Annotated in this window: 55 protein-coding genes, 1 tRNA gene and 1 pseudogene (1 of these 57 running past the window's edge); 40 read left to right on the top strand and 17 right to left on the bottom strand. The window is 43.0% G+C overall.

Annotated features, from left to right (window positions below; genetic code table 11):
* Positions 1 to 222, top strand: the final stretch of a protein-coding gene (gene yjjG / locus AACV12_RS09515) for a pyrimidine 5'-nucleotidase (RefSeq protein ID WP_170900236.1). Its footprint begins 453 nt before the window's first position; only the last 222 of its 675 coding nucleotides appear in the window; its start codon lies off the left edge, out of view; the stop codon is at positions 220 to 222.
* 68 nt (positions 223 to 290) lie between these two features.
* Here the strand turns inward: yjjG and rnk are convergent, their stop codons facing one another.
* Positions 291 to 698, bottom strand: a complete 408-nt coding sequence (gene rnk / locus AACV12_RS09510) for a nucleoside diphosphate kinase regulator (protein WP_026027712.1) — start codon at positions 696 to 698, stop codon at positions 291 to 293.
* A gap of 173 nt (positions 699 to 871) precedes the next feature.
* On the opposite strand from rnk, the gene phnR reads away from it, so the two are divergent.
* On the top strand, positions 872 to 1582 hold the full coding sequence (gene phnR, locus AACV12_RS09505) for a phosphonate utilization transcriptional regulator PhnR (RefSeq protein ID WP_170900235.1): 711 nt from the start codon (positions 872 to 874) through the stop codon (positions 1580 to 1582).
* Between the two features lie 126 nt (positions 1583 to 1708).
* Here phnR and AACV12_RS09500 read toward each other — a convergent pair whose 3' ends face one another.
* Together AACV12_RS09500 and AACV12_RS09495 are read right to left on the bottom strand one after the other, a co-directional pair.
* Complete coding sequence (locus AACV12_RS09500) at positions 1709 to 2500, bottom strand: siderophore-interacting protein (protein ID WP_170900234.1); 792 nt, start codon at positions 2498 to 2500, stop codon at positions 1709 to 1711.
* 187 nt (positions 2501 to 2687) lie between these two features.
* Entirely contained in the window at positions 2688 to 4172 is a 1485-nt protein-coding gene (locus AACV12_RS09495) for a peptide MFS transporter (protein ID WP_040122798.1), read from the bottom strand.
* 305 nt (positions 4173 to 4477) lie between these two features.
* On the opposite strand from AACV12_RS09495, the gene AACV12_RS09490 reads away from it, so the two are divergent.
* On the top strand, positions 4478 to 5350 hold the full coding sequence (locus tag AACV12_RS09490) for a YdcF family protein (RefSeq protein ID WP_170900233.1): 873 nt from the start codon (positions 4478 to 4480) through the stop codon (positions 5348 to 5350).
* A gap of 107 nt (positions 5351 to 5457) precedes the next feature.
* Here AACV12_RS09490 and focA read toward each other — a convergent pair whose 3' ends face one another.
* Positions 5458 to 6909: a formate transporter FocA gene (gene focA, locus AACV12_RS09485; RefSeq protein ID WP_094123444.1), complete on the bottom strand. Its 1452-nt coding sequence runs from the start codon at positions 6907 to 6909 to the stop codon at positions 5458 to 5460.
* 239 nt (positions 6910 to 7148) lie between these two features.
* Between focA and AACV12_RS09480 the strand changes: the two genes are divergently transcribed.
* Both AACV12_RS09480 and AACV12_RS09475 read left to right on the top strand, forming a co-directional pair.
* On the top strand, positions 7149 to 8054 hold the full coding sequence (locus AACV12_RS09480) for a LysR substrate-binding domain-containing protein (protein ID WP_013867825.1): 906 nt from the start codon (positions 7149 to 7151) through the stop codon (positions 8052 to 8054).
* 328 nt (positions 8055 to 8382) lie between these two features.
* A complete protein-coding gene (locus AACV12_RS09475; RefSeq protein WP_170900232.1) occupies positions 8383 to 8889 on the top strand; it encodes a DUF1097 domain-containing protein in 507 nt (168 codons plus the stop codon).
* A gap of 163 nt (positions 8890 to 9052) precedes the next feature.
* Here the strand turns inward: AACV12_RS09475 and AACV12_RS09470 are convergent, their stop codons facing one another.
* Positions 9053 to 10684 carry an ATP-dependent endonuclease gene (locus tag AACV12_RS09470; RefSeq protein WP_026028965.1) on the bottom strand — a complete coding sequence of 544 codons (1632 nt, stop codon included), beginning with the start codon at positions 10682 to 10684 and terminating at the stop codon, positions 9053 to 9055.
* Positions 10685 to 10943: 259 nt separating this feature from the next.
* Here AACV12_RS09470 and AACV12_RS09465 point away from each other — a divergent pair, with 259 nt between their 5' ends.
* The 3 genes from AACV12_RS09465 (at position 10944) to AACV12_RS09455 (ending at position 14647) form a co-directional block, all read left to right on the top strand.
* Complete coding sequence (locus AACV12_RS09465; protein ID WP_170900231.1) at positions 10944 to 12683, top strand: bifunctional metallophosphatase/5'-nucleotidase; 1740 nt, start codon at positions 10944 to 10946, stop codon at positions 12681 to 12683.
* Between the two features lie 498 nt (positions 12684 to 13181).
* Complete coding sequence (locus AACV12_RS09460; RefSeq protein WP_170900230.1) at positions 13182 to 14132, top strand: TerC/Alx family metal homeostasis membrane protein; 951 nt, start codon at positions 13182 to 13184, stop codon at positions 14130 to 14132.
* Between the two features lie 323 nt (positions 14133 to 14455).
* The gene (locus tag AACV12_RS09455; protein WP_017042819.1) at positions 14456 to 14647 is read left to right on the top strand and encodes a hypothetical protein; all 192 of its coding nucleotides are present in this window, start codon (positions 14456 to 14458) and stop codon (positions 14645 to 14647) included.
* Between the two features lie 150 nt (positions 14648 to 14797).
* Here the strand turns inward: AACV12_RS09455 and AACV12_RS09450 are convergent, their stop codons facing one another.
* Positions 14798 to 15364, bottom strand: coding sequence for a PhnA domain-containing protein (locus AACV12_RS09450; protein WP_026027787.1), 567 nt, complete (start codon positions 15362 to 15364; stop codon positions 14798 to 14800).
* A gap of 203 nt (positions 15365 to 15567) precedes the next feature.
* On the opposite strand from AACV12_RS09450, the gene AACV12_RS09445 reads away from it, so the two are divergent.
* The 4 genes from AACV12_RS09445 (at position 15568) to AACV12_RS09430 (ending at position 19377) form a co-directional block, all read left to right on the top strand.
* Positions 15568 to 16650 carry a site-2 protease family protein gene (locus AACV12_RS09445; protein WP_170900229.1) on the top strand — a complete coding sequence of 361 codons (1083 nt, stop codon included), beginning with the start codon at positions 15568 to 15570 and terminating at the stop codon, positions 16648 to 16650.
* 271 nt (positions 16651 to 16921) lie between these two features.
* Positions 16922 to 17374 (top strand): hotdog fold thioesterase, encoded by a 453-nt coding sequence (locus AACV12_RS09440; RefSeq protein WP_010320753.1) that lies wholly within the window; start codon positions 16922 to 16924, stop codon positions 17372 to 17374.
* Between the two features lies 1 nt (position 17375).
* Positions 17376 to 17609 (top strand): DUF3389 domain-containing protein, encoded by a 234-nt coding sequence (locus AACV12_RS09435; RefSeq protein WP_010320752.1) that lies wholly within the window; start codon positions 17376 to 17378, stop codon positions 17607 to 17609.
* Positions 17610 to 17688: 79 nt separating this feature from the next.
* A complete protein-coding gene (locus AACV12_RS09430) occupies positions 17689 to 19377 on the top strand; it encodes an SgrR family transcriptional regulator (protein ID WP_017046920.1) in 1689 nt (562 codons plus the stop codon).
* A 156-nt stretch (positions 19378 to 19533) separates the two neighbouring features.
* Here the strand turns inward: AACV12_RS09430 and AACV12_RS09425 are convergent, their stop codons facing one another.
* Both AACV12_RS09425 and AACV12_RS09420 read right to left on the bottom strand, forming a co-directional pair.
* A complete protein-coding gene (locus AACV12_RS09425) occupies positions 19534 to 21138 on the bottom strand; it encodes an ABC-F family ATPase (RefSeq protein ID WP_013867813.1) in 1605 nt (534 codons plus the stop codon).
* 267 nt (positions 21139 to 21405) lie between these two features.
* Complete coding sequence (locus AACV12_RS09420) at positions 21406 to 21801, bottom strand: PPC domain-containing DNA-binding protein (RefSeq protein ID WP_017042825.1); 396 nt, start codon at positions 21799 to 21801, stop codon at positions 21406 to 21408.
* Positions 21802 to 21965: 164 nt separating this feature from the next.
* Here AACV12_RS09420 and AACV12_RS09415 point away from each other — a divergent pair, with 164 nt between their 5' ends.
* The gene (locus tag AACV12_RS09415) at positions 21966 to 22634 is read left to right on the top strand and encodes a glutathione S-transferase family protein (RefSeq protein ID WP_013867809.1); all 669 of its coding nucleotides are present in this window, start codon (positions 21966 to 21968) and stop codon (positions 22632 to 22634) included.
* Positions 22635 to 22708: 74 nt separating this feature from the next.
* Positions 22709 to 23206: an RNA-binding S4 domain-containing protein gene (locus tag AACV12_RS09410; RefSeq protein ID WP_170900228.1), complete on the top strand. Its 498-nt coding sequence runs from the start codon at positions 22709 to 22711 to the stop codon at positions 23204 to 23206.
* Between the two features lie 59 nt (positions 23207 to 23265).
* Here AACV12_RS09410 and AACV12_RS09405 read toward each other — a convergent pair whose 3' ends face one another.
* Together AACV12_RS09405 and AACV12_RS09400 are read right to left on the bottom strand one after the other, a co-directional pair.
* The gene (locus tag AACV12_RS09405; protein WP_013867807.1) at positions 23266 to 23454 is read right to left on the bottom strand and encodes a hypothetical protein; all 189 of its coding nucleotides are present in this window, start codon (positions 23452 to 23454) and stop codon (positions 23266 to 23268) included.
* 35 nt (positions 23455 to 23489) lie between these two features.
* Positions 23490 to 25841, bottom strand: a complete 2352-nt coding sequence (locus AACV12_RS09400; protein ID WP_170900227.1) for a fatty acid cis/trans isomerase — start codon at positions 25839 to 25841, stop codon at positions 23490 to 23492.
* 247 nt (positions 25842 to 26088) lie between these two features.
* Here AACV12_RS09400 and AACV12_RS09395 point away from each other — a divergent pair, with 247 nt between their 5' ends.
* Together AACV12_RS09395 and AACV12_RS09390 are read left to right on the top strand one after the other, a co-directional pair.
* Entirely contained in the window at positions 26089 to 28086 is a 1998-nt protein-coding gene (locus tag AACV12_RS09395) for a methyl-accepting chemotaxis protein (protein ID WP_249371332.1), read from the top strand.
* 163 nt (positions 28087 to 28249) lie between these two features.
* Positions 28250 to 28324, top strand: a tRNA-Gly gene (locus AACV12_RS09390).
* An 81-nt stretch (positions 28325 to 28405) separates the two neighbouring features.
* Here AACV12_RS09390 and AACV12_RS09385 read toward each other — a convergent pair.
* Positions 28406 to 28618, bottom strand: a complete 213-nt coding sequence (locus AACV12_RS09385) for a cold-shock protein (protein ID WP_013867804.1) — start codon at positions 28616 to 28618, stop codon at positions 28406 to 28408.
* A 175-nt stretch (positions 28619 to 28793) separates the two neighbouring features.
* Positions 28794 to 30158, bottom strand: coding sequence for a GGDEF domain-containing protein (locus tag AACV12_RS09380; RefSeq protein WP_170900225.1), 1365 nt, complete (start codon positions 30156 to 30158; stop codon positions 28794 to 28796).
* A gap of 114 nt (positions 30159 to 30272) precedes the next feature.
* Between AACV12_RS09380 and AACV12_RS09375 the strand changes: the two genes are divergently transcribed.
* The 12 genes and pseudogenes from AACV12_RS09375 to AACV12_RS09320 all read left to right on the top strand — a co-directional run bounded on the left by AACV12_RS09375 (position 30273) and on the right by AACV12_RS09320 (position 42013).
* Positions 30273 to 30641, top strand: a complete 369-nt coding sequence (locus AACV12_RS09375) for a late competence development ComFB family protein (protein WP_013867802.1) — start codon at positions 30273 to 30275, stop codon at positions 30639 to 30641.
* A 10-nt stretch (positions 30642 to 30651) separates the two neighbouring features.
* Positions 30652 to 30936, top strand: coding sequence for an HlyU family transcriptional regulator (locus AACV12_RS09370; RefSeq protein ID WP_026027783.1), 285 nt, complete (start codon positions 30652 to 30654; stop codon positions 30934 to 30936).
* A 289-nt stretch (positions 30937 to 31225) separates the two neighbouring features.
* Positions 31226 to 32776 carry a Re/Si-specific NAD(P)(+) transhydrogenase subunit alpha gene (locus AACV12_RS09365; protein WP_013867800.1) on the top strand — a complete coding sequence of 517 codons (1551 nt, stop codon included), beginning with the start codon at positions 31226 to 31228 and terminating at the stop codon, positions 32774 to 32776.
* 11 nt (positions 32777 to 32787) lie between these two features.
* Positions 32788 to 34164, top strand: coding sequence for a Re/Si-specific NAD(P)(+) transhydrogenase subunit beta (gene pntB / locus AACV12_RS09360; RefSeq protein WP_013867799.1), 1377 nt, complete (start codon positions 32788 to 32790; stop codon positions 34162 to 34164).
* Between the two features lie 151 nt (positions 34165 to 34315).
* Positions 34316 to 35770, top strand: coding sequence for a sensor histidine kinase VxrA (gene vxrA, locus AACV12_RS09355; RefSeq protein WP_013867798.1), 1455 nt, complete (start codon positions 34316 to 34318; stop codon positions 35768 to 35770).
* Positions 35745 to 36404, top strand: a complete 660-nt coding sequence (vxrB, locus tag AACV12_RS09350) for a response regulator transcription factor VxrB (RefSeq protein WP_013867797.1) — start codon at positions 35745 to 35747, stop codon at positions 36402 to 36404. The genes vxrA and vxrB overlap by 26 nt, the downstream gene beginning before the upstream one ends.
* A complete protein-coding gene (locus AACV12_RS09345; RefSeq protein WP_170900224.1) occupies positions 36401 to 37285 on the top strand; it encodes a DUF2861 family protein in 885 nt (294 codons plus the stop codon). Before vxrB ends, AACV12_RS09345 begins: the two co-directional genes overlap by 4 nt.
* 60 nt (positions 37286 to 37345) lie before the next feature.
* Positions 37346 to 38536, top strand: coding sequence for a conjugal transfer protein TraF (locus AACV12_RS09340; protein WP_094163305.1), 1191 nt, complete (start codon positions 37346 to 37348; stop codon positions 38534 to 38536).
* A gap of 45 nt (positions 38537 to 38581) precedes the next feature.
* Positions 38582 to 38737 carry a YoaH family protein gene (locus AACV12_RS09335; RefSeq protein ID WP_013867794.1) on the top strand — a complete coding sequence of 52 codons (156 nt, stop codon included), beginning with the start codon at positions 38582 to 38584 and terminating at the stop codon, positions 38735 to 38737.
* 183 nt (positions 38738 to 38920) lie between these two features.
* Positions 38921 to 39025, top strand: a pseudogene (locus AACV12_RS09330) (hypothetical protein); the annotation flags it as partial.
* Positions 39026 to 39313: 288 nt separating this feature from the next.
* Positions 39314 to 40477 carry a hypothetical protein gene (locus AACV12_RS09325; protein WP_170900223.1) on the top strand — a complete coding sequence of 388 codons (1164 nt, stop codon included), beginning with the start codon at positions 39314 to 39316 and terminating at the stop codon, positions 40475 to 40477.
* Between the two features lie 639 nt (positions 40478 to 41116).
* A complete protein-coding gene (locus AACV12_RS09320) occupies positions 41117 to 42013 on the top strand; it encodes a LysR family transcriptional regulator (RefSeq protein WP_017047920.1) in 897 nt (298 codons plus the stop codon).
* Positions 42014 to 42056: 43 nt separating this feature from the next.
* On the opposite strand, the gene AACV12_RS09315 is transcribed toward AACV12_RS09320, so the two are convergent.
* Complete coding sequence (locus tag AACV12_RS09315) at positions 42057 to 44747, bottom strand: bifunctional acetate--CoA ligase family protein/GNAT family N-acetyltransferase (protein WP_170900222.1); 2691 nt, start codon at positions 44745 to 44747, stop codon at positions 42057 to 42059.
* Between the two features lie 219 nt (positions 44748 to 44966).
* Between AACV12_RS09315 and AACV12_RS09310 the strand changes: the two genes are divergently transcribed.
* The gene (locus AACV12_RS09310) at positions 44967 to 45548 is read left to right on the top strand and encodes an SPOR domain-containing protein (protein WP_013867790.1); all 582 of its coding nucleotides are present in this window, start codon (positions 44967 to 44969) and stop codon (positions 45546 to 45548) included.
* Between the two features lie 171 nt (positions 45549 to 45719).
* Complete coding sequence (locus AACV12_RS09305) at positions 45720 to 46724, top strand: D-alanine--D-alanine ligase (RefSeq protein ID WP_017045559.1); 1005 nt, start codon at positions 45720 to 45722, stop codon at positions 46722 to 46724.
* Here AACV12_RS09305 and AACV12_RS09300 read toward each other — a convergent pair.
* The gene (locus AACV12_RS09300) at positions 46708 to 47667 is read right to left on the bottom strand and encodes a tyrosine-type recombinase/integrase (protein WP_170900221.1); all 960 of its coding nucleotides are present in this window, start codon (positions 47665 to 47667) and stop codon (positions 46708 to 46710) included. The two genes, AACV12_RS09305 and AACV12_RS09300, sit on opposite strands and share 17 nt — an antisense overlap.
* A 102-nt stretch (positions 47668 to 47769) precedes the next feature.
* Here AACV12_RS09300 and AACV12_RS09295 point away from each other — a divergent pair, with 102 nt between their 5' ends.
* On the top strand, positions 47770 to 48141 hold the full coding sequence (locus tag AACV12_RS09295) for a DUF3319 domain-containing protein (RefSeq protein ID WP_013867787.1): 372 nt from the start codon (positions 47770 to 47772) through the stop codon (positions 48139 to 48141).
* 7 nt (positions 48142 to 48148) lie between these two features.
* On the top strand, positions 48149 to 48469 hold the full coding sequence (gene yciH, locus AACV12_RS09290) for a stress response translation initiation inhibitor YciH (protein ID WP_170900220.1): 321 nt from the start codon (positions 48149 to 48151) through the stop codon (positions 48467 to 48469).
* A 176-nt stretch (positions 48470 to 48645) separates the two neighbouring features.
* Here yciH and AACV12_RS09285 read toward each other — a convergent pair whose 3' ends face one another.
* Complete coding sequence (locus tag AACV12_RS09285; RefSeq protein ID WP_170900219.1) at positions 48646 to 49014, bottom strand: DUF3693 domain-containing protein; 369 nt, start codon at positions 49012 to 49014, stop codon at positions 48646 to 48648.
* Positions 49015 to 49253: 239 nt separating this feature from the next.
* Here AACV12_RS09285 and AACV12_RS09280 point away from each other — a divergent pair, with 239 nt between their 5' ends.
* The 8 genes from AACV12_RS09280 (at position 49254) to AACV12_RS09245 (ending at position 56700) form a co-directional block, all read left to right on the top strand.
* Positions 49254 to 49502 carry a hypothetical protein gene (locus tag AACV12_RS09280; RefSeq protein ID WP_170900218.1) on the top strand — a complete coding sequence of 83 codons (249 nt, stop codon included), beginning with the start codon at positions 49254 to 49256 and terminating at the stop codon, positions 49500 to 49502.
* Between the two features lie 2 nt (positions 49503 to 49504).
* A complete protein-coding gene (locus AACV12_RS09275; protein ID WP_249371330.1) occupies positions 49505 to 51478 on the top strand; it encodes a replication endonuclease in 1974 nt (657 codons plus the stop codon).
* A 68-nt stretch (positions 51479 to 51546) separates the two neighbouring features.
* Complete coding sequence (locus AACV12_RS09270) at positions 51547 to 51858, top strand: chemotaxis protein (protein ID WP_170900217.1); 312 nt, start codon at positions 51547 to 51549, stop codon at positions 51856 to 51858.
* A gap of 280 nt (positions 51859 to 52138) precedes the next feature.
* A complete protein-coding gene (locus AACV12_RS09265) occupies positions 52139 to 52360 on the top strand; it encodes a major coat protein (protein WP_170900216.1) in 222 nt (73 codons plus the stop codon).
* A 62-nt stretch (positions 52361 to 52422) separates the two neighbouring features.
* Complete coding sequence (locus AACV12_RS09260) at positions 52423 to 53922, top strand: hypothetical protein (RefSeq protein WP_170900215.1); 1500 nt, start codon at positions 52423 to 52425, stop codon at positions 53920 to 53922.
* A 4-nt stretch (positions 53923 to 53926) separates the two neighbouring features.
* Positions 53927 to 54292: a DUF5455 family protein gene (locus AACV12_RS09255; protein ID WP_170900214.1), complete on the top strand. Its 366-nt coding sequence runs from the start codon at positions 53927 to 53929 to the stop codon at positions 54290 to 54292.
* A 1-nt stretch (position 54293) separates the two neighbouring features.
* The gene (locus AACV12_RS09250) at positions 54294 to 55367 is read left to right on the top strand and encodes a zonular occludens toxin domain-containing protein (protein ID WP_170900213.1); all 1074 of its coding nucleotides are present in this window, start codon (positions 54294 to 54296) and stop codon (positions 55365 to 55367) included.
* A complete protein-coding gene (locus tag AACV12_RS09245; RefSeq protein WP_339377055.1) occupies positions 55348 to 56700 on the top strand; it encodes a secretin N-terminal domain-containing protein in 1353 nt (450 codons plus the stop codon). Before AACV12_RS09250 ends, AACV12_RS09245 begins: the two co-directional genes overlap by 20 nt.
* Positions 56701 to 56727: 27 nt before the next feature.
* Here the strand turns inward: AACV12_RS09245 and AACV12_RS09240 are convergent, their stop codons facing one another.
* Complete coding sequence (locus AACV12_RS09240) at positions 56728 to 57096, bottom strand: phage protein (RefSeq protein WP_170900212.1); 369 nt, start codon at positions 57094 to 57096, stop codon at positions 56728 to 56730.
* 478 nt (positions 57097 to 57574) lie between these two features.
* The coding region (locus AACV12_RS09235; protein ID WP_130200936.1) for an IS3 family transposase at positions 57575 to 57671 on the bottom strand (97 nt) is incomplete at its 5' end.

Genomic DNA, 57671 nt, shown 5'->3' with positions numbered 1-57671 from the left:
GATCACGGGATTTTTGCCTACGCGTTAGACAAAATGGGCAACCCTGCTAAAAATCGTGTATTGATGGTAGGAGATAACCCGCATTCCGATATTCTAGGTGGCTTGAATTTTGGTATTGAGACCTGTTGGCTAAACTCTACTGGCGCAAGTGCTGTTGAGGGTATTGAGCCACACTACCATGTGCGTTCATTGCACGAGCTTAAAGATATTTTGGTCGCATAATTATTTACAATGGTGTGGCTTGGGGTGTGGAGTGATGATATCGAGCTCCACACCAACAAATCGATTCGTTAGCGGTTGAATTCACCGTCACGCTCAGGTTGATAAACTACATCAAGAATCTCAATCACTCTTTCTCTACCACCTGGCATTGGCCAACTGAGCTGTTGACCAACAGCTAGGCCCAACAATGCACTGCCTACTGGGGCAAAAACAGAGATATCTTGACTGCTTTTCACTTCATGCGGATACACAAGATTTTTTTCGATCACTTCATCACTGTCGATAAACTTGAAGCGTACGGTCGAATTCATGCTCACCACATTATTTGGCATCTCTTGCGGGGCGACAATGGTGGCTCTATCCAACTCAGCCTCGAGCTTTTCTAACTCTGGCGTTAGTTTAGGCATGCCATCCAGTAATGCGGATATTCTGTCCATATCAAGGCTTGAAACTAAGACAGGTGCTAAGTTTGACATTTTTAATACTCCAAAAAGAAATACCGCCCAAAAGCTAGGCGGTATAAAAATTAACGTCAATGTTATTGCGATTCAGGCTATGACATTAATCTTGTTCGACATAGAATGCAAATAATACGGTATTAGTTTGTTATGAATTTGGCATGCACGTATTTAGGCTGGGAGTGGATGTTGTGCAGTACGTAAAAATTAAAGATGTGATTGTTGAACAAATCGATGCTGGCATGCTTGCCCCTCGTCAAAAATTACCTTCTGAACGAAAACTTGCAGAGTCGTTTAATACCACACGCGTTACCCTGCGTGAGGCGTTGTCTCTGTTGGAAGCGGACGGCAAGATCTACCGAGAAGATCGGCGAGGTTGGTTTATTTCTCCCGAGCCGATACGTTACGACCCAACCCAAACTCTGAATTTTACCAACATGGCTTTAGCACAAAACCGAGTACCAAAAACGGAACTGATGATGGCAAAAGTGCTATTAGCCAATAAACAAGCATCGCTCTTATTGGGATTGAAGCCATTTTCGGATGTTTACCAAATTGATCGTGTGCGTTATTTAGAAGATCGCCCCGTGGTCTATGTGACGAATTACGTGCGCCCTGAATTGTTTCCCAACTTGCTGACTTTCGATTTGTCTCAATCACTGACGGATATTTATCGCGACCATTTTGCCGTGGAGTATCAAACAGTCCGTTATCGAATTACCACTAGCTCTTTGCTTGGTCATATGGCGCAAGCGCTACGCGCTACATCAGGCACTCCGGCGATGGTCGTTGAGCGCATTAATTATAATCAACAGGGTGAACTGATCGATTGTGGCATCGAATACTGGCGACATGACGCGATTTGTATTGAGTCGTTAGCCAAGCTAACCGTGGCCCGCTGAGGCTATGTCCGTTAAAACTAGGTCCGTTAAAGCTAGGTCTGTTAAAGCTATGTTCGTTGAAAATTGAGCGCATTCAATGAAAAAGGCGACCTCTATTAAGTCACCTTTTTACTGTGTTATTGCTGTTTATGACTGAGTTTGTGCATCCGTTTGTTTGAGCTGTTTATGCCCATCTTCACTGACGCCACGTTTCCAGTAGCTGCTGATATAAATATAGTCTTTGACTATCTCTTTTTCATTACGAAAATACTCTCTTAGCGCGCGCATAGTATCAAATTCACACGCACACCATACCGAGCCATTCTCACCCAGCCAATTTTTCTCGATAACCGAAGTCGCCAAATTGGTGCTGCTGTCTTTCACGACCCAAGAGATCTCTATGTTCTCCGGAGCCTGTAGTGCCTGTTTGTCATCCACATGCTCAATTTCAATTACTGCATAACCTTTTGCATCACGTGGTAAGCGTTTTAATTGAGCTGCAAGAGCAGGGATCGCGGTCATGTCAGCGGCTAAGAAAAACCATTTCCCATTGGGATTCAACCCTTGAGCTTTACCTGGGCCAGAGATTGAAATCGTATCACCAATGGCCGTATGCATCGCCCATCTGACTGCAAATCCGCACTGCTTATCTTCCGCTTCGTGCCGTACAAAATCGATTTCAATGCGATTGTTGGTCGCATCAAAACTTCGAATGGTATAAGTGCGCATTATTGGGCGCTGATCAGGGGTTAACCGTGACAAATCAGTGCCACCATCTTCACTAAACAACAGCTTGATATAATCGCCTTCGTTTTCAAGTGTAAAATGCTCAATTGAGTCACCCTGTAACGTAATGCGTTGCAGGGAAGGCGAAATCTGCTGACTACCCACAACCGTGAGTGGATAGAAAGAGCGTTTAGGTTCTGTTTCTTTTTTCATTATTCTCTAGATTACCGTTTTGTCTTTTGTAGGTATAACCTTAAACTGAGTGCTCAATTGATTCAATGATAATAACTATCATTTACGTCATTTTACTTTGAAGAGATGGAAATATGTAACTTTGCAGATAAAAAGCCCCATACGCATAATGGTATGAGGCTTAATAATGCTCACATTTTGCTGATGTTTAAACTTCGTTAGGTGCAACTTCTGCAAGTTCATCCCGTTCGTTCATTTTTGATGCTTCAAGCATTTTTCGAACAACCAATGAAGCGACGATGGCCACTGCTACCATCACTACGGCTAAGATCGTGAGCATTTTAAAGTAGTCGCCATAAACGCTTTGGACGATATGCTGACTGATCACTTGACCTTTTTCTAATGCGATGGAGGTTGAGAACACCGCACCCACAATGCCGCTTAAGGCGATGGCGACTGAAAAGAGGCTAACCGAAAAGTTTTCGATGTGCTTGGGAGCCACTGACAAAATGAAGGCCACTACTAAACTACCAACAATGACTTCCGCAAAAGCTTGGAAGAAGTGGATCATCAAAAAGACTTCTGGTCTGATGATAACATCAGCACCAATATTCATGACTGCCATGGTTAAAATGCCAAATGCAATGGCGGTAAAGATGAATGCAAAGCCAATTTTAGTGGCTGTTGAAAAATTAATGCCTCGCTTTTCCAGTGAAGAGAAAGTCATAGCAATGACTGGCCCAGCAACAATGCACCACAGTGGGTTCATCGCCATTGATGCTTCAGGAGCGATTGGAATTAATCCAAATAAGTCACCACGCATCGTATTAATGGTTACCATGGTCATGGAGGTCATCATTTGCCCGTAATAGACAAAGAAACAGGTGGTGAGCACCGTCATGATAAGAATAGTGCCCATTTTCAAGGTATCGGATCTATTCGCTTTAAACATCAAAAAGATGAAGTAAAAAATGGCAGCCGCACCAATGGCATAAACGATGTTTTGACCGATGTCCATATTAGAAAACATGAAGAAAACTAGCCCAACCATCGCGCACGATACTGCACAAAAGGCGAGCCAGTTTTTCACGCTTACGGGAGCTTGATCAATCTCAGCTGCAGCATTCACTAATGATTTGTTAAACACAATTAAAGTGGCAAAGGCGAACGCTGCCAAAATGGCTGAGAGCATAAAGCTACCGTGAAAACCGATCACTAAAACAAACATCGGGAATAAATATTGGCCAAGTAATGCCCCCACATTGTTTACCGAATAATTGACAGGGTAACAGTTTTCAAAATGTTCTTGGGAGCTAAAAGTGCGTTTATATAAACTGGGGTAAGAAGGAGACATTAATCCGCGTGCGTAGCTCGCTAAAGCGATGCCTGCTAATGCCATCGCGACGTTGGTTGTTGAGGCACCCAGCACCAGTAGCGTGTAACCAAGAGCAAAAGCGCCGTAGGCAATGGTTAATGAACGATAAGCGCCAAGGAACTTATCGGCAATAAAACCACCAGCGATCGCAAAAAGGGGGCCAATGGATGAAAATGCTCCTACCACCATCATGGTATCGGCTTCGTTATAATCCAAATCTTCTAGAAAAAAACGGGTTAGGATAACCATTACCCCGTAAAATGATAAGCCAAACATCATTTGGCAGAACATCATTGATTTATTGAGTTTATTCCACATATTAATCTCTCCATGTAGTGGATTTTTAGAGTTTATTCCTGTGGATTTTATCATCGGTAGTTATAAATAAATCGAAACAATTATCGCAGAAACCTTACTTTATACACGAGCATTTCTAATGCGTGGCTATCGTTTGAGTAATGTTTAAAAAGCGATTGTTTATTTTATTTTTTGACTCAAGCACTATGCACATGTAGGAGTATTTACGTGTTACCAAACCATACGTTTTAATACTGCTGCTTTCTTGGTGTCGATTGCTATGACACAAGTTTTATGGTGGCTGGAATGGAGAGAGAAAAATAACGATGGTAGCCGAGCATCTTTATATCGTATTGGGTAAACGACTTGTTGATCAGCAATTAACATTAGAAGGGCGTAGCCGTGTTGATGGCCTCGTTAAGGCGTTACAACGTCATGACATCGATCATAGTGTCATTGCTTTATGCGGTGGGCTCACGCTAGGGCAACAGATTTCTGAAGCGAAGGCTATGTATCATTACCTTCAATCGGAGCTTACTCGGCTCAATGTGTCACTTTCGAATAACCGCATTTTGCTGGAAGAGTACTCAACCAGCACGGTAGAAAATATCGAAAACGTCGCGTTAGAGCTGCAAAAAAACGGTGACATTGACACACAAAAAACATTACCTGTCACTTTCATTTCTAACGACTATCACTTGCAGCGTATTTTTGAAATTCAGCAACTAATGGATGAACAAGGGTTACTGCGAGTGCTAAAACAACGCTGTGAAATGATGGGGATCACGCTGGCTATTTCACCGGATCTGCACGATCACCTAGCGGTGAAATACCCTTATACGCATTTAGCCGCGGAACTGTTTCTATTGGCCGATCAACTAACGACTTACCGTGTCTACCTTGAAGGTGTTGTGGCGGGCTCATTTTTGCGCGATCTCACGCAAGTGAGAGCCATTCCCTACCAAATCGCATATGAGGCTATTTTAGCGATCAACCATAAAATCGCAGACAAGCCAAAGTGGGTTTTTGTTCGCTGCCTTACGGATTTATTGATGCAGTGTATCAATGCCACAAAGGGGGCGTTAAGTGTCAGTGAGATTCAACCTTATCTCATTTTGTTCGACAGCAACTTAACGTTATTGAATCGATATCTTGATCCTGAAAACCCATGCGTCGGACGCTGGTGGCGTCAGGGATAGTAACAAGCGAAATAGATGAATCAAAGAGACCCCGCAATGCGGGGTCTTTGCTTTTTAGTCAAGCGACTTATTTCCTGACCAAAAACCGTTTTGAACAAAACAACGTGTTAAGCCGTTTCTAACGTACGCTCTTTGACCACGCTTAGACGCTCGCCATAAATTGGACGTAGTGCTGCCAGTACATGGTTACGAGTTAGCATACCGACAAACTTGCCATCTTCAAGGACGGGGAGATTTTGTGGTTTGTTCACTTTCATGCTTTTTGCGCGCTCTTCTAAAGAGAGTGAGCTAAAACGGGTAGCAATACCCATGCTGCTAGTAGGGTATAACTGTTCTTTATCGATGCATAAAAACTCGGCGATATCAATCAGACGGTCAGATGCATCGATGGCGATAACATCGCGGCTCATAAGATCCACCACTTTTTGCCCTTCGGTAGGGAGGTAGTCTTGGCACCATAAATCCACCATGACATCGTGAGCTGAGAAAAATCCGACCAAACGACCAGCCACATCAACCACAGGAGCACTATCGAGCTGGTTATCCAGCAACATATCAATCGCTACTGCGGTTGGCATTTCCACGCCTAGAGTTACAGGTTGGGTGTTCATAATGTCTTTAACTGTAATTGTTTTATTCATTTTCGTTTCCTTCACTGACGTAATTGTTGCTGTTTCCGTAATAGTGCTAATGTTTGCGGCTTTAAGTTGTGGACGGCGGAAAATAGACCAGTTGGCGAGACCAACCAACACAGCACCGCCGACAATATTGCCCAAAGTCACTGGGATAAGGTTTGCCACCACAAATTGATGAATGTTCAAATCTGCGTAATGAGTGGCACTGATACCGATCTGCTGCCAGAAGCTCTCTGGTGCAAAGTTTTGAATCACAATGCCTAAAGGGACCATAAACATGTTGGCTACGCAGTGCTCGAAGCCGCTAGAGACGAACATCGCCACAGGCAAAATTGTCATTGCGGCTTTGGTCATTGCATTGGCTGAGCTAAACGTTAACCAAATAGCAAGACAAACCAGTAAGTTACATAGCACCCCAAGAGAAAATGCTTGAACAGGTGTATGGTGCAGTTTGTGCTGCGCGATGTTCAGCGCATTCAACCCCCATTGACCATCATCCAACTGATAGAGACCAGCCCCAGTAACTAAAAGCAGTAAGAACATGGCACCAATGAAGTTACCGATATAAACCTTGCCCCAAATGGATAACATTTTGCTAAAGCTGATTTGTTTATTGGCCCAAGAAATGCTCGACAATACGGAACTGGTAAACAGTTCACCGCCACAAATCACGATTAAAATCAGCCCCATGCTAAAGGCTAAACCACCCGCTAACCGACTGAGCCCCCAACCTGCGTTAGCACTGCCTGTGGTGACAGTGATGTAGAACAAAAATGCTAAGCCGATAAAAGCACCAGCCATAATGGCAAGGCTCAGTGTCATACCGCTACTTTTCTTGGCTTTGCTTAATGCAAATTTCTCGGCTTCTGCCATCATCTCAATCGGTGAGAACAGCTGTTTATTTTCAGAGTAGGCTGCAGACATACACGCTCCCAAAGCTCAATTTCATAATTACCTCCCAAGTTCAAACAAAGCGTCATGCCTTGCTTCCCATACAGACTAACGAACGGGTCATGAAGTAGTAAAATTGATAATTTTTAGATTACTCATCAAATGAATTGATATGAATAAATGAAAGAGTAGAATGAAACCGTTTGCGCATATTAACTCCCTTGAAATTAAAGGTGTGGCGCGCAGTAGATGAAAGCTAAATAGGAAAAGCAGTGCGGTATTCACTCAAACAATTAGCAGTTTTCGATGCTGTTGCCGATAGTGGCAGCGTCAGTCAAGCTGCGGATAAATTAGCGTTAACTCAATCCGCGACCAGTATGTCGCTAGCACAATTGGAAAAAATGTTAGGTCGCCCTTTGTTCGAAAGACAAGGAAAGCAGATGGCATTAACTCATTGGGGAATGTGGCTTAGGCCGAAAGCGAAGCGTTTATTACAAGATGCTCAGCAGATCGAAATGGGCTTTTATGATCAGCACTTGCTTAGCGGTGAAATCAGTATGGGGGCCAGCCAGACCCCTGCCGAGCACCTCGTTCCAGACCTTATCAGCATTCTTGATAACGATTTCCCAGAGATGCGTATTGAGCTTGGTGTGAAAAGCACCAAAGGGGTGATCGATGGCATCCTCGACTACAAATATGACCTTGGTATCATTGAAGGTCGATGCGATGATAACCGTATTTCCCAAGAAGTGTGGTGTCGAGATCACCTAACAGTGATAGCTTCGGCTCATCATCCTTTTGCCAAATGTAAAACGGTGAGTCTTGCACAGCTTGAACAAGCCAAATGGGTGTTAAGAGAACACGGTTCTGGCACTCGAAATATTTTTGATAGCTCGATTCACCATCTTATTTCCGATTTAGATGTGTGGCGAGAGTACGAACATGTTCCTGTGCTACGCAGTATGGTTGCGAATGGTCCGTACTTAACTTGTTTACCTTACCTCGATGTAGAACGCTTTATTGAGAATGGCCAACTGGTAGCGCTCAATGTGCCTGATCTGAATATGGAAAGAACGTTGTCGTTTATTTGGCGAGCAGATATGGCTGAAAACCCGTTGGTTGAGTGCATTAAGCGTGAAGGACTGCGCATGATGAAAGGACGACCAAGCGTACTTTAAGCTTGTTAATCTTGGTTATGATTTACTTTGTTACTTCTCAATATGGGGTGTGATAAGTGAAGCTGTTGAGTGTTCGCATTTATCATCATGTCACACACCCTCATTACCTAATCTAACGCTCATGCTCGATTAAAAAGCACTTCAAATGTGTTGATTTATCGTTTGCGTCAACATTTCAATGAAATAAGTGCAGTCATTGCATTTATTTCATGACTTAGGTCACTAGTCATCTGTGGTTGAAGCTTTTAATATCGGCACTTGATTTATTGATGTCGCTATAGCAACGGCTTGTTAAATGACAGGCAGATAGCGGCTAAATGAGGGCGCTATGAGCACACTATTTGCAATTTCACTAACGACAGGCATTCTTTCTGGTGTTTGGGGCTGGATAGCCGTTTCGTTAGGCTTACTATCATGGGCTGGCTTTTTAGGATGTACGAGTTATTTTGCCTCTCCAACCGAAGGTATTAAAGGTCTTGCAGAAAGTTTTATAACTAATATCAGTGGCGTTTTTTGGGCAATGGTCATTATTCATTCATCCAGTTTGGTGAGCTTGGATATTTTGGGCTACGTTGTCACTGCGGTAGTGGCATTTTTAATGTGCATTCAAGCGTCGAAAGCGTGGCTTGGTTATATCCCTGGAACCTTTATTGGCGCTTGTGCCACTTTTGCTGCTGGTGGTGATTGGCAACTGGTTGTTCCATCACTTCTATTAGGTGGCATTTTTGGCTTTGCGATGAAAACAAGTGGTATGTGGTTGCATCAACGATCTAACCAGCCAGCGCTGAGCGACAGCGCAACTGTTGAAACGCATTCTAAATCCTCAACTTGTTAATTTATGTTTAAGACTAATGCTGGTGAAATCTGCATTGGTAAAGGTTACCCCCAATTGATCCGTATCGATTCATCAAAATTGTTGATATACCCATTCAATATAAGATTAGTCACATATAGCGAAATGGAAATGATACGAGGCACACAATCATGTGTGCCTTTTTTTACGTGTGGCCATTGGCCATCGTAATCACGCGTTTTAGTGTCCAGCGCAGCAGTACAGGAATAAAGTCCACACCTTGTTGTTCACAATGGGAAACGATGGCAAGCGCCAAATCAGGTTTCGCGTGTTTTTTCAGCACACGTGTGACCACTTTTTTCGCAGGGATTGGATGATCGTAAGGTATTTTAATCAAATCTTTGAAGAAGTGTTCAAAGCCATGAGAGTACAGAAAATGTTCGATATCTCGATCGGGAAGTTCGGTCAGGCGGTGCCGTTCTTGATCACCTGTTAACATACCGCGTACCGTTGACGAATATTTTTTGCCAGCGGGATCGCCATCAGTCACGACATGCCAGTCAATGCCAAACGCTTTCGCCACTTTAATTAAGGACTTCAGACCAGACTGAGCAAATTCGACAATTTGTACTCCTTCGGCGGCTAGATTATAGCCACACTGGCGAGCCAGCTCACTAAACAGCCACACCTCAGTTTCTCCTTCAACCAACAACCAGCAGCGAGCAAAAAGCACCCCTGAGCGATGAAAACGGATATGAAAACCGATACGTCGTAGTTCGTCCTTACTCAATCCACGAGAGATCATCGAATTTGCAATGGTACGGTCAGAAGTACGCACCAAACGCCGAATCGAATGAAGGGGAACAGAGCCAAGCAGATCACCACTGTTCGTTGTGAGAATTTTCTGCATGGGTAATAGTTGAAGTAAACTCCAAGCGCGCGCCAGATGAGTAGGGTGCAATCGACCTTCGGGATCTTCGATAATCAGCAGCGGCCTAGCGCAACGTCGTAGGTCTGTTGGGCCTTTGGCTTGCAGATAAGCATTGAGTAAGCCCATCAACAGCAAACGAGTTTGCTTATTTTTAGTTTCTTCAACAAATTGGCTTATGTTTTTATCGGCGGTTGGGCTGGAATAGACTAAGCTGTCACGTTGCTGTCTTGGGTTTTTACGTGTCTGACTTTTGAATGAAAAATAGTGATCAACTAATACATTCATTGAGTTAAGGCTACTTCTCATCTCGCCTTTGTTGACATGTCCAGGAATGGCCAGTAAACGACGACAGGTATTATCAATGCGTTTTTCGGCGCGAGAATTTTTACCGTTACCATTGACGAAAGGTCGCTCGAAACGCCGTGAATCTTTCAAACGGATCACTGGGTGTAAGCTCATCAGCTCTTGCGCTAATTTTTCGGAATGATGCAGCGGTAGTGGATTGCCTTCGAGGTCTAAAAACAGGTAGCGAGTGGTAATATCATATCGCTCACGAGTGGCACTGATGCGATAGAATATCCGTTTCGTACCCGTTTCATCTTCAACCCAAATCGGCCTCAGCTTACGATAACGGCCGGATCGAGATTCATTTTTATCTGTAGAAACAAAGCTTAAGACAATTTGTAAATGCTGAGTTTGAGGATGAGCGATAGAGTAATCGACGTGGAAATCTTGCATTTCAAATTGATAAGGTACACCGTTGGCTGGTAGCACTACTGATAAGGCGTCCAACAATGAGGACTTACCCCAAGTATTTTCACCGATCAATGTGGTGAGTTCATCAAAAGCGAGCGATAAACGTTTGATTCCTCTGAATCCGGAAATTTCAATTCGCTCTAGATGCATAGGCAGACTCCTTTTGTAACTCAACAAGTTAGCTTCTCGCTGAGTCTGTTTTTCTTTAAGCATAATGGAAATTATGCAGATAAGTAGGCTGCTGGCTCACATATCAAGTGTTTATGTAGGGGCTGCCGAATGAGACAAAGGCTACAAAGCGTGATGAGGTTGACTTAGCGTAATTATATTTTCAAACTCGTTTCATAAAAGTCACGATTCTGTCATGATTCTTCAGCTAGGATAGAGTGGAAAAAGAAGAGAAAGATAAATGATGCATAAAAAGAATAGACCAGCATCAATTATGCTGGCACACATTAATGACACTCACTCATATTTTGAACCGACATCGCTGCAATTGACTCTCCACATCCAACAGCAGACTTTAACACCGTATGTAAGCGCTGGCGGTTTTGCACGAATTGCAACACGAGTTCAGCAATTGAAAGAAGATGCGGCGCGTATGAAGCGAGCCTTTGTATTTTTACACGCTGGGGATTGTTTCCAAGGCACGCTCTATTTCTCACTATTTAAAGGTAAAGCTAATGCGGACATGCTCAACGCATTGAATCTTGATGCGATGGCATTAGGCAATCACGAACTGGATATGGGTAATGAACCCGTTGCCCATTTTGTTAAACGTATTCAATTTCCATTGCTAGCTGGCAATTGGGATCTTTCCAATGAAAGATCGAATAAGCCTTTTCCAATAGCCGGTAGCCCGCAAGTGATAAGTTATCAACCTCAAGGTAAATACGCTCGCTGGATAGAAAAACAGGCTGGTGATGAAACGATTGCAATTTTCGGCTTGTCACTCGATAAAATGGCTGATATTGCCAACCCAGATCTCGATACTCCATTTATTAACGCTATCCAAACGGCAAAAAATACGGTTGCTGAAATACGCGCTAAAGGGATCAACAAAATTGTTCTACTTAGCCATTTAGGTTATGAAGCGGACATTGAGCTCGCACAGCAAGTGGAAGGCATTAGTGTTGTCGTCGGCGGGCATAGCCACCGATTACAAGGTGATTTTAGTGCACTAGGGCTGATGAAAGATGATGAGTATGGTTTAAGAATTAATGACACTTATGTCGTCCAATCCGGTTATCATTCTTTGAGCTTAGGTCATTGTTATATCGACTTTTCAGCCGATGGTAAAGTGGACAAATTTCAGGGTCGTAATGAACTGTTACTGGGCCGTCGACTGTTTCTTGATGCCAGCATGAGCGAAGCGGGCACCGATAACACCCATTTAGCGGCGTGCGAATTTTTAAGCCAGCACCCTAATGTGGTGGTGTGTAAGAAAGATCCGCAGGTCCAAGGAATATTGATCGATAAATACATGCCGCGAGTACGTCAGCTGCAACAAAATATTATCGCACATGCTGATCGTTTCTTAAGACACGTCAGAATTCCTGATGAAACTGGGCCGAGTGAGTTGGCTCCTTTGGTGGCTCAATCATTCGTCTATGCCATGCGGCAAAGAGGGCACCCCGTGCAGTTTGCAATACATAACGCTGGTGGAGTCAGAAACTCGCTCAACGCCGGACAAGTTTCGGTGGCAGACATTGCCGGAAATTTATTGCCTTTTGCCGTTCCTATTGGTGTCTACCGAGTGCAGGGAGAAACCTTAATTGAGATGCTTGAAGGGGCGATTAATAATGCGCTGGGCAATGGGGTCGACGGCACAGGTTCTGGCAGTTATCCTTACACCCACAATCTCTCGTTTACTTATGCCGCCGATCGGCCTGTAGGACAACGCATCACAAATGTGTTGTTATTTAATGAGCAAAAAGGTTGGCAACCAATTGATCTTAATCGTTATTATTGTGGAACCTCTTCGGCCTATACCATGAAAGGCAAAGAGGGATATGATGCGATACTGAAAATGAAGGGAGAAGGTTTTGTTTCGAATGTATCAATGGCCGATGCGTTTATTGAACTGCTGACGGAAAAACCTGAAATACTTAACCACACAGGAACTCAACCCCAACATCATTATCAGTAACTCGGTTTGACATAAATTTACTGGCATAGACTTTGCTTTTTAACTTTCAGTCTTAACGCATCTTCAACCCGATGAAGGTGCATGAAGATGTGAAAGGGGAAAGTATAATGTGGATTAGAGATTGGTTAGATGCTGCTGTCGTCGTTGCTTGGGTCAGTGCATGGTCTGTATTGGTGTATTTATTACCACTGGCAGGCGTATAAAAATCTAAGCTAAAAAGGAGCATAAATGGCTCCTTTTTTTGATCACGGCTATGGACCTTTGCATCCAATAGGCATAAAATCCGCGCTGATTGGGGAGTAGTCGCCTTTGTTTACTTATCGTCAGCTCGTTAAGCGCATGCTTATCCGGTAAGTATAAATAGCCTTCTGCTAAAAACGGAATGCTTATTTCGACGAGACCAACGCATTCAGCTCTGTTCATTATGAACAGCGGTTTTTGTTTGCGGAAGGTTTCGATCGGTTAATCCCATCTTATCCTTCCGCCTTTGGAGGATATATGACCCCAACAACCTATCTCAGCTTTGCAATTCTGACTCTATTTCTTGTTGTTATCGATATTTGGCAAACCCGTGGCGGTAAAGTCACGATCACTAAAGCGGCCGTTTGGAGCGTGATTTGGTTTATGCTGGCGTTTGCATTCGCCGCGAGTATCTATTTCTTTTGGGATAGTTACGCACCAACCAGTTCATACAGTGCCGAAAAGGCGACGATCTCGTTTATTACTGGTTACTTGTTAGAAAAATCGTTAAGTGTTGATAACTTATTCGTCTTTGCGATTATTTTTCATCAATACGCAGTCCCTGAGCATTTACGCCCGCGGGCTCTATTGTGGGGAGTGATCGGCGCTTTGTGTTTACGAGCGGTGATGATTGTGATTGGTGCGCAGCTGCTTGAACAATATCATTGGTTACTTTATGTGTTTGCATTATTTCTTATGTGGACCGGTATTCAACTTGCGCGTGAGAAAGGCGATGAACAGCTAAACCCAATGCCGGAGAAACTGATTCGACGCTGGTTCAATGTGACGGATCATTACGAAGGGAATGCTTTGGTTGTGAGCCGCAATAAGCAATGGTTTGTGACTCCAATGATGATTGTGATTGGCGTGATTGCTTTTATGGATGTCATGTTCGCATTAGATTCAATACCGGCTATTTTTGCCGTGACCCGCGAACCCTTTTTAGTGTTAGCAGCGAACGTGTTTGCGTTACTTGGTTTGCGGTCTTTGTACTTTGTGTTGCAAGGGATGATGGATAAGTTTATTTACCTAAAACCAGCGCTTTCCTTCATCATGATCTTCATTGGTATTAAGATGATGCTAGTCGGTTCTGCGTGGGAAATTCCGACACCAGTATCACTGGGTGTACTGTTAGTCACTATGATTATTGCGGTGTTGGCTTCTGTCTATAAGCAGAGAAGTCCATTACCTGCTACTCATAAGTCATAATATAAGTAAACGGAGGTAAGTGTTTGGCAATACTTACCTCTCTCTTTTATTTATCCTTTATCTAACCGACGATAAAAACATTAATGTGAAAATTTTGTAAATAACTGGTGTTTTTGTTTTTCATTGCGATTTAAATTCACCAAATCAAACTTAATGTGAATAAGTAGTCGATTACCGTGGATAATAAAAGTATGCATTGTTATGGGGTTGTTTCATTAGAATAACTAATTTGAATGTGGAAAATTTGTCATTTTTTAACCAAAAAAATATCACCTAGAATCCATTTCAACAAAGTAAGTTACCGAATTAACAGAGAGGCTATCATGGCACAAGCAATGAATATGGGTACGATTACAGCACCTACCTCTATGGATAAAAAAACCTACGCGGTTAACTTCAAAGGATTGATTGCACATTTAGTTGATATTCTGTTTGTCGACCACAGCGAACCTCGCAGCTACTACGCGAATAATTTGTCTGGTCACATGCAGAAAGATATCGGTTTATACCGTTAATTCAATGTGTAGAGATGTAAAAGCCGACGGATTAAATAGTCGGCTTTTTTGTATTTAAAATTTACTAGTTTCACTGCTCATGAAAACAACGGTTTCCGAAAAACAAAGGCGCAAACTAAGTTGCGCCTTTGTTTTATTCGTCAATGGCTATTATTTTTTGCGACAGTATTCAGCAATGATATACATCGATTGGCCATTAGCTTTACCAGAGATCAACTTAGGATCGTCGCTTAAACTGATACCGCGAACCACAGTACCCTGTTTAATGACTTGGCTTGAGCCTTTGATAGGGAGATCTTTAATGATGGTTACGTCGTCGCCTTTTTTCAGTTCTACGCCATTCACATCACGAGGCTTTTCTGCATCATCATCCATACCAATTTCAGCCCATTTTGCAGCTTCTTCTTCAAGATACATCATATCAAGTAGGTCTTGAGCCCAACCCTCAGTGGCCGCAAGGCGCTTAAGTTGACGCCACGCCAGTACTTGAACGGGTTGCTCTTGGCTCCACATGCTGTCGTTCAAACAACGCCAATGGTTCACATCTACTGTTTCTGGGTTCTCAATTTGGCCTTTGCAGACATCACACAACATAACGGCATGGTCAACAGTAACCATAGTGTGTGGCGCTACCACAAATGGAGCTAATGGAGATTCTGATGAACAAAGCTCACATTTTGATTGGCTGCGTTCAAGTAAAGTTGCTTCAGTAGACATAGTACCCACCTTGTAAAAATATGTAAGCGCGTATTATCCACGTTACGACTGGAATTAAAAGGGGAGATGGCAAAAAGCTTGGTATTCGTGAGGGAATTGAACTAAGTCATCTTCAATAGTAAGAAAATGGGCATCGTGCTTTACGCTGTTATTGCCCAAAGGCATAATGAACGCCGTTTTTATGTTTGTATGTAGGTATCACTGTGGAACTCCTTTCCGCTCCATTTTTAGGAAAATCACTTCGTCTCGAAGGTTCAATGTCAGGCTGGCAGCAACTCTATTGGGATAATCAACTGGTCGCGCAATGCGATGCGACAGGGAATATCGAGGCGACAACGACCCATCGATTTCAGTTGTTAAGTGGTGAAACGCCGATCCAGTGTGAGCTGAATGTTAATCTGAGTTGGCAACCTTTTAAACTGAGTTATCAGGCATTGGTGAATGGTGACATTGTCACGCAGGGCGAGCGTTCAGAAAAAGACATTGAAAAACAAACACCTTATAGCCCGCCAAAGCCGGAGCGACGTTTTAGCCTTATCGGCCTAGTATCGCTTGGTATGAAAGCACTGAAAAGTGCCAAGCTGATTAAAGTTGTTCTGGCGTCAGCAAGTATCGCAGCCTATTCGTGGTTATTTTCCTTCCAGTTTGCTATGGCGCTTATTGCCTGTTTGGTGTTCCATGAATTTGGCCATATCAAAGCGATGAAGTATTTTGGTATGAAGACTAAAGGCATTTATCTCATTCCATTTCTTGGTGGCTTGGCATTAAGTGATGAAAAAATCAATACACGTTGGCAAGATGTAGTGATCTCAATGATGGGGCCATTTTTTGGTTTGCTGCTCTCGGTTGTGCTGGTTGTCGTTTATTGGATAACAGGAGAGATATTTTTTGCTGGCCTTGCTGTTTTTAATGCCTTTCTTAATCTCTTCAATCTATTGCCTATATTGCCGCTTGATGGTGGTCACGTGTTAAAAAGCATCAGCTTTTCTATGAACAGCACTTTGGGGATTGCGTTGTGTGCTCTTGCGGCGATCGCTGGTGTCATTTTGAGCTATTGGCTTGGATTAACCTTGTTCGGCTTTTTATTGATTATGGGCAGCATTGAAATTGTGATGGAATGGAAGCAGCGTCATCAAAGTCATTTGCTACCTCTGAATCGATATGGACAAATTGTAGCTTCACTTTGGTATGTCAGTTTAGTGGCTGCACTTATCGCTATTATTTGGGGTTTTGCAACGACAGGGGATGAGCTGCTACAACTGCCATTACGCATTTTAGGTACTTGATTCGGTACGTTGACACTTGTAAGCCATGTATCAGAGCATTTTTTGTGCTCATCTTTAAGCGCTTAAATGACATCTTTGTATGAAGAGGCTTCTTAGCACCGATAAACTGCTAATGACAACACTGCAGTTAATATTTATGAGCGATCGGATCTGTCTCGAAAATGTGTAGTTGGCAGGATCTCAATCGCTGGAACTGACTGATTACTCGCTGCAAGTTGTTACTGTTTAAGTATAGAATGAATCTCTTTTACGATGAATGAGACAAAAAAGCATGGATATTTGGAAGAAGCCTATCGATTTAATAACGTTAAACGCCACCTCCAAAAACACCTTGATAGAGCATCTCAATATTATTTATACCGATTATACTGATCACTCTTTGTCTGCGACCATGCCTGTTTGTCACTTTACCCATCAGCCGCTTGGTATGCTGCATGGTGGCGCCTCGGTGGTACTTGCGGAAACCCTAGGTTCAGTTGCCGCGAATTTCAGTGTGGATCAAGAACACTATTGTGTAGGGTTAGACATTAATGCTAATCATGTTCGCGCCATGCGAGAGGGGATGGTTATAGGAACAGCGACACCTATCCATCTTGGTATTTCAACGCAAGTATGGCAAATCAATATCACTGATGAGCGCGAACGTTTGGTGTGCACCAGCCGTTTGACGGTCGCAGTACAAAAAATTCGTAACCGTTCTCAAGCTATCAAGGTTGATTTATAAAATGGTGATTGAATTTTCAGGTGGAAAAATCATCGTAACACCCCATGAATTAGTGGTACGAGTATTGGGTGATCTCGCCATCACGCTACAAGCCCAAGCCGATGCTGTTCAGCTCATTGGGAGAGGGGCGAATGTCATCTCTGTAAATTGCTCAGAAAGTAAATGGTCGATTAAGTTGGACAACGAAGAGCAAATTCAGCAACTTTCTCAACAACTCGGCTGTAATATTCTTTAAACAGTGATTAAGACTATTGCATAACCAATATAAAATGAGGAAACTATCTCTGTTTTTTATAAACTGAGATTTCCTCTTTATGAGTAGTCCACGACTTCGCGTTCAATTTGAATCCTTATTTGAGCACTTTAACGGCCAAGATGTTGGTGTCCAGCTAGAAGAGATCACCGAGATCCTTTTCTGCACACGCCGTAATGCGCGTATTGTTCTAAATAAAATGGAGGATGAAGGCTGGATAGAATGGCGTCCTGCGGCGGGGCGTGGAAAATTATCCGATCTCATTTTTAAACGTAGTCGCAGTGATGTCAGTGAAAACCTTGCGCGTCGATACTTAGATGAAGGTAAAATTGGCCATGCATTTTCGGTACTGGATCAAGATGCGGCGAAACTGACGCAAGTGATCCAAAGCTATCTTGGTGTTCAGCATCAAGAAGGTCTGCAAGTCATACGGTTGCCTTATTATCGCCCGCTTTCAATGCTAAACCCGCTAAAATCCATGCGTCGATCTGAGCAACATATCGTAATGCAAATTTTTAGTGGGCTAACGCGGCTAGATGAATATGAACAGCTGCAGCCAGATCTCGCTCATACATGGGAATCGGTGACAGCAACACATTGGCGTTTTTATCTTCGCCCAGGGGTTCGTTTCCACAATGGTGATTTGCTTACCACCGACGGTGTTATCCAAAGTTTGTGGGAATTGCGATTTCTGAACTTATTCTCCCATCTTGATAGGATCAGCTCGCCCTCCAACTGGGTTATCGATATCTTTTTACAAAAAGCGGATAGTCGCTTACCGCTTCTTTTATCTGAGTCATGTGCCAAGATTTTACTACCAGAGTCCAATCGTAGTGATAATTTTGATTTAATGCCGATTGGTACTGGCCCTTACAAAGTCATTTTAAATGATGAAAAACGCTTAGTTTTGCAAGCGTTTGATGGATATTTTGGATTTAGGCCTTTGTTAGACCGGGTCGAAGTGTGGGTGATTGACGAAGTACATTCTTCGATGGTTTTTCCTAGCTTATCGCATCCGATAAAAACAAAGCGAGGTTCATTTACAGAAGACGTGGATCTTGATCCTGGCTGTACTTACTTGTTACTCAATCGAAAAAATGGCGTCGCCGCGGATGTAAATTGGGCTCGCTACCTCACCAATAAGCTCAGTACTCTCAACCTATTTCGTCAATTACCAGAAGACAAAGTGGTCGAGTTGGGGGTGTTACCTGCTTATGGCCTGAAACCGGGCTGGTATCATCAGTCATCGGGAGATGTTGCCGCCACACCGCCGGGTGAGCGTTCGATCACCATTGCATATCATGCTCAGCACCCCATGTTTCCAAGCTTAGTGAAAACAATACAACAGCTGTTAAAAGAAGATGGGATTTCGGTGGAGCTTGTTAAATATGATTTGACGGTTGAAGACACCGATGCTGTCGATGTTTGGGTCAAACCGATGGGAATTGCCAACCATAGAGAAGATGCGTTAGCAGGATGGTTACTTGATTACAGTGATATCGAGCATTTAAGCCGCGCTGAAGATTTTTCGTATTGGTGCCAGTTAGTGGATGAATGGCGCGCCGATCCAAATGCCATATTTCCGGCCAAAGAGATTGGCAAGTCTTTGATAGAAAAACAGCAAGTTATCCCGATGTTCCACTGTTGGTTAGGGATAAGCAAAGATCAATGTGGTGCATTACAAAACGCGAAATGCAACGCGTTAGGCTGGTTTGATTTTAGCAATGTTTGGGTTAAACCAGAGTTATAACAAATCACAGTGATAGCCAAACAACTTGGAGTTACAAGTAGGCGGCTTGTCAGTGGCCGATAAAATAAGCTAAGACTAAACAGCAGAATCTAAATTATCCGTTGTTGCCGTCATTTCTGGCGGCAACAAGTATCAGGAGCTATGACGTTGGTTTGATTACGCCGCAGCTAACAACTTCTGTTGATGAGCCAAGTATTCATCGTACGTACCTTGGAAGTAGACCAACTGTTTGTTTTTCACATCAATGATCGAAGTGGCCAGCGAAGAGACAAACTCGCGATCGTGGCTAACAAAAATCAGTGTCCCCGTGTAGGACTTTAGCGCGTTATTGAGCGCCTCAATCGCTTCCATATCCATGTGGTTGGTTGGCTCGTCCATGATCAGCACGTTGATATCTTGCATCATTAGTTTGCCAAATAGCAGACGGTTCTTCTCACCACCCGAGCAGTTTCTTGCTTTCTTATTCACATCATCAGCTGTAAAGAGTAGTCGGCCAAGAATGGCTCGCACCATCAAATCATCATGTTTTACGGTGCGCCACTGCGAGATCCAATCAAAGATAGTCAGATCGTTATCAAAATCGACAGTACTGTCTTGAGGGCAATAGCCAATTGAGGCATTCTCAGACCACTTCACCACACCTTGGTTGGCCTGCAGCTCTTTGACTAAGCAGCGTAGAAAGGTCGTTTTACCGACGCCGTTTTCACCAATTACCGCCAAACGCGAGCCCGCCTCAAGCAGCAGATTGCCACCGTTGAAGAGCTGTTCATCGTCAAAAGCGTGGCCTAGATTTTGTAGTTCAAGTGCAAGACGATGCAGTTTCTTACCTTCACCAAAATCAATCGAAGGACTGATGCGGCTTGAGGATTTCACTTCATCAAGCTTGATCTTGTCCATTTTTTTTGCGCGTGAGCTAGCCTGTTTTGCTTTTGAAGCATTGGCACCAAAGCGGTTAACGAAGTCTTGCAGTTCGTTGATCTCGGCCGCTTTTTTCGCGTTGCCAGAGAGTAACTGCTCTCGAATCAAGCTTGACGCTTCAAGAAAATACTCATAATTACCCGGATAAATACGCAGTTCACCGTAATCAATATCAGCCATATGGGTACACACTGAGTTCAAAAAGTGACGGTCATGGGAAATAATGATCATGGTGCATTTACGCTGATTAAGTTCTTCAGCCAACCAACCAATGGTGTGGATGTCTAAGTTGTTGGTTGGCTCATCGAGCAGCAAAATATCTGGGTTGGCAAACAAGGCTTGCGCCAACAAAACGCGCAGTTTCCAACCAGGAGCCACTTGCTGCATCAAACCAAAATGAAACGATTCCTCAATACCCGCTTTCAACAAAATATCTCCCGCGCGACTTTCGGCGGTGTAACCATCCATTTCAGCGTATTCGCTCTCAAGCTCGGCGACTTTCATGCCGTCGGCTTCGCTCATCTCGGCTAATGAATAAATGCGGTCACGCTCTTGCTTGATCTCCCATAGTTTACGGTCACCCATAATCACGGCATCAATTACCGTATACTGTTCGAAAGCAAACTGATCTTGGCTCAGCACACCCAATTTTAGCCCTGGTGTAATGGAGACGTTGCCTGAGCTGGGAGTTAACGCGCCACTCAAGATCTTCATGAACGTCGATTTACCACAGCCGTTAGCGCCAATCAAACCGTAGCGATTGCCGTTACCGAATTTTGCAGAAATGTTTTCAAATAAAGGCTCAGCGCCAAATTGCATGGTGATATTTGCGGTAGAGATCAAGAGAGTTTTCCTAGGTATTCAGTTTAGCGAATCAGTGATGTGCAGACGCCAAATCAGCAGAACATAAACAATGGTTAAATAGGCGGCGAATTATACAGAGTTATTACAAAAAGAACAGATGTGAGAGATAGCTCACAGACGGAAATTGCTCAACGTCGAATTGCCTATCGTTATTGGGGAGAAATGGGTGAATAAAAAACACGCTTCACCACATTTTACAGAATGCAGACTAGTATATGTGCATTCACTTTTATCATTAAAGGGATTTTAACAAGGTGCCACCAACTCACTGTAGCCCGTTTGATTATCAAATTCTCGCTCAAACACTAAGTCAGGGTAGGAATGTAAAATCAGCTCTGCGGTAGTATTGACAAGACAACCATCTAAAAGATGACCACCGATCACTTTGCCTGTTTTATCTGCAACCGCAATGTGCAAGTGTTGATGAGATGCGGTTAGCGTGCCTATCAAAGAGACAATTTCAAATGCATCAACAAGGTGTAGCTCTGAAGAGCCATCAGCGAGGCGGATGCGCACTTCAGATAGGCACCCGACACAAGAAGCGATGTTACCCGCTTGTATGTTCTCTTGCTTTATCAACGCGGCAATGGATTGCTTTAAGTCGTGGCCTTTTATTAAGCGAGACACTGTCACTTTTATCATAGATAATTCGTTATAAAATTATGGGTTATGTTTAGTTTATCGTGCATGAGAGTTTACGTCTAAAGAGATTACTGCTTATATCCTTGTTGAGACACAAAGTGGCAATTTTGCTATTTGCTTAAATCCGTTGAGTAACGCCCGTCATTTCACCGAGGAGCCTAAGAATGATTGAACTGTATACCGCCGCAACGCCGAATGGTCAGAAAATCTCCATTGCATTAGAAGAAATGGGGTTGCCATACAAGGTCAACGCTTTTGATCTTTCAACCAATCAGCAAAAAGAGCCTGAGTTTACGGCCATCAATCCGAATGGACGCATTCCCGCAATTGTAGATAAAGATAACGATGATTTTCCAGTATTTGAATCTGGGGCAATTTTGCTTTACTTGGCAGAAAAAACGGGAAAATTTCTGCCCGTAGATCCGAAAGCCCGCTCTCAAGTGATCCAATGGTTAATGTTTCAAATGGGAGGCGTAGGGCCGATGATGGGACAAGCGAACGTCTTCTTTCGTTACTTTCCAGAAAAAATACAACCTGCCATTGATCGTTACCAAAAAGAAGGGCGACGTCTATTTGAAGTCATGGATAGCCAATTAGAGCATCACCGTTATCTTGCGGGTGATGAATACACCATCGCCGATATCGCAACATGGCCATGGGTGAGAATTTACGAATGGAGTGGCATTAATATTGACGGGCTCGAGCACCTACAACGTTGGTTGGCGGAAATCGCGCAACGCCCTGCAGTGATTAAGGGGCTTACCGTGCCACCACCAAGTCAAGAAAGCGATGAACAGCGAGCGGAACGCATTCAGAAAATGGTGACAAGGTAACCTGAGTGATGTGTGTATGACAAAACGGTGGGCTTATAAGTTCAGTTGAAGTATTTAACTGTGGTTCCTAATTTGTGCATTTAGCATTACACTGCGTGAAAATTCGTGATAAGAAAAACGTAATGATTAACGATAAAGACACATTAGAAAACGAAGAAATTGAAATAGAGGCGATTGGTATTGAAGTTTCGTCGCAACCTATTGAGCTTTATAAGGTGTTAAAGATTGCTAACCTGGTGGATGGTGGCGGGCAAGCAAAATTCCTGATTAGCGATGGTTACGTGGCAGTCAATGGAGAACTTGAAACTCGAAAACGACGTAAAATGTACAATGGGGATTTTCTTGAATTTAACCAGGAGTACTACGTTGTATTGTGTGATCAACCCGTGACTGAAGTACCTGAAACTGATGTGACGTCGGTAGTGGCAGCAACAAATGTGCCTAAGCCGAAGCAAAAGGCGTCAAAAACCAAACCGGCTAGAAATAAGCCGACGACCACAAAGAAAGAGAACTCCGATGCACCTAACAGCAAAGATGCTGAAAGTGGCCGTAACTCAATAGATTTTTTCTAATTTTCTGTTTTTTAATGATCTGATAAATAGACGGGAGCGATATGGCTCCCGTCTTTTATTCAGCGCCATTCGTCATTTGTCGTCGAACCGCTATTTAACCCATTAGGATCATCATCAAAAGGGTGTTGTGCCTTATACAGTAACACTTCCAACTGATGTTCTAACTGATTGACTGTCTCATAGTCACCTTCAGAACAGGCTACATAAATTTGTTGTTCTAGTGCTTCAATGCTGTCGCGTATGGTCATTTGGCACCTCTCATCTCACCCATTAAAGGTGACGTTTATCTGTTTTCAAATCTATTGTAGTCAAGTAAACCAGATTCGACAGGTTGATTTTTTCGATACCATGCATGAACTTTATCGCTGAACGGCCAAAACTTCGAAGAACTGCGGCGAATGGCGAACCTATCGAGCAACTTAACGTAGTCCTGCTCATTTTGCATTTTACTCAATAGCATCACCAATTCTGCGATCTCGTGTTCATGCAGTGACAAATAAGCAGAAGGGTAACTGCCAATGACACCTCTCACTAGAGTCAAATCATCATTCGCTGGGTCACGGTTGCTTTGTTCATCAAATAGACTTGAAATATTGAGATGGGCGTTATTGTGTAACAAAGTAAACAGTTGATCCTCTCCGTTTTCAGCCGTGATCATCAACATCATAATTTGTGGCACAGCCAACAACCCTTCACCTTTGATCTTATTAATGCTATTTAACATCTGTTCACTACGCTTTGAAAAACCAGTGTCAATTATCGAATAACGATTTGATAACACAGGTTGAAGCTCAGACTTCAAAAGATCAAACAACTCAGATTTTGGATCTTGCGTATGGTAAACAATACTGGTCGGTTGATCAAAAGGGGCAACGTTACGTTGCAAAAAGTCACTGAGTTGAGTGCTTTGATTTTGATACCAACTTGACTGCTCTTGGTGCCTTATCTCTCTAGGCAGCAGAGAGACAAAATTACTTTCACCTTCAAGACGCAGAAAATCCATAAACATGCGAGTAATGAGCTGGTGGCCGAAATTGCCGTAAACATCAAAACCCGCCACCAGTAAATAATGGATTCTTTCTAGTAGCGCATAGTCTAAAACCCATGCTGTTTTGGGTTTTTCTCCCACCAAACCTTGCACTACCGATGCACTATCGAAATGCCTAAAAATAGTCAGTGCCGCATTCGGGTTATAGCCATCACCCATCCACAGTACATCCGTGGTTAAGTTCTCGCCATTTTTGAACCACTGATTAGTAAATTCAGACTTTGCTTTCAAATAACGTGCTTGTTGATGCGCATAACGGACCCAATGAGTAATAGGCAACGTGTTACTTTCCAACTCGCTTGGCAGTTTTAGATTCGCGGCTTGCGATCGATAAAATTGATTCACTTCGGGTAAATCAGCTTTCTCTGGGTCTAAAAAGAACACCCAAAAATGGTCGTTAATAACATTCAGGGCTAGCTGGCCACGACACACTGGTCCTTTGATAAAAGCCATGATGGTGTTTTGAGCATTGTCTAACATAAATCGAAAGCGTGCTTTAACCGGAAGGGCATCAAATGCCGTCATCGGATTGGCGGCAACTTCAATATCATAGCTAGGCAAAACCGAGACTTGATAATTAGGCCGAATGAACCATGCCTGCCAATCATCTAGACGTTTTTTATTCAACGCATAGGGTAAATGAGTTTTATCTACGATACTGCCTTGCTCAGGGATCAAACGGTAGTAGACGCGTTCTACACCAGGATTATCGTAAGGACGCCTTGTCGCAATTCGGTTAACAGGCTCGCCCGGGGGCGTTGTCGAACGTATCAAAGTGAAAAATCTAGGCTGACCAGCAAGTTCAGAAAAATAAAGGTGAGAAAGAAAAAGATGCTCGTAGATATAACGAGCCATTAACTGATTCTTTGCTGTACCTTTATTTAAAAAGTTTTCGTATTGCGCAACCGATTTCTCCTGATCAGAAGTGAGCGGAATATGGCCATTCATGATTGCGCCATCTCTTAGCCACGTGAGTAGCGTATTGTATTCAAGAGGGCTAAGATTTGGCATGCCATAAGGCATTCCCCACGTTGGGTGATCTTGTTTGTACTGTCCGTACTCTTCAATTGTTGGACAAACTTGTTCGCGATCTATCGAAAAATCAAAACCTTTTAGCTGATCTTGTTCTGGTAACGGATGTTCCTCTTTTTGCATTAATAATTTCGCGACTAATCCTGCTTCTAGATTCGCGGTAGGCGTTTGAGATCTCTCGTTCAGCACAGGATGAAAACCAAAATCTCGCCACTGCTCTGTGTATTGTGCATCTTCAAACAAACGGGTAGAAGCCGACGCCGTCAGGCGCGTACCATGATAAACCAACGCTTTACTGGCTCCACGATCAATCCCTTCAACTGAAGACATTTTTAGCTGGCAGGGCGCATCATAACAGGCGTGACAGACCACGCAGCGTTGATCGATGATGGGTTTAACATCATTTAAAAAGAAAGAGGCTTCTTTTGAATCTACTGGCGATTGTCTTGACTGAACGCTTGCTTCACCAAACAGTTGGTCATAGTTCAAGCCCGCATACATTGCACATCCTGAAAAAAACACGATGCTAAGAATAATAAGTCGATGAAAAGACATAACATGAGAAATTTAGGAATATTTGTCCCAATTAAAGCAAAGATTAACAAAATGCACCACAAAACGATGAAAATAGCGCATTAGGGATGATAAATCACCCGAGTGGAATAAACGCCACAACTGAACGCACAATGCTCAATTTAGGGTTATAAGACGAGTATACGGTAGACTCGCATTGGCTATACGCATTTAATAAACCCATTGAACCCGCTATAGTTAAACGAAGAAAATTTTGAGGAGTCAAAGGATGAAACTCTCGATATCAGGGAAGTTGCAATTAAGTTTTTTATTGCTGGTGGTGCTTCTTATCATTTCGACCTTTTTTACCTATCGCAGTATTACGCAAGTCGAAACTCACACCAATTCATTGCTGCAAACGGATCTGCCAACCGTGAATACTAGCCGAAATATTCAGCAGTCGATGCAAGAGGTTATTTCAACGTTACGCGCCTATTTATTGGTGGGTTCTCAAAGTGCAGTGGGTACAACGCAACTGACAAAACTTGAAACTATTATTGGACAGATGGACACAACGGTACCGATATTAGAAACGCTGATTCTCAGTGAGCAATACACCGCGATCATAAGCGAATGGGCTGCAATCAAAGCGCATATCCAAGGCATCGTATTACTGAGCCAAAGTGAGGATAATTTACCTGCCCACACATTATTCATTAACGAGGCCGCCCCCATAGCAGAAGTTGCCCTTGACCAGTTACAAGGGCTGATTAACGACGAGTCGACTAACAAAGAAGGAGGGGAGCGGAAACGTCTCTTTAAATTGTATGCTGACAGCTATAATTCGTTAGCTAATGCACTGGCATCGTTGCGAGATTTCTTACTGTATGCGAAGCCTGAACATCTCGAAAAATATCAAGACCTGATTAACTCTCATAACCAATCTGTTGCTGAAATTGTGGAAAAGTCCTCTTTGCTATCGGATGATGAACAGAGTCTTTGGTCATTATTTAATGAGATGCAGCAGCTTTATTTCCCACTCGCACAGCAGGTGATTGCGATACGCCAATCTGAGCAATGGAACGGCGTCAATCAAAAAATGGCCACACAACTTATGCCTGCCGTAGATAAAATGACTAACCGTCTTGAAGATGTTATCGCCACTCAACAATCAAAAGCAGAGCAAAGTGGCGAAAGGATGAGTCGTAGCATTAGTAATGTGATTAACGTGTTATTTATCATGATTGCCGTGACTGTTTCAGTTGCTGTTTTGCTTTCCAATTACTTAGGTAAGAATATCGGCCGCAGAGTGAGTCGAATCGGAAAGAGAGCCGAAATCATTGCGGCAGGAGATGTCTCTCAACCAGCACTTTTGTGTGAAGGTAGCGACGAGCTATCTCAGCTTACCGCCGCGATAAACAATATGAACAACTCACTGCGAACGATCGTTCAGGGAGTCAGTACCAAAGCGCAACAGGTCAGTCAAAACATGGATGAGCTTCTGAACTATAACTCAAACACTCGGCAGCAAGTACAGCAGCAGCGAGCAAGTATTGAGCAGGTTACAGTACGTTTGAGCGATGTGGCGCAGTATTCTATGGCGACCGCAGAAAAAGCTGAACAATCTACGCAATCTCTTTTGTTATCACAAAATGAGCTCAAAGAGGGAGCCTCGGCGCTAGAACAAAATAGAAAGAGTATTGATAAGCTTGATCAAACCATACAAAAGGCAACGCAATTGGTGCTCGATCTTAGTCGAGAAAGCGAATCGATTGGGCGTGTGACCGAAGTAATAGAGGGATTAGCGGAACAAACTAACCTTCTGGCCTTAAATGCGGCGATTGAGGCCGCAAGAGCCGGAGAATATGGACGAGGCTTTGCTGTGGTAGCGGATGAAGTTAGGCTGCTGGCGACTCGAACCACTCAATCAACCACAGAAATTAACACTATTATAAACGCCATACAGTCAGCGACTGCGGCTGTGGTCAATGAAATTAACATGAGTCAGAACCTTGCCAATGAAGGTGCGGCGCAGACCATCCACGCCTTCAACAAAATGATGGACGTACAAGGAAAAATAACGGCGTTAGATAAGGAAATGCACCAGTTATCCTCGGCGGCCGATCTGCAACAACAATCAACACACCAAATGACTCAATTCATGCAAGAGGTTGTCAATTCGGTGGAAAGTGTGGCAAGTATTAGCCAAATCTCAAACCAAACGTCAGCGCAAGTAAAAGATAATGTCACTGTACTCAATCAAGAAATGGAAAAGTTCAAAATTTAAACGCAAGAGTAGATATGCAATTGATTTAAAAACAACCAAAAGCACACAAATCTCAACCAATTGAATTTACTTTGTTTATTTACTGTTCGCTTGAACGGGTTTTGATAAAAAATGGGTTTTCTTTTTTGCTAACTGTGGCATAGTGACAGCGTCAATTCGGTGCGCGGGCATCGTATAATGGCTATTACCTCAGCCTTCCAAGCTGATGATGCGGGTTCGATTCCCGCTGCCCGCTCCAATATTCTCGTATTTATCCAGTCTACTAGAAACAAAAAATCCACCCTAGAAAGAGTGGATTAGAGTCGTTCTTTTTAAAAATTTAAACGGGACTGACGCTCTCTGCTTGTGGCCCTTTTTGACCATCAGTGATTACAAAACTCACCTTTTGGCCATCGACTAAGTTGCGGCGCCCTTCACCTGTAATAGCGGAAAAATGTACAAATACATCTTTGCTGCCATTATCTGGGGTAATAAAGCCAAAACCTTTATCTTGGTTGAACCACTTTACAATTCCGTTTACTTTTTCACTCATAATCTTACTCTTGCTATGTTGTTTTGACGTTGCGAAACAGTTGCAACATGAATAACTTAACCAAAGTATTTTGCACAATCTAATGAAGTTTCTGTGAATGTGATGTACGCCTTGTTGAATATCAAATTTTGCGATTTCTATACCAAAATGTGATGCATTAAATCAAGGTAACTGTTCATACTTCAACTCTATTTCTGCCATTTTGTTTAGCTTTATAGAGCGCTTGATCCGCAATTTTTAACACTGCTTCAGGTTTTTCTGAGGCGTAGCTATCAGCAACGCCAATACTAACCGTAATAGAGACAAGATTTGATGGTGTTTTCTGCTCACGCTTCTTGGAACCGAGCTTATCGTCTTTTGGTCTGTCTTCTGCGTTCCTAATGACCATTTGGTACTGTTCAATATCTTTGCGAAGCAAATCTAAGTAGATTGCAGCTTGCTGTGCATTTTTTCCTTTAAATAGGATGGTAAACTCTTCACCACCGTAGCGATAAACACGTGCGTTTCCTTGAGTCAGCAATAAACGGCTAGCAATCAACTTAAGCACATCATCACCAGTGTCATGACCATAGCGATCATTGAACTGCTTAAAATGGTCTATATCTAGCATCGCTATCGCATATTTTTTGCCTAAGTATTTGATGTCAAGATCTAAGGCGTGGCGACCTGGGATACCCGTTAAGCGATCAATAAACGCCATTTTATGACCCGCCGAAATTAGATATAAGATCAATAAAACCCCGGCTAGAGAGAAAAGTGTGCTTGAGATATAACTCACGTGGAAAAAAATAAAGGTGACGGAGGAGAGTAAAATACTGGCGTAAATGCTGGTGTCTAAGATCTGGTTTCGCGTGAGCACAAATATTGCGGAGACCCCAATTAATGCCAAGAGGTACATCACCAACAAAAATGGCAATTTCGATATTTTCGGTATAGTTACTAAAAAAACTTGGCTAAAATTCTCAAATCCGCCATCACTGACGTACATCAAAGTAACAACGGCCCAAAACATTAACAGCAGCAAAATAGCGATGTATAAGCCATAAGTTTTACTCAATACAGTAGCATTACTTCCTAACGCATAGGGCACTAAACACAAAACGGGTAATAACAAACTTAATAACGAAAGCTCTAGCAAGGTTGTTCCCGTAGAAAGGGGCATCTGTAAACGCCACTGGATGATTGCGTAGGCCACCATCATCGCTGTCGAGATCATAGCCAAACGCCCTTGCTTAAAAATGTGTCCTAATGCAATTGCTACCGTGAAAAGAATATAAGGTAGGTTACTAGTGAAGCCAATATTGGCGCTAGTGATCAGAATGACGTTTTCCATCCCCAACATAATGGCTATTAGCAACCCTATTGGGAATAAGAATCGAAACCAATGAGATGATACAAAACTTGTCGGCATTAATAATACAAATATGACCTTTGTGGCATTTAAAATTAAAATTGATAATAAGGCCCATAGCATACTTTTATTTAATAGATTGCCAAGCTTTTTGCTAGACTTACTAAATGAAAGCGAGCACTTGAACAAAGTTTAGACGACAACGCATCTAAAAGTTGTATAAAATCACCAAGGTACGCTAAGTTGTTACTGCTAAGTTCTATCTAAATATTTTGATTAGTACGAAGAGGAAGGAGTGTAAGGATGCAAATCAGTGTTGATGTACATAATTACATGGAAACACTTGTCGGACGCGTATTGGCTGAAGATAAGTATGTAAATCACTATGATAATGAGCAGCTTGCCGATCTTGCTTGCTTATCCCTTGCTCAATTGAGACCGATCTATATTCGATACGACATAGATTTTCTCTCTGCGCTACCTGAAGAAAAATTGGTCATACTTAAAGAGAATGCACAAGTTGCCGTTGAATCGGCGGAAAGCATGATCGTTAATGATCGACGTAGACACAGAGAAGATGATATTCCTATCATTCTAGGCCAATTGCGCTTTGACGATAACTTAGAACTAGAGTGGTTCGAGAAGCCGATTATTGAAACAAACAAGTCTTAAAGGAGTTCTTGTGGGATTTTTTTCTCGTTTATTTAATCAAGGGTCAGGCAATGACTCAAAAATGAAGCTTTTAGATCCCATTGAATATAAAGGTTTTTTAATTTACCAAGATGCAATGTCTGAATCAGGGCAATATCGTGTCGCTGGTAAAATTAGTAAAGATGTTAATGGTGAAATATGTACTCACCGTTTTATCCGCTCCGATGTCGTAGCTAGTAAAAGCGACGCTGATGAGCTTATGCTTAAAAAAGCAAAAATGCTCATCGATCAGATGGGCGAGAAAATCTTTTCCTAACATCGTCCAACTTGATAAAAATCATAATGAATATCCTCATTAGTCGATACCCTTATTCATTGAGTAAAATACATGGCTAATATCCTGTTTTTATAGAGCTTTGTGATAAGTGGTTCGACCTCTGCTTTGTTTGGATGTCGTTGTGTTTTTGTCTTTCACCTATGACAATCACTCATTACTTAACCTTATATGTAATAGCATTTTGTATTTTTATTACAAACTGCTTGCAGTTATGCTGGTGGTTAGATAAAAACAGAATAATCATTGTGCCAATAGTCAAGGAATAACTATGCAAATTGGTGTACCAAAAGAGACCCTTACGGGTGAAACACGGGTTGCAGCTTCACCGAGTTCGGTAGCGCAATTAATCAAACTAGGCTTCGACGTCTCCATTGAAACTCAAGCTGGGGTTTTAGCCAGTTTTGATGATGCGGCTTTTGAGGCGGCTGGTGCCACGATTGTTTCGACACAAGATGTTTGGAATTCAGACATTATCTTGAAGGTCAATGCGCCGATTGTTGATGAAAAACAATCGATTGATGAGGTTGCTTTGATCAAAGAAGGGGCAAGCCTAATCAGTTTTATCTGGCCTGCACAAAACCCAGAATTGATGGAACAGTTATCAAGTAAAAAAATCAACGTGCTGGCGATGGACTCAGTGCCGAGAATATCCAGAGCACAAGCTTTAGACGCTTTGTCATCAATGGCTAACATTGCTGGCTACCGCGCTGTTGTTGAAGCTGCACATGAATTTGGCCGCTTCTTTACAGGGCAAATTACCGCAGCGGGCAAAGTCCCGCCGGCAAAAGTACTGGTTGCTGGAGCTGGCGTTGCTGGCCTCGCTGCTATCGGTGCCGCAGGAAGTTTGGGGGCAATTGTACGAGCTTTTGATGTTCGCCCAGAAGTAAAAGAACAAGTTCAATCAATGGGTGCAGAGTTTTTGGAAGTCGATTTCCAAGAAACGGCTGGTTCAGGCGATGGTTACGCCAAAGAGATGTCTGACGACTTTAATAAAAAGGCCGCTGAACTGTATGCAGCGCAAGCTAAAGATGTCGACATCATTATCACGACGGCTTTGATCCCTGGACGTCCAGCCCCTAAGCTTATCACCAAAGAGATGGTCGACAGTATGAGCGCTGGTAGCGTGATCGTCGATCTTGCAGCTGCAAACGGGGGGAACTGTGAATACACGGTTGCCGATCAGGTGATTACAACCGCCAATGGTGTGAAAGTGGTCGGTTATACTGATATGGTTGGCCGCTTACCAACACAATCCTCTCAATTATATTCAACAAACATCGTTAACTTGCTGAAATTGTTATGCAAGGAAAAAGATGGGTCCATCAATATTGACTTTGAAGACGTTGTTTTACGTGGTGTGACGGTCGTGAAAGAAGGCGAAATAACGTGGCCAGCACCACCGATCCAAGTCTCTGCGCAACCGCAAGTCAAGACCGCACCAACTAGACCTGAACCCAAAAAACAAGAACCCGTTTCTGCGACGAAAAAAATTACTGGCTTAGTTGCTGCCGTTGGCGCTTTTGCTTGGATCGCATCGGTCGCACCTGCGGCTTTTTTAAGCCATTTCACCGTTTTTGTTTTAGCGTGTGTTGTGGGTTACTACGTCGTTTGGAATGTTACTCATGCTTTACATACTCCTTTGATGTCCGTTACCAATGCAATTTCCGGCATTATTGTGGTCGGAGCTTTATTGCAGATAGGTCAAGGGAGTGGTGTGGTCACTTTCCTCGCGTTTATCGCTGTTTTAATTGCAAGCATTAACATCTTTGGTGGTTTTACAGTCACCAAACGTATGCTTGAAATGTTCCGTAAAGACTAAGGGAGTAATATATGTCTGCAGGATTAGTACAAGCCGCATATATTATTGCTGCTATCTTCTTCATCATGAGCCTTGCTGGATTATCAAAGCAGGAATCAGCAAGAGCTGGTAACTACTATGGTATAGCGGGTATGGCTATCGCACTCATCGCCACTATTTTTCGTCCAGATGCGCAGGGCTTAGCTTGGGTATTGCTGGCGATGGTAATTGGGGGCGGTATCGGTATTCATTATGCTAAAAAAGTAGAAATGACCGAAATGCCCGAACTTGTGGCTATTCTCCACAGTTTTGTGGGCATGGCTGCGGTATTAGTGGGTTATAACAGCTATATCGATGCGCCAATTGTACTCGATCACGCTGAACACGTGATTCATTTGGTTGAAGTGTTCATTGGGGTATTTATTGGTGCCGTCACCTTTACAGGATCTATCGTCGCCTTTGGTAAACTGCGTGGAATCATTTCGTCGTCGTCGCTCAATCTCCCTCATAAACATAAGCTCAACCTCGCGGCCATTGTTGTCTCCACATTATTAATGATTTACTTTGTTAATAATGGTGGCAGCATGTTTGCGTTGATTATTATGACTCTGATAGCGTTCGCGTTTGGCTACCATTTGGTGGCTTCGATTGGTGGTGCAGACATGCCCGTTGTGGTATCGATGCTTAACTCCTACTCAGGTTGGGCAGCCGCAGCGGCTGGCTTTATGTTAGCGAATGATTTACTGATCGTAACCGGAGCACTGGTTGGTTCTTCAGGTGCCATTCTTTCTTACATTATGTGTAAAGCGATGAACCGCTCTTTTGTTAGTGTGATTGCCGGGGGCTTTGGCCAGGATGTGACTATCAGCGCAGACGTTGAATACGGTGAACACCGTGAAATAAACGCTGAAGAAGTAGCCGAAATGCTGAAAAACTCTAAGTCAGTGATCATCACTCCAGGGTATGGCATGGCAGTAGCTCAAGCACAGTATCCTGTTCACGAAATCACGGAGAAGTTACGTGCACAAGGCATTAAAGTTCGCTTTGGTATTCACCCAGTAGCGGGACGTTTGCCTGGCCATATGAACGTACTGCTTGCTGAAGCAAAAGTGCCTTATGACATTGTGTTAGAAATGGACGAAATAAACGATGATTTTACTGAAACGGATACGGTTTTGGTGATCGGTGCAAATGACACAGTAAACCCAGCAGCATTAGAAGATCCGAACAGTCCGATCGCCGGAATGCCAGTGTTGGAAGTATGGAAAGCGCAAAATGTCATTGTATTCAAGCGTTCAATGAATACTGGCTACGCAGGTGTACAAAACCCTCTTTTCTTTAAAGATAATACCTATATGCTTTTTGGTGATGCAAAAGAGAGTGTAGACGCCATCTCAAAAGCGTTATAGCATCTACGATTAGGATAATGAAGAAGCCAGCAAAATGCTGGCTTCTTCTGTTTTTGAGCAATCATTATTGACATGGATATAACACGTGCAATGTATTATTAGTTAATAATGTTATATAGTTTTTAATCTAAACCATTAATGAAAATAAAACTTGTTTAAAGCGATTAAGACCTACTTTTGGGCTATTTTAGTTTTAATACCTATTCAAACCTATGCCGATTCGTTGCCAGAACGCATCGACCTTTTTGCGTCGCTTTTTGATTATAGTACCGCTGATGTAAGTTATGATATCCGTACTTTGCAGGTTGATTATCCAACTCGCTTATTGACTCCCGAATCAATGTTACCGCAAACGGCTGAATACCCTTTAAAAGATCTACAGTTGTTATACAAATTATCTCAAAGCTGTACAGGTAAGTTGCCGCTGAGCCCACTCATAACAGAGCCATTAGTCTTCACGAGAGCTATCTGTAAAGGATCTCAATTACCGTCGAAATGGTTTGCGAGAAGCGCTTTGATTCACCCAGGAGGTGGAACATATGCGGCTCGTTATGTGAAAAAATACCCTGAGAAATTTGTAGAGTTGCAACAATATATGCACATACGAGAGCGCACCAAAGCAAGTGTGGATTCTTTGCTTGGCCGCATCCAAAACATGAATGAAGATACGATCTTAGCACTCATATCAGGTGCAACCATGTTTGTAGAGAACAGCGATCTTTGGCTGAGAAAAGGGGATATGTATTACGTTTTTAACGAAGACGTATGGTTAGACAACGCGAGTAAAGCAGGACTCAGCTATAGCATGGCCTCGGAAAATTCGACCTGTTTTATTCAAAGAGGCAACATTTGTTGGAATGTTGAAGATCATTCCAACGTGTTACGGATAAGTATGGTAATTCTTGTCCTAGCTAACATAATACTTGTATTAGGCTGGTCCCTTTATCGTTGGAATTCAAAACGACAGGAAATGAAAAGTCGTATGTTGGTGCTGCAGATTCTTACTCACGAGCTCAGAACACCCATTGCAAGTCTATCGCTAACCGTTGAAGGATTTAGGCGCGAATTTGAAAGGTTACCATCAACTGTTTACGATGAGTTTAGACGCCTATGCGAAGATTCCAGACGTTTACGGCAACTGGCCGAAGCCAGTAAGGATTATTTACAGTCAGAGAGCAGGCCGCTTGCAACAGACTGGGTACCTTCCGTTGAAGAATGGTTACAATACAAAGTGGAAGAAGAGTTTCGTGAAAGCATAGATCTTGTTATAAACAAAGATATTGCAGCTAAACTGAATGTTTATTGGCTTGGGACATGCATCGATAACTTAATTAGAAACGCAGTAAAATACGGTGTTGCTCCAGTTACGTTAGAGGTAACAACTAAACAAAATTCAATCACGATCAAAGTTACAGATCAAGGTCTGTTAAATCATCGAGATTGGAGAAATTTACGTAAACCTTTTGTCAGCAAAAGTGGCTTAGGTTTAGGTTTGACTATTGTAGAATCAATGGTAGGTCGGATGGGTGGTAAGATGACACTCGCAGGACCGCCAACCACATTTATATTGGAGATCCCCTGTGAAACAGACATTGCTTCTCGTTGAAGATGATAAAAACCTTGCCGATGGCTTATTAGTAAGCCTTGAACAAGCAGGGTATGACTGTTTACATGCAGAAACTATTGCAGATGTTAAACAGCATTGGGACAGTGCAGACTTAGTCATCCTCGATCGCCAATTACCCGATGGCGATTCTGTTCAGCATTTGCCAGAATGGCGTAAAATAAAAGAGTTGCCAGTAATTCTTTTAACCGCACTTGTTACGGTCAAAGACAAAGTGGCTGGATTGGACGCGGGGGCAAATGATTACTTAACCAAGCCTTTTGCCGAGGCTGAATTATTTGCACGAATTCGAGCCCAGCTTCGTTCACCAGAATCAGAAGGGCAGGATGACACGAAAGTGGTTACACCCAATCTTGTTATTGATAAAGCCACAAGAGAAGTTTTTTTTAAAGAAGATTCAATTACCTTAACGCGTACTGAATTTGACTTACTCTTATTTTTAGCAAGCAATCTCGGGAGAGTGTTTACGCGTGACGAATTGCTTGATCATGTATGGGGTTATAACCACTTTCCAACGACAAGAACCGTCGATACCCACGTGTTGCAATTGCGCCAAAAACTTCCAGGCTTAGAGATTGAAACCTTGCGCGGTGTTGGATACAAGATGAAAGCGTGATGCAGAAATCTCGTTTACTATTGGTAGGCATAGCATTTGTGACTATTCCTACCAAAGCACAAAATGTTGAGTGGTTTGATCAAATCACACCGCTTACCCAAGCGCATCAGAATCTTTTAAATAATAATTTAGAAGCAATGTTTAACTCACTTGTCGAAGTGTGGCAGCTTGAACATAACAAAAACATTCAGAGCCATCTCAATGAATTATTATTACAATCATTAACCGTTGATTGCGGTAAAAGTTTAGACAAAAAACCACTCCCTGAATGGCTTAAATCAATCACCATTAATAGGCAAGAGATCCAGAGCCCAGGAAGAGATGCATTTCATGTTGATATAGAAGTGGACGCTGAAAAACCACTTGCTGATATCAGGCTGGCGCAGTGGGTCGATAAAAGTTTATCAACCGATAGTGTATTAACGACCACTTCGAGTGACAGCGTCACTGAAAAGACACATTACTTAAAGCGTTATAATCTCAATAGTAAAATTACAATGGGTTTATACCGTCTTGATATAACAGCCAAAGATCAGCAATCTTGGAGCGCATGGATTGTGCTTGGTGAACCCAAAGCAAAGCAAATTGTACGTTGGGCTTCGAAAGATCAATGGCAAATTGAAAAAAAAGCGCTACTCAATCCATATTGTCCTTTACCTGAACTCAATGTATCGCTGTATGATTACATCAATGGAAAATACTCTGAAATATGGAGTCAACGATACGAGTCTGAGTATCCTAATGAACTTGAAATCACTAATTTGGCTGCAGACCGTTATGTATTAGCGGTATCAATGACTCAACAGCGTTGGCAAGGGCCGATTATCATTGAGCAATCTCAAGTAATCAGTAAAACCTACGATGTTTCAGTAGATGAATAATTAAAGATAATAGACAATGTGCCGTTATAGACATAAAGGAAACGACACGTTTATAACATTATGAAAAATTTCATTAAAATACTCCCACTTGCAGTCGTACTTACACCATCTTTCAGCTTCGCAGCCAATTATGCAATAGAGGCGCGAGGGGATGCGATGGGTGGTGTAGGGGTTGTATCGGCGAACTTTCTCACTGCTCCATTTTATAACCCTGCACTTGTGGCTATTTATCGTCGTAACGATGACCTAGGTATGATCGTTCCCAGTTTCGGGATTTCTTATAATGATGAAGACCACATGGTCGATGATTTAGACAGCATTTCAAGCTTCATAGAAAAAAAAGATTACACAAATACTGAACAGCTGCAGAAAAGTTTAGATAATTTACAAAATGATAAACTAAAAGCCGAAATTGGCGGTGTTGTCGCCTTTGCCATTCCTAACCAATTTATAGCGGCTAATTTATTCGCCAAAGCCTATACCGAAACGTTTGTCACTCCTGATATTTACAGCGGCGAAAATACTGCGTCATTAACTCCTGAGCTACAAACTGTCGAAAACGCAGAGCTCAGCGCAGTGAACGCTGTTTCCGTTGGGGTAACAGAAGTGGGTTTCTCGCTAGCCAAGTACCAAACATTTTTAGGCCAACATATTGCCTTTGGTGTAACACCTAAACTTCAACGCATCTACACCTATGTATATTCAGCAAGTGTAACCGATTACGATATCAAAGATGCACGAGATAATGGCCAAGGTGAAACCATGTTCAACCTTGATGCCGGCGCATTGTGGTTTTATGGGCCTTTAAGAGTTGGATTTTCCGCAACCAATTTAGTCAAGAGAGACATTCAAACTCAATCTTACACTAAGAGTCTTAAGAGCCAATTCGGTAAAACACGAGACATCAATATTGGCTACGCATACCAAATGAGGCCACTTTATACAGTAGGTGTAGGTATTGTTGCAGATTATGCCACATTAAGCGTGGATTATGATCTTAATGAAGAAGAGCGCTACACTAATTTTAATGACAATACACAGATGATTCGAGTAGGTGGTGAAATCGATATCATGCGTCAGTTAAAATTAAGAGCAGGATATAAAAAGAACTTAGCATACGATAATGTTGATGGAACAATCACAGCAGGGGTAGGGATCTCACCTCTCAATCTCTTCCAACTGGACATTGGAGCAAGCTATACAAACGATAATGCGATGGGAGCTTACATAAATTTCCTTGCTAGTTATTAACTCGATCTCTATAGTCAGGCTCCTAATCAACCGGAGCCTTTTTAAATGTTTGATGATATTCCAACTTTATCTCACCAAGAACAGCAAGAAGCTGTTGAGAAAATTCAACAACTAATGGCTCAAGGTATCAGTACCGCAGAAGCCATAAAAATCGTTGCATCCCAAATTAGAGCAGAAAAATCTGCAGATAAAACGAATTAATTCTCAACCTAACTATTTCCATTGCATAAGAGCGTTCACTCATTAGTGGACGCTTTTTTGTATCGAGAAAACCCCCTGCTAGGCTGGGGGTTCCGTAAAGCTTACGGCTATAAGTCAGTTATAACCCCTTTCAATTTGATAAAAACGTCTTGTGGTCTGGCAACTGTAAGAGTTAATTAAGAATTGAAAGGGGGTCCCAATTGGGACGAAGAAAGCTTAGCGCACACGCGATGGAATTGTAAATATCATGTGGTTTTTGCACCTAAGTACCGAAGGCCGGTGTTCTACCAGACTTCGCCGGGATATCATCCAAATGCTCACCAACGAGCAAGTGGGTAGCGTATATTCTCGAGTGTTGGTGCTTTCAGCGATGTTCTGTTTAACCGGTTTTGTAGCAAAACTTGGCCATTGGTCTAAGTATTTGAGTGAACTTAGCTGATCAGATAATTTAGTTCCATGATTTAGGAAATAAAGCCATTTTATGTAGGATTTTTCTGGGATTATGAGTTGTCTATTGTCTGCTTTTACTGATGGTTATATCGTTAAGTGAATGAAATCTAGTCTAGGAATCTCGGAATGATAACCAATAACATAAGTAATGCTCAACTCAGCGGCATTGAGCAAAACGCTCCTCAAGTGGGTCCCCAAAAAGTCGAGGCTTACCTTGCAACGATTAAGAAAGCCCAAAAAGACCTTGAAAAAATCGATCCTGCCATTGCATCAGTCGATGAGCAATCAGCAGATTCTGAAGTACTGGCTATGGTAGCGGCTCATCAAAAACAAGTTGTCCAGTCTATGGTGGGTAGTAATCCTGAGGATGCTATTGCATTGACACTAGCGGCTGGTATCGAAGCATGCAGTGCTCGACTTGAAGCGATACAGCAGCAAGCTATGGGCTTAGGTGTATTTGTAGATTCCATGGAAGCGATGTGGGAAGACATATCAAAAACATCACCATTAACAGGGTATGCGTTAGAAGACGCTTTTCAACTAGTGCTTATGGATGTATTGATCCACATTGACGATTACAATTTAACAGCGGATGAAAAAGATGCCCTTCAACGTTTTATGGAGTGTGGTGGTTCAGGGATGCATGGTTCTCATGAAAACTATGATCAAAATGAATTTGTTGCTGACCTTCCTGGACTTTTTAACAAAATTCATGCCCACGCACCCAAGGACAGTTTTGCTTATACAATTACTGATTCTATGAAAAATAATTCTGGTTGCCCCGGGGCTTTAGTAACGCAATTTCAGAATAATTGGGGTACTGCTAGTGAATGGTATTCTAACTGGACTAATGGCATAGGCGATGTCTCTCCAATTATGCGTATGGCATTACTCTCTAGTGTGCTGACTGATTCATCTGTGGAAATCTCCAGCGACGAATATAATATGTTTCTTACTGGTAGCCTGTCTGATATTGATACCTTTATGAACGAAAAGTACGGTAAAAATACCATTGAATACATTAACGAGGATCTTGCTATGTGGAACTATTACTTCGATCCTAGTGAGAATCCAGTTACCGGTTTTGGTATGAATTTCCATTCTTCTAGTGGAATGCAGGTAGACTACTTCACTGCATTATCAGAGAATTTACCTTCTCGACCTCTCACCGACGAGGAGCTGAAAGAAGTCAACCGTATCGGTGATCAGGTAAGAATGCTGCAAGAGACTCTCAAATATTGGTTGCAAATTTGCCGAGATGAGCTAGTGGCCATTGCACGTAACATCTAGTTCAGAACGGTCAATTAGGTCGGTCGAAATAAAAATGGGTTGTGGCATCTGAAACACATATACACATTCAAGCATTCAAGCATTCAAGAGGGACTGCCAACGCGTGGCGGCTTTAGCGCAAGTGTTTACAGTGGGTTTTTGAGTTCGGCGGTGCGTTGTTAAACACCGCTGTAGCTTCAAGTAGGAAGAGAATATAACAATCTAGAGTTACGGATGTGATGAAAATTACCATTTTTCTGTATTCACGCTCTTTTTGAACTGAGTCGCTAAAAACGTTAGCAATACGTTAAAAGCTGTCTATATTTTTCCAGTCTGCTAGAATCGTTTAGCCTTTAATTTTACACACTTATCGAGGTTTTACATGGAGCTTGGATTAATCATCGTTTTTATCGTGGCTGCAGCGGTCATGGTTAAGAAAGAGATGTCAGAAAATAAGAAATAGACTCACTCATTGATAACTTTTCTCCCCCTTTTTAAATGAATGTGTCTCAAAGCCAGTATTAAACTGGCTTTGTTATTTCTACGATTTTTGGTTCCAAACCAGTTCTCCTCGTCTATTTTCCATCCCGTCAGAGATACCACAACGATGATAAATAAGGCATACTCGTTATTGCATACTCACTGCAATTTCACCAAAGGATGTCCATTTTGCAAAGTCCAATTACCTTAGAAGCGCTTCATATTTTAGATGCGATTGATAGACGAGGCAGCTTTGCTGCGGCGGCAAATGAGCTAAGCCGTGCACCATCATCGCTGAGTTATCAGATCCAAAAATTGGAACAAGATTTAGATATCACTATTTTTGACCGTTCAGGGCATAAAGCGACGTTTACTGAAGCCGGCTTGCTCATTCTTGAGCGGGGTAGAGCCATTTTATCGGCGACAGAAAAATTGGTGAATGACGCAACCTTGTTAGCGAATGGTTGGGAACTGGATTTGACGGTCGCATTTGACGGTATTATCCCTATTCATAATTTTTTCCCAATGGTTGAAGCGTTAGGTAATGTCAGTAAAACACGAATCCGTCTTCAAGAAGAAATTTTAGCGGGGTGTTGGGAGTCACTTTCAACCGATCGAGCCGATTTGCTGATTTGCCCACGTATCGATACGTTACCACAAGATGTAAAAGCAGAAACCATAGGAACTATGTCAATGGTTTGGGTAGCGGCCAGCTCGCATTACGTGCACAAACGAAGCGGTGCATTTGATGAAGAAGCAAGGCAAAAGTATCGAGTGATTGCGATTGCCGATACCGCGCGTGACCAGCCTGCAATGAGCGTGAATATTTTGCAAAAACAACCGCGTTTGACGGTAACTAATTTCAGCGCAAAATGTGCCGCTTTAGTGGAAGGGTTAGGCATTGGCACATTACCGAAACAGATAGCAGAACCATTGATCGCCGCAGGTAAACTGAAAGCAATCAGCGGATCTGAAGAAAAATCGATGCAGATCATTATGGCATGGCGGCGTAATAAAATGGGCGAAGCAAAGTCGTGGTGTGTGCAATACCTCAAGAAAAACTGGACGCTAAGTTAAAATTTTGGGCGGATCGCAGTGATCAAATCTGATCGCTACGGCTTTATTCTGGTTTATTTAAGATCAAAACCATATCTGCCGTCCCATCTTCGAAATGCACTTCAATCTCAAAACCTAATTTTTGCGCTAGCGTCAACATGCCTCGGTTGGTTGGCATGGTCATGCCGGAAATTTGTAAGGTTCCTTTCAAGCGACAATAGTCGATGATTTTTTGCAGCAAGATTTTACCCAAACCTTTTCCTTTTAAATCAGAACGGATCAAGATGGCGAACTCAGCATCGCTATTCTCAGGGTTAATGAGTGCTCGTGAAACGCCAATAATACTCTCTTGATCATTGGTATGATCCACTGCGACAAAAGCCATTTCTCGGTCATAGTCAATTTGAGTAAAATTGGCTAAGGCTTCATGGTTAAACTCGCCGACATCCGAAAAAAAGCGTTTGTACAAATCTTCTTTTGATACGTTACGGATAAACTCTGCATGATGCGGCTCATCTTCGGGCAAGATTGGGCGTAAGGTAATGGCCGAGTTGTCCTTCAGGATCACACTTTCTTCAAACTCACTTGGATAGGGGCGGATAGCTAATCTACTTTGTCCGTCGCCTTGGTAATCTTTTAGGACTAAGTTGGCATCCAATATGGTGAATTGATTGCCATTGGCTAAAACCGGGTGAATATCTAATTCATCTATTTGTGGACATTCAATAATCATCTGCGAGATACGAACTAAAAACTCAGATAACCCATCAATATTCATTGGCTCTGGTAGTTTTTGCAGCCGAATTTTCCCGCTGCGTATTGCTCTGACAATCAGATAACGAGCGAGCGTCATATTCAGTGGGGGGAGTGCGGCGGCGGCATCGATTGATTCATCCCATTCTGAACCACCTTGTCCCAGTAAAATGACCGGGCCAAAGGTTGTATCAGTAATCACTTTGATCCTGAGCTCTTCGCCGCCAGCGAGCTTTGCCATTGCCTGAACCAATAACCCATGAATATTAGCGGAAGGATACGAGATCTGCGTGCGATCCAATATCGCTTGCGCTGCGCTTGCCACTTCGTGGCGGTTGCGTAGATTGAGCATCACGCCTTGCACATCTGATTTATGCGTAATATCGGGCGAACGCAATTTCACCACGACTGGGTAACCAATTTGCTCGGCAATATGTACCGCTTCACTGGCATCAGAAGCTATCCAAGTTGGTAATACATTAAAATTAAAATATTTAAATAACTTACCTATTTGGTGTGTATCAAGGTGACGGGTAGGGTGTATGCCTAGTTGCTCCGCTATCCATTGCTGCGCGCTGTGTATTTCTGATACATGGACGGGTTCTGCGGTTGTCGGCGTTTCCATTAGTTGTTTTTGATTTCGACGGTACTCGACTAAGTGCATGAATGCCACCACTGCACTTTCTGGCGTTCGATAGGTTGGGATGCCCGCTTGGGTAAATATTTGTCTAGCCGGGCGCGCGGTAAGTTCTCCTGACCAATTGGTTAGGATGTTAAAACGTTTATGGCGAGGGTGCGCTTTAATGGCATCGACCACCGCTTGAGCGGTTTGTTCAGACTGCGCAATCGCAGATGGGCTGTGCATAATGAGAATGGCATCGGTTTTATCACTATCTAGCAGCACATTTAGTGTATTAACGTAGCGAGTATGATCCGCATCACCCACCATATCGACCGGATTACTGTGAGACCAACTTTTAGGCAGGCACTGATTTAGTTTTTGATAAGTAGACTCTTCAAGATCGGCAAGCTTTCCGCCTCGATCTAACAAGGTATCGACGGCCATAATAGCTGGCCCGCCACCATTGGTAATAATAGCAAGACGTTCACCTCGTAATGGAACGGAGTGAGTGAGTGTTTCAACAGCGGCAAAGAGTTCATGGGTATTATTCACCCGTAACATACCCGTGCGTTGAATTGCGGAGTCATAAATAATGTCGAGTGTATTGTCTCCACCAGTATGTGCTTGAGCCGCTTTACGTCCAGCAAGCGTTCTTCCTCCTTTTAATACTAAGATTCGCCGGTTACGTGACGCGGCACGCGCTGCCGACATAAAACGGCGAGCATCCTTAATCGTATCAACATAAAGCAAAATGGCTTGGGTGTGTCTATCCGTGCTCAGGCAATCAAGCAAGTCAGAGAAATCGATGTCGCTGGCATTACCAAGAGAAATAAATGCTGAAAATCCGATCTCTTTGTCATTTGCCCAATCTAAAATCGTGGTACAAACCGCTGCAGATTGTGAAATAAAGGCAATGTTACCTTTTAAGGCTGTGACAGGAGAAAACGAAGCGTTGAAATTTAACCAAGGTAGGATCAGCCCTAAGCTATTGGGGCCCAAAATGCGCATTCCTGCCGATTTTGCAATTCTAGAACATTGGGCTTGGATTTCGACTCCTTGAGCATCTTCAGTATACATATCAGATGAAAGTACGATGACGGAGCTGATGCCTTTATCTGCCAATTGCTTAAATAAGGTGACGTTGCGTGTTGCGTGCGTGCATAAAATCGCAATATCAGGGACGATAGGCAGAGATTCGATACTTTTGTAGGCCAATACGCCACAGACGGATGGATAATAAGGCGTGACAGGCATAATCGCACCATCGAAGCCTCCTTGAAGTAGGTTCTTCATCACGATATTGCCAGCACGAAGCGAGCGTACTGATGCACCAACAACCGCGATCGATTTTGGTTTCAGGAATGGATTTAAATTGTTCATGTTGATGAACCTTTCACTCACGAATTACCGTTAGCTTAGCGAACAAATGCTATCCTTGTTCACTATATTGGTTTGATTGTGATCATTACGTCGTGAGACAACTGCGACTTTGTGCCATAAATCACAGTACAAGGGTATATAATCACAAAGCGAGCTTGATTCTGAGCGTCGCTATCGGCATGATTTATAGTAATTTCTACTTAAGGCGTTGAACAATTCATGAAAAAAATCACAATTGTCGGTTTATCAGTGCTTCTGGCTGCCTGTGCATCTGATACATACATTACCGATGTCACCTCTGAAAGCCATCGTGAAGAGTACAAAGTTGCTCCGGTTCAGCAACCAGTAGTCGCTCAAGAAGGCATGGCTACTGGAATTTCTGAGAGCAATGTCGAAACGAATGTGGTGAAGATGTCTCCTAACGATACAGAGAAAAAAGTCGTTAAGATGAGCCCTCAAAGCAAAGCCGCAGTAGCGCTCATTCCACCGACAGCTAAACAGACGGCAATGAATCCGCGTTTTGGCTACACCATTCAGGTCGTTGCTGTTGGATCACAGAATAAAGTTGATCAGTTTGCCAGTAAACTGCCCAATTCTGACGGCCAACCTATTTGGGAAAATTATAAAGTAGTGAATGGAACCAAGTGGTACACCGTACTTTATGGTGACTACGCAACTCGTGCCGATGCTGTTGAAGCAATTAAAACACTGCCAACCGAGTTTCAAGCAATGAAACCTTTTGCCAAAAGTATTGATACCATCAAAAATTCGGAATTTCCGACACTCAATAAGTTGAACTGATTCTGGATTTTATCGCGAATAAATGATCAAAGGGGCTTATGCCCCTTTATTGCTTATAACTTAGCCTGTTACAACAGTAAAAAGGTTTTCCTTGGCTAAAACCGTGTAACTTCACACTGAATTGATTATCATGCTTTATAGTTTATTCGTCAGCAGCATGGACAGATTTTAATGACTCAAACAACAATCCTATTATTATGTGGTGGCGGTTCGTCAGAACATGAAGTTTCACTTGTGTCAGCTAACTATTTACAAGCACAACTTGAAAAAACAGAAGGTTTTCAAGTTATTCGCGTCGAAATGCGACCCGATGGTTGGTACAGTGAAAAGGGCGATCTGAGTTTCTTAGATACGAATGCTGCAACGTTGAATACCAATGGCGTCGCCGTCAATATCGATTTTGTGGTTCCTTGCATTCATGGTTATCCAGGGGAAACGGGCGACATTCAATCGATGCTCGAGCTGGCTGGCATCCCATATTTAGGTTGTGGTCCAGAAGCCAGTGCTAACAGCTTTAATAAAATTACATCTAAGCTTTGGTACGATGCGCTGGGTATTCCTAATACACCTTATCTTTTTCTTTCAGAAAATAATGCACAAGCGCATCAGCAGTGTAAGCAGGCTCTGGAAAAATGGGGAAGTGTGTTTATTAAAGCGGCGAGACAAGGCTCATCTGTTGGTTGTTACAAAGTCACCGAGGTTTCCCAGCTCAACAGCGCAATCGATGCGGCTTTTAGCTACTCGGAACAAGTTCTGGTTGAAAAAGCAGTGAAACCTAGGGAATTAGAAGTTGCCGCTTATCAGCTTGATGGTGTTTTATATCTTTCTAAGCCGGGTGAGATCATCGCACCAGAAGACGCATTTTATACTTATGAAGAAAAATACAGTGCGACTAGCCATTCGATGACTGAAGTACAAGCTCAGAATTTAACCAGAGATCAATTGGAAATGATAAGTGATTGTGCTGCTAGGGTTTTTACCCACATGAAGCTTAGGCACCTTGCACGTATTGATTTCTTTTTAACCCCAGAGGGAAACATTTATCTTAATGAAGTTAACACCTTCCCTGGCATGACTCCCATTTCAATGTTTCCTAAAATGTTAGAGCATAATGGGCATAGGTTTCATGAATTTCTAGCCAATTGCGTGACAACGTCACTCAATCAAAAGGTTTAATGACCTTAAATTTCATCTGTTCACTTTCTGCAATGTCGAGCTTACCAATGTATTGAGCTGGCATTGCAGGGCTTAACCATCGTCCAAATTGCTGAATATCTTGAGTTTTATAACCTTGTTTAGCCAGTTCTTGGGCCGCACCAACACGGGTTGATTGGCCTGAAAACCTCAATTCAAATATGCCTAAACGTTGCCCTGCATGACGTAAGATACGGAAAATAGATGCATCATTTAAAGATCTATTTGAAATATTGCCATGCCGATCGATTGAACAAAACACAATGTTCGACTCTTTATTGAGTAATTGTAGCCACTTTTTAAGTGCAAGAGAGGCCGATTCAGAAAGATAATAATCGACATTTCCCACGATGATCTTCATTTGCCCATCCACAGTTAAGACTTGTCCTGTACTTAGTTTTTTAAGCTCACTTCGTTTCAAAGCACACTCAAACATCACATAATAGATTGCAAGATCGCGGATATCCTTTTTGTTAGGTGAATGAATAAGTTGTATATCTAGTGCTAATAAATGTTTTTTCGTTAACGGTGTCGCTTGCTTAGCATCATCACCTTTCTCTCCTTTAAGGCGAAACAAAGAAAATTGAGTGAGTCGGTTTTGCGTGGGGTCTTTCATCGAAAGTAGGTGATGGATGATACCAATGGTGACCATGTAACGCCTGATAGTCGCGTATTTTCTCACACGAGCTTCCGTTTCGATAAATTGCCTAACAGCTGTTGTTGAGCCAGGAAGAGGAGTAACACATCTTATTTTGCAAAATGTAACAAAATGATTCCAATCTTTAGTCATGGCCAAAGCGGAGTTCTTCGAATATTGCCAATGTGTCAAATGTTGAAATTGTTCAAAGCAAACTGTGTCGGAAAATTCGGTAACCTTTTGTTTTAAAATCATAGGATCTGTGATGAGAGGGATGTTTTTTTTCATCTTGATGCACTATAACAATATGGTTTATCGATAAATATACTTGATAACGGTGAAGATACAATTATTATTTAACTAACCTATAATTAAAAAGACCAATAACATATGGCTATAGCGACGTATCGAGGATTTACCCTTACATCTGCGCCTAACTCTACAGATATATGGCAAGTTAAGATCAAAAACCATGTTTTGACTGGTAACCTTGCGGCAGTTAAAAAAAGCATAGACTGGTGGTGTGATACTGCCTCTATCATTGATCCTAGAGAGTTCAGTGCGGTAGGTAAGAAGAGAGAAGCTCCAAATGGTAAACAAGAGCAATTTGGCGGCTTTACACTGAAGAATGATACAGGTGAGCTCAATGGGTGGTATTGCTTTTTCAATGGTCGCTTAATCAAAGGTTCAAAAGTGGCTATTCAAAAACATATCGAAGCTTATTTGCTTGCAAAACAGAAAGCAGAACAATTAAAGAAGTAAATGATTTATGACACTTGTATATTCTACGGATTTAGGCCGTATCAAAGCTGAGCCTGAAGTTCCTGAAGTTATGGAACGCCCTAAAGGAGATGGAGTGGTTAGAATCCATCGTCAAACAAAAGGGCGAAAAGGGAAAGGCGTGAGTATCGTGACCGGCTTGGATTTAGATGATACTGCACTAAAGCTATTCGCGGCAGAAATCAAGAAAAGTTGTGGGTGTGGTGGCTCAGTAAAAGATGGTGAAATAGAAATCCAGGGTGATGCTCGAGACAAAATTAAAGCTTATTTAGAAAAGAAAGGTTTCATAGTTAAACTAGCCGGAAATTAACGTATTAATAACTAGAATGAAATCTTCGATTATCAGACTAGTTATTAGGTATTTTATGGTAAATCCGAATACTGTTAAATACACTGAGTATGAACCTGACAGTAAACATAGAACATAGACTAATGAACAAATAGTAGAATCAGAACATTTGAACCTAGGAAGTAAACCCTACATATTTAACATAAGATATATAATGCGCACTGTAATATAGCTTCCGTTTTGGTGCTAACCATTAGCGCTAATGCTCCGCAACCCATTGATATTGTTCTTAATCCTAGCCCGTTGTGCTTTTTTGCTATGTGTTCCCATAGCTGTTTTATTCTTGGGTTTTCGTTGCGGTCTGCGTGGCATCCGAGTAAAGCCAGCTCAGGGTCAATTCCTGCTTGCTCTGCGAGAAAAACCGCTTCCTCATCAGATATATAGCGCATACCTTTGCGCATTTCGCATATCCTCGATGGATTTAGATTCAAATCGTGCGCAATTTGTTTGTCTTGTATGTAGTTTTGGGCCTTTTTATAGGCATCTAATAGCTGACTTTGATACATGGCAAATCCTCCTTTTTTTCAATTCTAGCTTATAACTTGCGGAAATTCGCATCTAGCAATTGCAGAATTCCGCAATTATGATTGCGGAAGTTCGCAATTTGAATCTCTCTAAGACTAACCACATCGCTTATGCGTTCCGGACATTCGCCGAGAGATTCACCTATTTGACCGCCTTGGGCGCTTGCTCTTGACGCTCTCGCCCTTGGTGGTCAATCCCTCAATCAGTCAAGGTGGTTGTTATGGCAATTTCAGTCAAGAAAGCTAAGTTATCAAACTCAATGAATCCGTTTGTAACCATTCAGGTTGCATCTGGCGCAATTCCTCGTTTCTTGTCTTATGAGTGCCTAGCGCCTAATGATAAGCAATTTTATTCAGTAACCTCTATTCAATCGCTTGCTGTAAAAATGCCTCTCGTCTCCGCTCAAGCCATTTTGCCTGAAGTTCAGCGCCGCTGGCCTCTTGCTCAAATCTCCCACGAGGTTTGCTAGTTATGAGCATGGAGCATTTATACACGCCAGTTCTTGAGCCTGTTCGCCATTTCTCCGAACCACGCTTGCCGATTGAGCCTAAGCGTTTTGTATCTGCTCCTAAATTTATTTCCAAACCTCGCCTTTCGTCTTTTGCCCAGTTCGTGGAGGAGTTCAAACTTCCTAAGCGTTACGACCTTTCAAAAATCAACACGCTCACCAACTGGCGCGAGGACTTATATCGCTCTACTTTTCGTCACGGTGATTTTAGTCGCCACATGACGCGCTCATTTTTAGATACCTGCGACAATAAATCGTTCAATGAGGCCATGATTCAAGTTCAAGCCGCCAATGACCGACTATTGATTAACGGCCACAGCGCGGCCATGTCTGACGATGAAATAAAAGATTTGGCATCCGCTAAATCTCGCGCATTTAAAAAGCAAATTCTCTCTTTGCCTGAGCCTGAGCAATTCGGCAAAGCTTGCGAACTTTTGGCCTCTTTGGGCCTTTCGTTCCGTGATGAATTAATCAAAGAAAAGGGAAAAAAAGGCGAGCTTTTTTCTTTGGTTAATCGCGTTTGTGATGAGATTTTCCTGCGTAGACAATTGCGCAAGAAATACGCTTACATCGTTGAGCAGGTCGCTCGTGACTTGTCGCTTGTGCAACGTGCTAAGCAAGTTTATTGCTCTGACTTTTCAGTTATTCGCCAGCGTGAGCGAAACACATCAAACCAAATCGCGCTTGAGAACACGGTCGCGTATGACCCTAACGATTTAGAAAACTGGTTCACGATTGCTGAGCTTGCGGAAAAGTCCGTTTCTAACAAGGAAATCAGACGCGGCGAAATGTTCACCCGTTTGCGCGGTTTTGAGGAAATGGCTCAAGAGTTTGGTCACGCCGCCGCTTTCTACACGTCTACATCCCCTAGCCGTTTTCATCCAATTTCTAACGGTGTCGTGAATAAAAAATGGCTTGATGCGAATCGACCAACGGCCCGTAACGCTCATGACTACTTAATGAAAGTTTGGCAGGACTTAGGGCGCGTTCTCGCTAGAAAGCAAATCAAGGTCTACGGTATGCGAATTGCTGAGCCTCACCAAGACGGCACACCGCATCACCACTATCTGCTGTTCATGCTGCCTGAGCATCGTGACATTGTGACCGCTGAATTTAAGCGCTTAGCGTTCAGAGATTCCCCGAACGAGAAAGGCGCTAAAGAGCATCGTTTCACATCTGTTTATATCGACCCGTCACAAGGTAGTGCGGTTGGCTACGTGGCTAAATACATCAGCAAAAGCATTGACGGCAAACACATTGATTCCGATAAGCGCTCATCACTTAGCGGTATTGACGCTGCTGAGCGCGTGGTCACCTGGGCGCGTGTTAACGGCATTAAACAGTTTCAATTTATCGGCGGTCCATCTGTGTCCGTTTGGCGTGAAATGCGCAGATTAAGAGAAGAATTCAAAGAGGGCGACATTGTGCTATCTGACTTATCCGAAACTGAGCATTTCATGCTTGAGAAAATTAGAAAAGCCGCAGACGTTGGCGATTGGAAGGATTTTTGCGCGGCTATGGGCGGCGTTTTTGTCAAGCGCAAAGACCAACCCGTCAAGCTTCAATACAACGCGCCTGACGCTATTGAGCGTTTGCTTGCTTCGGGTGAGTTCTCTCCTACTCGTTTCGGTGATACGGCTCAAGGTCGCGTTTCTGGTTTGATGTTCAAACAAGTATTTCTTTGCACTCGTTTTCGTAGTTGGCAAACCGAGAATAAAGAGAAATTCCTTGCAGCTCAAAAACGCATTATGTCGGGTGTTGTTGATTTTTATGATGCCCTTGAAGCTGAAAAGGAATACGAGCGCATGTGTGATAAGCGCTTTCAAGAGTATGAGGAAGTTTGCGCTTATTACGAGGAGCTTGAGGCTCTCATTCTTTTAGGCGACATCGAGGGGGCGTATCTGGTGGGCGCAGCCCCGCCAGATACGCTCCATTGATGCCGCCCTTGGACTTGTGTCAATAACTCCCTTTTTAATTTTTAACCGTCAAGATAGGAAACAACAAAATGAAAACTGAAGGCTTAATTTTAGATTCATCTGACATCATTCAAGAAACCAAAACTGGGCGTGGTGGTGAGCTTTTGCAGATTGGCAAAATCAAGCTTATTACCACTAATCCGACTGACACTATTGAGGTCAAGGTCAGCCCTGAACTCTGGAAAGGTGGCGAGGCTGGCAAGCTTCTAACTCAGTGCGTTGGTAAGCGCATGACATTTGAAATTCAGTACAAAGAATTCAGCTTTGGTAATGATGAGGGTAAGCACGTTGCTTTGAACGGCTTCCACCTTTTTGCATTACCTGAACTTGGCAACAAGTAGGCACTAAATCATGACTGACGCTCAATTCTTAGAACTCATGGATAAAGTTGATTCGCTCTGGATGCTTATCTTCATCATGTGCCTGTTTCTGATTATAGGCGTCTTTCTGATAGCGGGGGGTCAACGTTAATGACCGATTGGCAATTCATCACCGCCGCCGCCTCAATCGCTATGGTCGTAGGTTGGACAGCAGGTGTGAAAATCTTAATGTTTAAAAAAGCAATGGAAGTGGCCACGTCTGGCTAGTTCCTTAACTCAACTCAGTAAAATGGTGAATATTATGTTTAAGAACAAAAAAAGCAAAGCAGCTCTAGCACTAGGTCTTCTAACTGTAGCGGGTATTGCATCTGCTGCTATCCCACCTGAAGCGCAAGCCGCTTTAGATGGCGTAAAGGAGGTGGGCGATACTGTTCTTGCTTGGATGTGGGGCTTTGGTACTGCTCTTACAGTTGGCTTTGTTGGCCTTAAATTGGTTCGCAAAGGCGCAAACAAAGCAAGCTAATTCGCTTATCTGGTCGGGTGTGTATTCACCCGACTTTCTTTTATTTAATCGGACGTAAAATAATGAGCATTAAAAAAAGCATCGCATTTTTACTATTAACATTAGGTGTTTCTTTTAATGCTTCTGCTTCTGTCTATCTTGCTGTTTTCTCTAATACCTCTATAAAGGAATGCCCCGTTTTAAAAGGCAAGGTTTATAGTCCCTCTTCCGTTGGTTCTTGTATTTCTGGTAAGTCTCATCCGTCTTTTGGTGACGTCACTCGCTTTACTCTTAATGATGCAGGGAACGGCGGTCTTGTTCTGCGTATGTATAATAGATTTAATCAGTGGGACAATTACGCCTCTTTTTCTAATCCTTCCGACTCTTGTCCGTCCGGTCAGCTTCCAAATCCTGACACTGGATTATGTGAAGACGCGCCTCCACCGCCGCCAGTCTGCACACCACCTGAGGAATTAAGCCCCGTAACGAACGAATGCTATCTACCTGAGTTCTGTGACAGGCAATCAACTTGGGACGAAATAGCACAAGGTGAAGCGTCATGCGCTGAGCAAAAAGGCATATTTACTTACAGTTGTTCTAATTTCTTCCAAACTTTAGATATGCGTTGCGATGAGCCGAACGTCTGCGCTATGGGTATGCCAAATTGGCCCGATTGTATGCCCGACCCATCAACGCCGATTGACCCGAGCGACCCATTTAGGCCAATACCCGGTGGCAATCCTCCATCAACTGGCGGCGTCAAGCCTGACGTTCCTGATGTTACACCGCCAACGGGTGAAACTTCCGACCCTGCTGTATTAAGCGCCATTCAGAATATGAATGCTGATTTAAATAAATCGGTCACTACGCTTAATAATAATAATGTTGATTCATTCGCCGCATTAAATAAACAGCTTACCGACTTGAACTCTAAAAACTCAGGCATCGGTCAGTCTATTGTCGACCAAATGAATAACGATATAAAAATCGCTGACAATAATAAAAAGCTCATGCAGCAGCAAAATAAAGTTATTTCTGATTCTGGTGTTTATATTGCCAAATCGATAGAAAAACAAACCAGTGAATTATCCGATTTATCCGATGTTCAAACAGGTAAAATAACAAGTGCTATTGATGCGCTGGCCGAAAAGATGCCTGCTTCCTGTGACCCTGCAACCGACCCTCGCGCTTGTGAGGGTATAAATGGTTTAACTGAATCTTATGTTGATTCTGCTTACACTCAGATGATTGCTGCTGCTGATACTGAGTTGTCTGCTGCCAATAGCGCACTAGTTAATTATGCAAGGGTGGCTTCTATCGAGCCTATGACCGACGAAACTCAAGTTTATATTGATATGGCCGTTGGTGATTTGCTCGGCGTTCTTCCCTCTTCATCTGATTGTGTCGATTTTCCTATGGTGACTTCAATGGGTACGTTCACGCTCGGCTGTGAGTTCAGTACTCGATTGAAGTCCATCATTTCATTTTTGATTTACGTTTTCACGCTTTGGACACTCATCGATATATTGTTGAACGGTGTCACGCCTGTTGGTGGCACTACTCCCTATATGAGTCGGAGGTAATACCATGCCAGTTTTTCTATTGCCCATTTTAACGGGTATTGGTACAGCGCTTAGAGTGCCTGCCATTGCTGCGTTCTTTGCTGGCCTTGCTGCGAACATCCTTGCTTGGTTTTCGGCTCGAATGGCGCGCGGCCTTGCTATCAATCTCACTGTCATTACGTTGATAATTGGCCTTGCGACTGCCGTTGCTGCTTCTATTTATGCCCTTGCTGCTGGTTTGAGCTTTATTGCGCCGCCTTATCTTTCTGTTGCTTGGGGTATGCTTGTTCCTGCTAATGCTATCCCCTGTATGAGCGCGGTTCTATCTGCTCGCGTTATTCGTTGGGTCTGGGCTTGGCAGTTCTACGTTATTACTAAGATGAGTTCTTGATATGGCTTGCGTCTATTTCGTAACGGGTAAGCTCGGCTCTGGTAAGTCTCTTGTTGCTGTTTCTAAAATCCGTGAAGCGTTTCACCGTGGCGTTCCCGTTGCTACTAATCTCGATATTAACTTAAAAGAAATGCTCGGCCGCAATAAGCGACACACTAAGCTTTTCCGCATTCCAGATAAGCCAACGGTTGATGATTTGCTCGTACTTGGCTCGGCTAATAAAAGCTATGACGTTAAAAAAGACGGCTTAATTGTGCTCGATGAGTGCGGCACTTGGTTTAACTCCAGAACGTGGAATGATAAAAGTCGCCAGGCTTTGATTGACCATCTTTTGCATATCCGAAAATTAGGATGGGATGTTATTTTCATCGTTCAGGATATTTCAATCGTTGATAAACAGGCTCGTCTTGCTCTTGCTGAGCACACCGTTTTTTGTCGTCGTCTCGATAGAATGCAGGTGCCTATCCTCTCCTTTCTTATCACGCTATTAACGCTCGGTCAGCTTAGGCTCCCACTCCCAAAACTTCATGTCGGTATTGTTAAGTACGGCGATAACACCAACTCGCTAACTGTTGACAAGTGGATGCTCTGGGGTACCGATTTATACAGCTCTTATGACACTAAGCAGATGTTTAGAAACAATTACGAGCACGGCGTTTATTCAGTTCTGCCGCCTTGGTATGTCCACGGTCGTTACACTGTCCCTTACACGGTGAAAAATATCATGCGTATTACAAAAATCTACTTTCGCAAGTATTCACGCCTTGCTGCTCTCACGTTCGGTTGTGTCTCCACGTTCGTTTTAATGATGATAGTGACGCCACCACAACCAACCAATGCAGTCATAGACGAAACGCCAGCCGCTACCGCATCGGACCTTAAATCTCTGCTTGGTGGTTATCGCATTACCAGTTATAGCGCACTGCCTAATGCCCCTGTCAACTTTGAGCTAGATAAAGGCGGCTCCAAGCTAACGAGTTACGAGCTGCGTTCTATGGGCTTTGAAATTACATCATCCTCACGCTGTGAGGTCACGGTCAGTCAAGGTGGTCAAAGTGAAACGATTAATTGCTAGTCTTTTGCCCTTTTCTTTAAAGAAAAAAACAAAAAATTATTGCGCCGTAGGCAAACTGCAAGCGTGTGCCGTGGTTGCCCTGCGCTGTGGTAAAGTGGTTAATAAACAATTAGTTAAGTTTATTAATTACTTTTCCACATCCAGCAAGTTCGTTTTGCTTATCGCGCTCACTTGCTCGCCCGGTCACGCAAACGAGTCTCAACTTTTTGAGTCCAATAACACGCCCATCGGTGAGTTTGTTTCTTGGTATTCAGGTCAGACGGGTCTAAAGATTGTGCTCGGTCAAGGTGTCTCTGGTGCTGTCAGCTTTACCGCTCCCGATTTGCTCCCGTCCGAATATCCCGCCTTTTTTGATTCCGTTCTTCGCTCTCACGGCTATCTGCTTGAAAAGGATTCAGGCGCTTACGTTGTCAAGATAAACACACAAGAGCTGACCATCTTTGAACCTGCTGAGGTTAAGCTCTACCGCCTCAACAATGTCCGCAATACTAAGATAGTGGATTTGATGACCGCCACGCTCCGTGCCACGGTTTCGCAGTCGCTCAAGGATAAGCCACTCGACAACTACGGCGTTCAAGTTCTCCCAACCACTAACGCGCTCATTGTTTCGGGTACGGCTGAGCAACTGAGAAAGATAGACGCCATTATCGAGGGTGTGGACACGCCACAACGTCAAGTCTTTATCGAGGCTATCATTACTGAAACGGAACTAGGCGACAATCAAGAGCTAGGCGTTAACCTCCAAGCTGCTTTTGATAGTGCCGGATTCATTACAAACCTAGCGCTGATTGACAAGGCAAAGGACAACGTACTCTTTTTTGAGGGTGGTAACTTTGACGCCTTGGTAAAGGCTGTTTCGACTAACCAGCACACAGAGCTGCTTTCTCGGCCAAACATGCTCATTATGGATAGGGAGCGCGGCTACATCACGGTAGGTCAGAACGTGCCGTTCTTAGTCTCTAGTGAAGTCACGGACGGCGGTAATACAATTCAACGCATTGAGCGAAAAGATGTAGGCGTCACGCTTGAGGTTACGCCTCACGTTCTTGGTGGTGAGGTTGTCCTCGTTATCAATCAGGAATCAAGCACAGTAACGGACTCGGCTATTGCTGCTGACATCATCACCAACAAGCGAACCCTGAGCACAGTTGTTAAAGTCAGTGATAAGCAGACCATCGCACTCGGTGGCCTTATCTCAAGCGAGGAGCGCAACTCCGTCTCTGGTGTGCCCGTTCTAATGGATATACCGCTTCTCGGCGGCCTCTTCCGCTCTGAGGGAAAAAAGCAAGTCAAGAAAGAGCTTAAGGTCGTTATTAAGACAACCATATTGTGATCATAAAAAGGGGCTTTCGCCCCTTTTCTACTTCCTTATCTTTGCAATGCTTCGCGCTATCTTGAGTAGCTTCGTGCTCGTCTTGATTTCAAGCTCTGATTTAATCTCTATGAGCGCAATTCCTGTCAATATTTCTTGAGCTGATACCATTTGGCCGCTCGGCAGTTCTAGCCTGTTGTGGTGCATTCTGAACTGCTCCCAGCTTTCACATGCGCTTAGCTCTCTCCCTTTTGCCATTCGCATTAGCCTTTTGCATTCCCTCGGTATCTCTTTTCCCCTATCCCAACCTTTGACAACGCTCACACTTTTAAAACAAAGTTTTGCTGTCTCTTCCTCGCTTAAATGACATTCAAATTCACGAAAAACATAGTTTTTTGTCATTTCGCCGTACTTCATTCTTATATCCCTCAAAAGCGAGGGATATTATTCTTGATGTGATACTAGTTCCATTTAACCTAACGGCACATAATGCGCACTTAAGGCATGGTCATTTTAGGGATTGGATGAATCGATTTGGGGTTTTGATGCTTGACGTTCTTGGGCTTTAAGCTCTGGATAAAGCTGTTTTCGTCTCGTACGACACCATTTTGTTCGCAATAACAGATTAATTTCTATACATATTCAAGTTGATTTTCAGTAATACCGTCTTTTTTGCATTCGTGAATGAAAACAGGTATTAGAATTCCGGAATTCCGGAGTTAATTGGGGTGTAACAATAACCCCAACCGTTCCGGTAACATCTGAATAATAAAGCGCCAGTTTAATGAATGGTCCCTCCCCGCCGAAACGGGGCCCCTCCATTCACCAAACTGGCGTTCGTGTATGAACATGAGTGATTCAATAATGATCTGCTCCAGCAAAACTGGACACCACATTAAGCGACATTTTGCTGTTCAAAGTTAACTGGGCTTAGATACCCAAGAGCACTGTGCCTTCTCGTCCGATTATAATCAACCTCTATGTACTCGAAG

This window comes from Vibrio sp. 2-2(8), assembly GCF_963888495.1.
In the GTDB taxonomy this organism is placed as follows: Bacteria; Pseudomonadota; Gammaproteobacteria; order Enterobacterales; family Vibrionaceae; genus Vibrio; species Vibrio anguillarum.
The sequence above is the reverse complement of the archived record's forward strand: the minus strand, read 5'-3'. Positions and strand labels throughout refer to the sequence as shown.

What these genes read in the sequence shown, in the direction of transcription:
- rnk (WP_026027712.1), bottom strand. Translation starts at nt 698, where the DNA reads ATGTCAAACTTAGCACCTGTCTTAGTTTCAAGCCTTGATATGGACAGA.
- AACV12_RS09500 (WP_170900234.1), bottom strand. Translation starts at nt 2,500, where the DNA reads ATGAAAAAAGAAACAGAACCTAAACGCTCTTTCTATCCACTCACGGTT.
- AACV12_RS09495 (WP_040122798.1), bottom strand. Translation starts at nt 4,172, where the DNA reads ATGTGGAATAAACTCAATAAATCAATGATGTTCTGCCAAATGATGTTT.
- AACV12_RS09490 (WP_170900233.1), top strand. Translation starts at nt 4,478, where the DNA reads ATGGTAGCCGAGCATCTTTATATCGTATTGGGTAAACGACTTGTTGAT.
- focA (WP_094123444.1), bottom strand. Translation starts at nt 6,909, where the DNA reads ATGTCTGCAGCCTACTCTGAAAATAAACAGCTGTTCTCACCGATTGAG.
- AACV12_RS09475 (WP_170900232.1), top strand. Translation starts at nt 8,383, where the DNA reads ATGAGCACACTATTTGCAATTTCACTAACGACAGGCATTCTTTCTGGT.
- AACV12_RS09470 (WP_026028965.1), bottom strand. Translation starts at nt 10,684, where the DNA reads ATGCATCTAGAGCGAATTGAAATTTCCGGATTCAGAGGAATCAAACGT.
- AACV12_RS09465 (WP_170900231.1), top strand. Translation starts at nt 10,944, where the DNA reads ATGATGCATAAAAAGAATAGACCAGCATCAATTATGCTGGCACACATT.
- AACV12_RS09460 (WP_170900230.1), top strand. Translation starts at nt 13,182, where the DNA reads ATGACCCCAACAACCTATCTCAGCTTTGCAATTCTGACTCTATTTCTT.
- AACV12_RS09455 (WP_017042819.1), top strand. Translation starts at nt 14,456, where the DNA reads ATGGCACAAGCAATGAATATGGGTACGATTACAGCACCTACCTCTATG.
- AACV12_RS09450 (WP_026027787.1), bottom strand. Translation starts at nt 15,364, where the DNA reads ATGTCTACTGAAGCAACTTTACTTGAACGCAGCCAATCAAAATGTGAG.
- AACV12_RS09440 (WP_010320753.1), top strand. Translation starts at nt 16,922, where the DNA reads ATGGATATTTGGAAGAAGCCTATCGATTTAATAACGTTAAACGCCACC.
- AACV12_RS09435 (WP_010320752.1), top strand. Translation starts at nt 17,376, where the DNA reads ATGGTGATTGAATTTTCAGGTGGAAAAATCATCGTAACACCCCATGAA.
- AACV12_RS09430 (WP_017046920.1), top strand. Translation starts at nt 17,689, where the DNA reads ATGAGTAGTCCACGACTTCGCGTTCAATTTGAATCCTTATTTGAGCAC.
- AACV12_RS09420 (WP_017042825.1), bottom strand. Translation starts at nt 21,801, where the DNA reads ATGATAAAAGTGACAGTGTCTCGCTTAATAAAAGGCCACGACTTAAAG.
- AACV12_RS09415 (WP_013867809.1), top strand. Translation starts at nt 21,966, where the DNA reads ATGATTGAACTGTATACCGCCGCAACGCCGAATGGTCAGAAAATCTCC.
- AACV12_RS09405 (WP_013867807.1), bottom strand. Translation starts at nt 23,454, where the DNA reads ATGACCATACGCGACAGCATTGAAGCACTAGAACAACAAATTTATGTA.
- AACV12_RS09400 (WP_170900227.1), bottom strand. Translation starts at nt 25,841, where the DNA reads ATGTCTTTTCATCGACTTATTATTCTTAGCATCGTGTTTTTTTCAGGA.
- AACV12_RS09395 (WP_249371332.1), top strand. Translation starts at nt 26,089, where the DNA reads ATGAAACTCTCGATATCAGGGAAGTTGCAATTAAGTTTTTTATTGCTG.
- AACV12_RS09385 (WP_013867804.1), bottom strand. Translation starts at nt 28,618, where the DNA reads ATGAGTGAAAAAGTAAACGGAATTGTAAAGTGGTTCAACCAAGATAAA.
- AACV12_RS09375 (WP_013867802.1), top strand. Translation starts at nt 30,273, where the DNA reads ATGCAAATCAGTGTTGATGTACATAATTACATGGAAACACTTGTCGGA.
- AACV12_RS09365 (WP_013867800.1), top strand. Translation starts at nt 31,226, where the DNA reads ATGCAAATTGGTGTACCAAAAGAGACCCTTACGGGTGAAACACGGGTT.
- pntB (WP_013867799.1), top strand. Translation starts at nt 32,788, where the DNA reads ATGTCTGCAGGATTAGTACAAGCCGCATATATTATTGCTGCTATCTTC.
- AACV12_RS09340 (WP_094163305.1), top strand. Translation starts at nt 37,346, where the DNA reads ATGAAAAATTTCATTAAAATACTCCCACTTGCAGTCGTACTTACACCA.
- AACV12_RS09335 (WP_013867794.1), top strand. Translation starts at nt 38,582, where the DNA reads ATGTTTGATGATATTCCAACTTTATCTCACCAAGAACAGCAAGAAGCT.
- AACV12_RS09325 (WP_170900223.1), top strand. Translation starts at nt 39,314, where the DNA reads ATGATAACCAATAACATAAGTAATGCTCAACTCAGCGGCATTGAGCAA.
- AACV12_RS09320 (WP_017047920.1), top strand. Translation starts at nt 41,117, where the DNA reads ATGTCCATTTTGCAAAGTCCAATTACCTTAGAAGCGCTTCATATTTTA.
- AACV12_RS09315 (WP_170900222.1), bottom strand. Translation starts at nt 44,747, where the DNA reads ATGAACAATTTAAATCCATTCCTGAAACCAAAATCGATCGCGGTTGTT.
- AACV12_RS09310 (WP_013867790.1), top strand. Translation starts at nt 44,967, where the DNA reads ATGAAAAAAATCACAATTGTCGGTTTATCAGTGCTTCTGGCTGCCTGT.
- AACV12_RS09305 (WP_017045559.1), top strand. Translation starts at nt 45,720, where the DNA reads ATGACTCAAACAACAATCCTATTATTATGTGGTGGCGGTTCGTCAGAA.
- AACV12_RS09300 (WP_170900221.1), bottom strand. Translation starts at nt 47,667, where the DNA reads ATGAAAAAAAACATCCCTCTCATCACAGATCCTATGATTTTAAAACAA.
- AACV12_RS09295 (WP_013867787.1), top strand. Translation starts at nt 47,770, where the DNA reads ATGGCTATAGCGACGTATCGAGGATTTACCCTTACATCTGCGCCTAAC.
- yciH (WP_170900220.1), top strand. Translation starts at nt 48,149, where the DNA reads ATGACACTTGTATATTCTACGGATTTAGGCCGTATCAAAGCTGAGCCT.
- AACV12_RS09285 (WP_170900219.1), bottom strand. Translation starts at nt 49,014, where the DNA reads ATGTATCAAAGTCAGCTATTAGATGCCTATAAAAAGGCCCAAAACTAC.
- AACV12_RS09280 (WP_170900218.1), top strand. Translation starts at nt 49,254, where the DNA reads ATGGCAATTTCAGTCAAGAAAGCTAAGTTATCAAACTCAATGAATCCG.
- AACV12_RS09275 (WP_249371330.1), top strand. Translation starts at nt 49,505, where the DNA reads ATGAGCATGGAGCATTTATACACGCCAGTTCTTGAGCCTGTTCGCCAT.
- AACV12_RS09270 (WP_170900217.1), top strand. Translation starts at nt 51,547, where the DNA reads ATGAAAACTGAAGGCTTAATTTTAGATTCATCTGACATCATTCAAGAA.
- AACV12_RS09265 (WP_170900216.1), top strand. Translation starts at nt 52,139, where the DNA reads ATGTTTAAGAACAAAAAAAGCAAAGCAGCTCTAGCACTAGGTCTTCTA.
- AACV12_RS09260 (WP_170900215.1), top strand. Translation starts at nt 52,423, where the DNA reads ATGAGCATTAAAAAAAGCATCGCATTTTTACTATTAACATTAGGTGTT.
- AACV12_RS09255 (WP_170900214.1), top strand. Translation starts at nt 53,927, where the DNA reads ATGCCAGTTTTTCTATTGCCCATTTTAACGGGTATTGGTACAGCGCTT.
- AACV12_RS09250 (WP_170900213.1), top strand. Translation starts at nt 54,294, where the DNA reads ATGGCTTGCGTCTATTTCGTAACGGGTAAGCTCGGCTCTGGTAAGTCT.
- AACV12_RS09240 (WP_170900212.1), bottom strand. Translation starts at nt 57,096, where the DNA reads ATGAAGTACGGCGAAATGACAAAAAACTATGTTTTTCGTGAATTTGAA.